Source organism: Streptomyces sp. NPDC107521, assembly GCF_055598485.1.
In genome coordinates, this window is sequence record NZ_JBVKAT010000013.1 from 57,672 (window position 1) to 114,904 (window position 57,233).

The following is a 57,233-nucleotide window of genomic DNA, read 5'->3' on the forward strand; positions in this document are numbered from 1 at the left end:
GTGGTGCGCGGGGTCTTCGCCCAGCTCGCGGAGTTGACGGAGCCACTGCGGGACCGGCTGGTGGAGCGCGCGGTGGACCGGTCCATGGCCGGTGCGCGGGTCCGCCCCGGTGGCGGGGACCGGGCGGCCGTCTCCCGGCTGACCAATCAGGTCGAGATCGTGCGGGACAGCTTCGCGGGCCTGGTGCTGACCCTGCGCTCCTTCGTCTTCACCGCCGCCGGGGCCCTGGTGGGCCTCTTCTCCCTGGACCCGGCGCTGCTGGTGGTCGTGCTGCCGCCGCTCGCCGGGGGCCTGGCGCTGTTCCTGGCCACCCTGCGGCCGATGGGGGCGGCGCAGCGGCGGGCGCTCGCCGCCGACGAGGCCCTGGGCGATCATGTGGCCCGCACCCGGCGGGCGCTGCGCGACATCACCGCCTGCGGCACGGAGCCGGAGGTGGCGGAGCGGGGCGAGCGGCTCGTCGCGGAGGCCGCCGCGACGGCACGCGTCCTCGCCCGGTGGGCCGGACTGCGCACCCTGGCCCTGGGCATCGCGGGCCAACTGCCGCTCCTGCTCCTGCTCCTGGCCGTCCCCGCCCTGCGGGACCGGGGCGTCTCGACCGGCGCCGTACTGGGTGCCTTCACCTATCTGGCGCAGGCGCTCCTGCCCGCCCTGCACACCCTGATGACCGCGCTGGGCGCCGCGGGCACCCGACTGCTGGTGGTCCTGGACCGGATCACCGCGCCGCCCCCGATCCCCAGGAACCGCGGCGGCGCCGAGGACCACCGTCCGCACCGGTCGGCACCGGCGGACACCGGGCCGCCGAATCCGAACCCGGTCCCGGACCCGGTGCCGGACCCGGTTTCGGTGCCGGACCCGGAGCCGCACCCACGCACGAACGCCGGTACGGCCCCGGACACGGTCACAGGCACGGACACAGACACAGACACGGGATCCCCTCCCGACACGCGCACCCCCGCCGAACCCCCGGCACCACGGGCCCCCGTGCCGCCGCCCCGGCGCGCCGTGCCCGCCGTGCGGCTGCGGTCGGTGACGCTGGCGTACGGGGCGCGGGCGGAGCCGGTGCTGGACGCGCTCGACCTGTGCGTCGAGGAGGGTGAGCACCTGGCCGTCGTCGGACCGAGCGGCATCGGGAAGTCCACGCTCACCCGCCTCGTCGCCGGGACACTGGCCCCGACCGGCGGCACGGTGGAGGTCGCGGGCCGACGGGTCACCGGCCCGCCGTCCCCCGAACTGACCCGTCTGCGGGCCCTGTTGCCACAGCAGGCGTACGTCTTCACCGGTACGGTCCGGGAGAACCTCACCTATCTGCGGCCGGACGCGGGCGACGCGGAGATCCTGGCCGCCGTGCGGGAGCTGGGCGCCGACGGGCTGCTGCGGCGGCTGGGCGGGCCGGACGCGCCGCTGCGGCCGGACGAGCTGTCCCAGGGCGAGCGCCAACTCCTGGTGCTGGTGCGGGCGCACCTCTCCCCGGCGCGGCTGCTGCTGCTCGACGAGGCGACCTGCCATCTGGACGCGGCGGCCGAGGCGCGGGCCGAGGAGGCGCTCGCCCGCCGGCCGGGGGCGCTGCTCGTGGTGGCGCACCGCATGTCGTCGGCGCTGCGGGCGGACCGGGTGCTGGTCCTGGACGGTGTCGGCGCGGAATGCGGCACCCACCGGGAACTGCTGGGCCGTTCACCGCTCTACCGCGATCTGGTGGGGCACTGGGACGAGACCCGGGACTGACCGCGCGGAACCGGCGCGCCCGGTGCCCCACCCGGCGCGTCACATCCAGCCGGCGCTCTGCACTATGCGTATCGCGTCGACGCGGTTGCGCGCGCCGACCTTGCGTATGGCGCTGGCCATGTAGTTGCGCACGGTGCCCCGCGACAGGTGCAGGGCACCGGCGATCTCCGCGACCGACGCGCCCTGGGCCGCGTGCGAGACGACGCTCAGCTCGCGTGCCGTCAGTGGCCGCTGCGAGGCGGCGAGCAGGGCGACGCTGAGCTTCTCGTCGACGAATCGTTCCCCCTTGGCGACGGCGTACACGGCGGCGATCAGCCGCTGGGAGGGGGCGTCCTTGTTGACGAAGCCGAGCGCCCCGGCGTCGAAGGCGCGGCGCAGCACGCCCGGCCGTTCGGGCGCGGTCAGGACGATCAGCCCGGTCCCGCGCCGGCGCCAGTACGGCGCCCGGCGCGGCTCCTCCTCTCCGGCGAGACACTCCCCGTCGACGACGCAGACGTCCGGCGGAAGGTCGTCCTCGTCCGGTTCGACGCCTCTGGAGGACATCGACGAGACGTCGAAGCCCTCTGAGGAGAGCAGCAGTTGAGCCAGTGCCGATCGCATCAGCAGCGAGTCGTGCACCACGAGAACACGCACCATGTACAACCCCCAAGGTCTCCGGGCATCCTTCGCGAACCACCCGGCTCGTCCCCCATTTCGTCAGCCGTTTGCCCCGGTGACCAGGGGGTGAAGCACCCGTGACACCGGGCCGGGCGGCGAGGCGACGGCAACACGCCGTTCTCCGGCGGCCCGGTGTCGAATGGGGGTACGAAACGGGAGGCCGGAAGTAGCTCCGGCCCCCCGCGAATCGAACATGCTGACCAACAGTGATCGTGCGGTTACTCCAGCTCGTGGGTCGGCTGTGACGGCGCGCGTCCCGACGGACGGCTCCGCGACGAAAAAGGGACACGTCCCGGCGGCGCGCCGTGGACCGAAAACAGTCGAAGCGAACATGGCTGGAATCGCGCGGCGGAGTTGCTTCCGGCGCGCGTGCCGGGTGGCGGCGTCCACGGCACCGCCACCCGGCGCGGTTCCCCGGCGGGCGGGGTCAGGAGTAGCGGGTGACCAGCCCCCGGCGGCGGAAGGTGCGCAGCATCCGCAGCAGGGCGTAGAGGCTGAGGGCGGCGAGGGCGGCGGTGCCCGCGGCCGCCAGGCCGAGCCGCCCCCAGGAGATGCCGTGCCCGGCGGCCAGGTCGCGGCCCACCGCGAACACATGGGTGGTGGGCAGCAGTTGGGCGATGGGGCGCAGCGGGGCGGGCAGCGTGGAGACGGGTGAGAACACCCCGGAGAGCGGCATCACCACGGACAGCGCGCCCCAGACGAGGGCCTCGGCCCCGCTGCCGAAGCGCAGGACCAGGCCGACCACCAGGAGCGCCACCGACCAGCCGCACACCAGCAGCAGGGCGGCGACGGGGATCAGCCCGAACCCGAGGGTGGTGACGTCGAACGCGTAGGCGCCGAAGGCCAGGGCGGCGACGGCCAGGGTGCCGGCGGCGGTGCGGACGAGGGCGAAGAGGCCGACCCCGGCGAGGTACTCCCAGGCGCGGGTCGGGGTGGCGAGCAGTCCCAGGATGTTGCGGGACCAGGTCTCCTCCAGGAAGCCGGTGGCCAGGGAGATCTGCGTCTGGTGGACGAGGTGCCAGAGCACCGTGCCGCTGAGCAGGTAGACCGTGACGGTGGCCGCGGTGCCGGGTTCGCCGCCCGCGGCCTCGGCGGCCTGCGCGGCGAACAGTCCGATGGAGCCGTAGAGCAGGGTGTCGACGAGGGGCCAGACCAGGACGTCGAAGAAGCGGTGCGGGCTGCGCTTGAGGACGAGCCACTGCCGCCGGGCGACGGCGAGGACGCGGTGCAGGGAGGCCGAGGCCGGGGTGCGCAGGGCCTCGCTCCGCGGTCCGCCGGGCGGCGCGGGGGTGACGGGGGTGGTGGTCATGCGGCGGCCCCGTCCCGTGCCGTGCCGGAGCCGTCCCGGCCGGGCTCCCCCGCGAGGTGCAGGAAGACGCCCTCCAGGTCGTCGCGGCCGAAGCGCCCGGCGACCTCGGCGGGCGTGCCGTCGGCGGCGATGCGCCCGAGGCGCAGGAAGACGACCCGCTCGCAGAGCCGTTCCACCTCGACCATGTCGTGGCTGGTGACCAGCAGCGCCGTGCCCTCCTCCGCGCACAGGTCGAGCAGCGCGGTGCGCACCCGCAGGGCGATGTCCGGGTCGAGGGAGGCGGTGGGTTCGTCGAGGACCATCAGCCGGGGGCGGTGCAGCGCGGCCTTGGCGATGCCCACCAGGGTGCGCTGCCCGCTGGACAGCTCGGTGCCGATGGCCCCGGCGAGATGGCCGATGCCGAAGCGGGTGAGGGCCCGTTCCACGGCGCCGCGGGCGTCGCGCAGCCCGTACAGGTCGGCGTACAGCCGCAGGTACTCGCGGACCTTGACCCGGTCGGGCAGGGGCAGGTATCCGGCCACGAAACCGAGGCCCTGCATGGCGCGGGCGCGCCGTCCCTCCAGCGGGTGGCCGAGGATCTCCACGCCGCCCGCGTCCGGCCGGACGGCGCCGAGGCACATCAGGAGCGTGGTGGTCTTCCCGGCTCCGTTCGGCCCGAGGAGACCGAGGCGCTCCCCGGCGTGCACGGTGAGGTCGACGCCGTCCACGGCGCGTCCCCTGCGGTACTCCTTGACCAGGCCGCGGGCGGCGAGGACGACCGGCCGCTCGGGCGGGGCGGTGCCGGTCAGCACGGCAGGCTCCCCTCGGCGGGCCGTCCGGCGGCGGGGGCCGTCGCCTCCAGGGACCAGACCAGTTCGGCGCGCAGCGGTCCGGTGCGGGCGAGGAAGCCGCCGTGCTCCTCGGCGACCGGGGCCAGTTGGGAGCCGTGGCACAGGACGGCGGCGCGTTTGGCGGCCCACTGGGCGTCGTCGAGGATCAGGTCGTGGCGGACGATGGTGCGGTGGGTGGTGAGGAGGTCCTGGTAGGCGAGTCCGCACCGGGAGCTGCGGGCGAGCGCGTCGCTCGCGGCGGGGGTGCCCCACTCGGGCAGGTGGCCGGTGTAGGGCAGGTCGGCGTAGATCCAGGGCGGCGGCGCGCCCCGGTCGGCGAGGACGCGCAGGGCGACGCGCCGCACGGCCTCGTGGTCGGGCTGGTTGCTGCCGAGCGGGGCGAGGACCAGGGTGTCGTCGGGCAGTTCGCGCAGGAGGGCCGCGAGTCCGTCGAGGGTGGCCCCCTCGGGCGCGTAGGGGCCGTCGGCGTGGTCGAGGAGCACCTGGCGGGCGCCCATCAGGGCGCAGGCGGCGGCGTCCTCGGCGCGGCGCGCCCGGTGGGCCTCGGCGGCGGAGGAGAAGCCGCACCGGGTGTCCCACCAGGAGACGGGGGCGTCGGGGGCGGGCACGCCGCCGTGGACGGTGACGACGTCGACGGGGCCGGGCAGCGCGGGCAGCAGCCCGGCGAGCGAGAGGGCGGCGTCGTCGAAGTGCGGGGACAGGACGACGGTGCGGGGACGTACGGGGGGCGCCATGGTCGCGCGGTCCTTTCGGGGACGGGGACGGGCGTGGGAGAGGGAGAGGGAGAGGTGGAGACAGGAGAGGGACGGGCGCGAGGGGCCGGGCTCCGCGCGCCGCGCCGGGCCGGGACCGGCCGGGGGCCGGGACCCGGACGCCGCCGCGGAGTCCGGTGTCCGGCGCGGAGCGCGGCCGGCGGCGCGCGGGATGCGCGCGGCCGGGGACCAGGGGTCGACCGGTGCGGGCCGGTGGTCCGGCGGGCCCGGCGGACGGGCGCGGCCCGGCTGCCCGGCTGGGGGCCCGGACCCGACGGTGCGGCTGCCGGGTTCCGGGCGGGAGCCGGGGGGTGGGCGGCAGGGGTCGGGGGACATGTCCGCCGGGCGCGGCCGGGTGCCGCGCCGTCCGGCGGCCGGCCGACGCCTCATGCGGCGGGCCGGGCCCCGGCCGTGCCCGGGGCGGGGGCGCGGCGGCGCAGGGGGAAGCGGGCCAGGACCCGGTCCCATCCGGCGTCGTCGCCCTCCCAGCGCCCGGGGACGGGCCGCACCGTGTCCCAGCGGATGTCGTCCGGGAGGCGGGCGGCGGACCGGGGCGACGGCGGGGTCCGGCGCAGCCACAGGAGGCCGAACCGGTGCCCGGGGTGCGGCCGGGACAGGGCCGCGCGCAGCCGCAGCAGATCGTCGGTGTCCGACTCGTCGAAGGCGTCGTGGTGGACGTACAGCACCCGGGCGGCCGAGGCGGACGTCGCCCGCCACCGCTCGGCGAGGTAGTCGAACTTCTCTCTCACCCGGGGGAGTTGCCGGTCGATGGCGTCCTGGGTCAGCAGTCCGCCGGGGGCGTCGGCGTCCGCCCGGAACTCGTGGAAGAAGCGGATGTCGGAGCCCCGGTCGAGGGCGCAGGCGCCGTCGCTGAAGGGCTCGCTCAGCCCCGGGCGGAGCACGTTGGCGAAGTCGGCCTCCAGGGTCTCGATGACGGAGGCGAGTTCGAGGTCGAGCCAGTCGAAGTAGTGGGCCCGGTCCTCACCGGTGATGCGGCGGATCTGGTGGGTGGACTCGCAGTGGTAGCCGAGCCCGACGCACAGGTCGTACACGCTGTCGCTCCCGTGGGCTTCGGTGGGCTGGGGGTCGCGTCGCAGGCAGCCGAGGAGTGGACGGGTCACCGTTCGCGCAGCGGGCCGGTCCAGACCCGGCCGGTGAGGAGTTCGGCGGCGGCGACGGCGTTGGCGAGACCGGCGCCACGGGTGAGCAGCAGCGGGGGGTCGAGCAGTCCGGGCGCCGGTTCCAGGCCCATGTCGACGGTGACGAGGCCGGGCCTGCGGGCCCGCAGGGCGGCCAGGGCGTCGCGCTGCCAGGGGTGGCGGGCGGCGTCGCGGACGACGACGGCGAGCGGGCCGTCGTCGGGCAGCGGGACGCCGTCCGGCGGTGTGCCGGGGGTGACGTCGGTCGCGGAGGCGAGCCGGCCGAGTCCCGCGAGGGCGTCCTCCAGTCCCCAGGGGGCCACGCCCACCGCCATGTTGGCCTCACCGGCGAGCCGTACGGTGTGCAGCGGCCGGTCGTCGGGGGCGGGCAGTCCGGTGGCCGCGAGGGCGCGGCGGGCGGCGAGGAGGCCGATGCCGTGCCGGGGGGCGCCCGTGGTGGTGGGGACGGCCCAGCGGCGCAGAGCGGTGACGCGGGCGGCGGCCTCCTCCAGCCGTGCGAGGGTCAGCTCGCCCTTGGCGAGGGCCTCCTCGACCGCCCGGTGCACCTCGGGCAGCACGTGCTCCACGCCGCTGGCGCCGAGGACGACGAGGTCGACACCGGCGGCCCAGGCGAGCACCGCCGCGCCGCCGAAGCCCCAGCGGTCGAGGACGGGGGCCATCTCCAGGGCGTCGCTGACGACGACGCCGTCGTAGCCCAGTTCGTCGCGGAGCAGCCCGGTGACGATGCGGGGGCTGAGGGTGGCGGGCGGCTCCGCGAGGTGCGGCAGCCGGATGTGGCCGACCATGACGGCCCGGGCCCCGGCGGCGGCTCCCGCGGCGAACGGCGGCAGGTCGAGGGCGCGCAGCGCGGTCAGGTCGCGGTCGATGTCGGGGAAGGCGGTGTGGGAGTCGACGCCGGTGTCGCCGTGGCCGGGGAAGTGCTTGAGGGTGGCGGCGACCCCGTTCTCCTGGAGTCCCCGCACGAAGGCCTCGGTGTGCCGGGCGACGCGCGGGGCGTCGGCGCCGAAGGAGCGGACGCCGATGATGGGGTTGTCGGGCTGGGAGTTGACGTCGGCGCAGGGGCCGAAGCAGAGGTTGACACCGGCCTCGGCCAGGTCGGCGCCGATGGCGCGGGCGACGTCGCGGGTGAGGTCGGTGTCGTCGACGGCGCCGAGGGCGTGGTTGCCGGGGTAGGGGCTGCCCCGGTGGTAGTCGAGGCGGGTGACGTCACCGCCCTCCTCGTCCAGGGCGATCAGCACGTCGGGGCGGACGGCGCGCAGGGGTGCGGCGATGTCCTCGTGGAAGGTGCCGTACGGGGCGGCGCCGGGTTCGGCGGGGGGCGCCAGGTTGGTGCCGAAGATCCCGACACCGGCGAGGCCGTCCGCCACGGCGGCGCGTATCCACTCGGGCGGTGTCCGGCCTTCGTAGGAGGCCATCAGGCAGGAGTTGACCAGGGAAGCGACGGTGCTCACTGAGGTTATCGGCCTTCGGTCGGAGTGGGGCGGCGGCGCAGCAGGACACCCGTGCTGCCGCGTTTGCACAGATGGGCACGGCCGCCGCAGACGGCTTCCAGGGCGGGGCGGACGAGAACGGTCTCGTCGATCTGGTCCCAGTCGGCGGTGGCGGCGATCCAGGGGCGCAGCCGGGTGTCGAGCGCCTCGGGCTCCAGCGCGATGAAGAGGAGGTCGGTGGGCAGCGCGGCGAACCGCTCCGGGTCCTGTCCGTAGTAGAGCATCTCGACCAGCAGGTAGGCGGCGCCGGGCAGGCGGCGGGAGCCCGCGAGGTCGTCCAGCCCGTCCGCGTGGACGCCGACCGCCTCGTCGGATCCGGGGCCCTCGGCGAGCCGGGCGCGGAAGGCCGGGTTGGGCTCGGTGGCCTCGACCCGGTGGCCCTTGCCGGAGAGCCGGCTGGTGAGGGCCCCCTCGCAGGCGCCGACCTCGATCAACGGCCCGGCGTCGGGGGCGAGATGGCGGGCGATCCAGGCGGTGGTGGCGTCCAGACGCTCGTTCTCGTACGCCGAGGTGGCGAACTCCCAGGGGTCGGGCACGGAGGCCGCCTCGTCGTCCAGGCTGGCCAGCAGGGCGAACAGCCGTCGGCGTTCACCGGCTCCGGCGGTGAAGTAGCGCTCGGCGGAGGGCACCCGGCCGGTGTAGAGCTTGTGCTGCGGGGAGTCGCTGTCGAGCAGGTGCCGGGCGTGCCGGTTGACGAAGTCCAGCTTGGCGGCGACGAGTTCGCGGGGCAGGGGCCGGTCGAGGTCGCTGACGACCTGGAGGAACGGCGAGTACCCGACGGCGTGGAGCACGGGTTCGGCGTCCGGGGCCGCGGCGAGGGCGTCGGCCACGTCGTTGCCGAGGCGGCCCCGGCTGCGCCGGTTGTCGGCGGGCGAGTGGGTCCAGACGCGGACCGGGCGGCCGTCGGCGATCCGGGCGAGGCGCGTGGCGAGGGCGTCCGGTCCGGGTGAGGCGGCGCCCTCGTCGGCCTCCCGCACATGGCTGGCGAGGAGGGCGAGGCGTTCACCGAGCGTGGCGGCGGGAGGCAGCACGAGGTGGTCGCCGTGGTCGGCGAGCAGGACGTGGACCTCGCGGCCGGGCCCGGCCGGAGCCGGTCCGGGGCGTGCGACGGGGGTTGCGGACGGGGTGACGGTCGGGGTGAGCACGGAGAGAAAGTCGAGGACGGCGTCCTCGGCTCGCAGTACCACCACTGTGTCGATCACAGGCGGGTCCCCTCGGCGGAATGGGCGCAGGGCGGGAACGGTGGGCGGGGGGTGTTCTTCGGAACGGTCGCCGCGCGCGGCCCTGCGGCGCGCGGTCACGGTTTCGACGATACGACTCCCGGCGACCTATGGTCTAGACCACTACTTCGGTCAAGGTGCGCGGCGATCCGGCCAAACGTGCCGTCCTGTGCAACCCCGACGCCGATCCGTCCATCCCATGGTCAGCGGCCCGGGCGGGGCCGAAAACGACCCGAACGGGGCACGCGGCGAAGGGGGTCGGGAAGCCGGGTCCGGCTTGATCCGCACCGGGCGGCAACCCTCCCGCGCATCCCTGGTCCACCCCCGTACACCGGCCGTCCCGCCGCTCCCCCCGCACCGCGGTCCCGCCCCACCCCGTTCCCCGCGGCCCTTGCGCCACCCGCTCACCGGGCCCGCGTTCCGCGCCGGGCACCCCCGCGCCCGTCCGCCGCCGCGCCCGTGCGCGCCGCGGGCCCGGCCCCCTCTTCCGGGGCCGGGCCCGCACTCCGCCGGACGTCCCGCGCTCCGCACGGCGACCGCCGTCGGCGCGGGACCGTGCCGCTAACCCGCCGGGCGCGTCCGGTCCACCAGCGGAAGGATGCCCTCGCGCCGGTCACGCAGCGTGGCGGCGGCGATGGCCACTGCGACGCCCCCGACCGCCCAGAGCGCGAGGACCCAGTAGGCACCGGAGGTGCCGTGCCCGTCGAAGTAGACGGTGTTGCGCACCACGGTCGTCCCGGCGCCCGGCGGCAGCGCCTGCCCGATGGCCCGCCAGAACGGCGGCAGCAGGGACGGCGGATAGACCCCTCCGGAACTGGGGTTGCCCAGGATCGTGAAGATCAGGATGGTGAGGCCGAGGCCGACGGTGCCGGCCAGCGACTGGAGCGCCACCCCCACCGCTCCGGAGGCGAACACCACGAGGGTGCCGATGCCGACGAGTTCCCAGAAGCCGCCCGGCAGGCAGTCCAGCACCGGCCCGACGATGATCGCGCCCCCGATGCCCGACACCAGGGCGTACGGCACCATCGCCATCAGCCGGACCAGGCTGCGGCGCAGGGTGGGACGCTTCGACCCGGCGGCCATGTTCAGCGCCGACGCGGCGAGGTAGCCGCCGATCGTCCAGCTCAGAACGAGGTAGAAGGAGGACAGCCCCCGGGAGTCCCCGGCCGCGGGCGGACGGATGTCGCGCACCACGAACCGGCGGTTCTCCGCGCGCTCGATGCCCGCCACGATCTTCGTGGCGGCCTCGGCCGCCGACGGGCCGCCCGCCGAGGCGACGAGCAGGGTGTCGGTGGCCACGGCCGGTTCCACGATCAGGGCCGCGTCGGTGCGGCGCTCCAGCAGCCTCGACCGCGCCTCGGCCCGGTCCGCGACCGCGGTGATGTGCACGGGCTCACCCGGCAGCGCGTTCAGCCGCGCCACCAACTGCCCCTCCACCGCCTGCGGCGCCACCAGCACCATCGGCACCCGGTGGGGCTCGGGCGCGTGGAAGGCACCCATGTAGGAGAGGGCGAAGCCCAGTTGCAGGAGCAGCACCCCCACCATGACGAGCGCGGAGCGCGTCGAGACCGCGTCCCGCAGTTCTCCCAGAAGGCCCTCTCTCCGTTCCCCGCCGACCGCCGTCCGGTCGTCCCCTGTACTCGCCACCCGGCGCTCCCTCCTCCTGACCGACACCACCGCCCGGCCGCGACCCGCGGCGAGGCCGTCACATCGTCGGCCCCCCCTCCGCGCTCCCCCACTCGGACGCGCCCGGAAGCACCCGACACCGACCCGTCTGGCGGACATCCGGCGGCGTGTCGTGACGGCACCCCCGGAGGGGCGCCCGGGATACCGGCCCGGCCCGGGGCGTCAGACGTCGGTGCGGATGACGACGACCAGGGTGCGGGGGCCGTGGACGCCCTCGACCCGCTCCAGTTCGATGTCCGAGGTCGCTGACGGTCCGCTGACGAGGGTGATCGGACGGGTCGGCACCAGCCGGCCCAGGGCCTCGGGCACGCCGGCCCCGACCGAGGACAGGTCGACGACGCAGACGTGCAGGTCGGGCACGAGGGAGAGGGCGCGGCGCCCCTGGTCGGGGGAACCGTCCAGGAAGAGGGTGCCGGTCCCGGCGCAGGCGGCGGCCGAGGCGGTGACGACGCCGTCCAACTCGCGGAGATCCGGCGCGGGGACGTCCGGTGAGTCGGTGCGCACCGTGCCGTCGAAGGCGGTGAGCCAGGCGCGGTCGAGTCCGGCCGGGACGCCGATCGTACGGGCGCCGTGCGCGCGCAGGGCGTCGGCCACCGTCCCGGCGGTCCCGGCGGCCGTGCAGGTGCGCACGTCGGCACGGTAGTCGCGGAGACGGTCGGTGAACAGGGCGAGCCGTTCGCCGTCGGGCAGGACGCGTCCGGTGCGGTAGCCGCGTTCGACGGTGACCGGCGGCTTCCCGGCGATGTCCAGGGCGGCGCGGACCCGGCCGAGCACCGCTTCGCGTGCCGTGGGCCCGGACGGGGCCGCGGTTGCGGCCGGTCCCGTCGCCCCGGGGGACTCCGTCGGCGGGGTGTCGTGGCGGGTCAACGGTCCTCCTCGGTCCGTGCGGCGGCGCGCAGTTCGGCCTGTCCCTCGGCGGACGCGAACCACTCGCGGAAGGTGCCCTTCGGCGGTGCCGCGGTGTCCCGGCTGTCGCTCCAGCCGCGGAAGGGCGGGGGCAGTCTGGTGATCCTCCGGTCGCGCCCGGCGACGATCCTGCCGCCGGCCGACGCGGCCCGCTGGGCGGCGGTGTAGAGGGCGGGGCGCGCCATGACGGCCGCGGCGGCGCGCATGGCGAGCCGTTCGGCGGTGGCCCCGGACCGCTCGGTCTTCTGGTGGCGCAGTTCGACCAGCAGCGACGGGATGTCGATCTTCACGGGGCAGGCGTCGAAGCAGGCTCCGCACAGGCTGGAGGCGTACGGCAGCGAGGCGTTGGGATCGTGGGCGGTCTCGTGCATCCCGGCGAGCTGGGGGGTGAGGACGGCGCCGATGGGGCCGGGGTAGGTGGAGCCGTAGGCGTGCCCGCCGACGCGTTCGTAGACGGGGCAGACATTGAGACAGGCGGAGCACCGGATACAGCTCAGCGCCTCGCGGCCGACGGCGTCGGCGAGGGCGGCGGTGCGGCCGTTGTCGAGGAGGACGAGGTGGAAGTCCCGGGGACCGTCGCCCTCGGTCACCCCCGTCCACAGCGAGGTGTAGGGGTTCATCCGCTCACCGGTGGAGGAACGGGGCAGGAGCTGGAGGAAGACCTCCAGGTCCTGCCAGCGGGGCAGCACCTTCTCGATGCCCATGACGGTGATGAGCGTGTCCGGCAGGGTCAGGCACATGCGCCCGTTGCCCTCCGACTCCACCACGGACAGGGTGCCGGTCTCCGCGATGCCGAAGTTGGCGCCGGAGACGGCGACCCGGGTGGTCATGAACTTCTCGCGCAGATGGGCGCGGGCGGCGGCGGCCAGGTGGGCGGGGACGGCGTCGAGTCCCGGATCGACCCCGGGGATGCCGTCGAGGAAGATGTCGCGGATCTCGTCGCGGTTGCGGTGGATCGCGGGGACGAGGATGTGGGATGGCCGGTCCCCGGCGAGCTGCACGATCAGCTCCGCGAGGTCGGTCTCGTGGGCGGTGATGCCCCGGGCCGCGAGGTGCTCGTTGAGCCCGGTCTCCTGGGTGGCCATCGACTTGACCTTGATGACCTCGTCGCTGCCGGTCGCCTCCACCAGCCGGGTGACGACGGCGTTGGCCTCGGCGGCGTCGCGGGCCCAGTGGACGGTGCCCCCGGCGGCGGTGACCTCGCGCTCCAGCCGCTCCAGCAGTTCGGGCAGCCGGTTCATGGTGTCGGCCTTGATCTGCGCGCCGGCGGTGCGCAGGGCCTCCCAGTCGGGCAGTTCGGCGGTGACGGCGAGCCTCTTGGCACGGATGGTGCGGGTCGCCCGGCGCAGGTTGCCACGGAGCCGCTCGTCGCGCAGTTCGCCGCGGGCGGCCCGCGGGAACGGCTCCTCGCCGCGCAGGTTCCCCTGGCCGTAGGGGGCGCGGGGCGGCGGGGTCGGCATACCGAGGAAGGTGCGGCTCATCGGGCGGCCTCCGGGACGGCGAGCGGGGCGGTGCGGGTGGCGGCGAGGATCTGCGCGAGGTGGAGCGTGCGGGTGCCCGAGCGGATGCGGGACAGCCCGCCGCCGATGTGCATCAGGCAGGAGGAGTCCCCCGCGGTGCAGACGTCGGCACCGGTGGCGGTGACGGCGGCGGTCTTGTCGTGGAGCATCGCGGCGGAGGTGTCGGCGTTCTTGAGGGCGAAGGTGCCGCCGAACCCGCAGCAGGCGTCCGCCTCCGGCAGCTCGACGAGGTCGATGCCCTCGACGGCGCGCAGCAGCCGCAGGGGCTTGTCCCCGACCCTGAGCATCCGCAGGGAGTGGCAGGTCGGGTGGTACGTCACCCGGTGCGGGAAGTACGCCCCGACGTCGACGACGCCGAGCACGTCGACGAGCAGTTCGGACAGCTCGTAGGTCCTGGCTCGGACGGCGGCGACACCCGAGCGCAGCGCGGCGTCGCCGTACCGCTCCGCGATCAGCGGGTGCTGGTGGCGCACGCATCCGGCGCATGAGCCGGACGGCACGACGACGGCGTCGAGGGAGCCGTCACCGAACCGCTCGGCGAAGTCCCGGACCAGCGGCAGGGGTTCCCGCTGGTATCCGGTGTTGATGTGCATCTGCCCGCAGCACGTCTGCCCCGGTGGGAAGACCACCTCCTGCCCGAGGCGGCTGAGCAGGAGCGCGGTGGCCTTCACCGCGTCGGGGAAGAGGGTGTCCCCCAGGCAGGTGGCGAAGAGTCCGATGCGCACGGGGCCTCCATGGGGTTTATGGTCCGACCACATTAACATCGCACCCGGAGGGGGCGGCGAAGGGCGCACCGGACGCCCGGGAGGCCACGTCAAGCATGCTCATGACAATCACGCTCGCGGCCCTGGGACCCTTCGCACGGCCCGACGCGACCCGGCACCCCCGTCCCTGGACGCTCCCGGACGGGCTCCGGTCCGCGGCACCGGCCGGGACGGCAGCACTCACACGTCGTCGGGGCGGCCGGCGACCAGCGTGCCGTGGAAGCCGCGGATGTGGCGTTCCACGAGATCGGCGGCGCCCTCTCCGTCGCCCGCGCGGACCAGGCGCAGCAGTTCCGCGTGCTCGGCGTTGAGGGCGGCGGCGGTGGCCGCCCAGTCCGGCGCGCCCTCCTCCGCCCGGAGGATCAGGGTGCGTACCGATTCGCGGACGGCGGAGGTGAGGGTGGAGACGAGACGGTTGCCGGAGCCGCGGGCGACCAGCACGTGGAACTCGGTGTCCAGCTCGTTGAACTCGACGGCCGCGAGGCCGGGTTGCCGCATCCGGGCCAGCAACTCCTCGGCATGGTCCAGGTCCTCGGCGGACGCGGTTCCGGCGGCGGCGGTGAAGCTGGAGCGTTCCAGGGTGACGCGGGCCTCCAGGACGTCCTGGAGGTCGTAGCTGCCGAGCGCCAGGTGCAGGCGGAGCAGGCGGCCGAGGGCGTCGTCGGGGTTGCGCACCATCCGGGCCCCGGCGTCGGCCCCCCTGCCGGGGTGGGCGACCAGGATGCCGATGGTCTCCATGACGCGCAGCGCCTCGCGCAGCGCGGAGCGGCTGACACCGAGGGCGGGGGCCAGTTCCCGCTCCGGCGGGAGGCGGTCGCCGGCCTTCAGCTCCCCGGCGAGGACACGCTCCTCGATGGTCCGCAGCACGAGTTCATGGGTCCGTGACTGCTGCACCGGACGCCACTCGGCCGCCATCGCATCCTCCCGGGTCGGTCCCCGCCGAGTCTATGTCACAGCATTCTGTGGTCGGACCGCACGACCGTCCACCGCGGGCCCGCCCGGCCGTACCGCCACCGCACCGTACGGAGGGCCGACGGCGGAGGCCGTACGGAGCCGGAGCGCACGAACGGCGCACCCTGAACCCGGAGCCGACGCCGGAGCCGGGCCCGGCCGACCTCGGCGCGCGCCGACCGCGCACTCCACGGGACGGACAGGAAGAAGCCCCGCCCCCGTGAAGGGGCGGGGCTTCTCGTGGAGCGCTGGGCGGGCCTTGCACCTGCATTTCCCCGCAGGAAGCGGGGCGTCTTTCCTTAGACGACCAACGCGTGCCGTTCGACCGATGATCTTGCGGCCGAACAATGATGATCTTAGCGCAGACCCGCCGAGGACGCACATCGGGCCGCCGGGAGCCCGGCGGGGCTCAGTCGGCCCGCCGGTCCTGCCCTCCGGCCACTCCGTGCAGTCGTACGGGGCACTGCCCCCCTGCCCGCCGGGGACAGCCTGGGCACCGCCCCCCCTGTCCGGGGCCACCGCCCCGACGCGCATCGGTCGGGGACGCGGCGGAGGCCGCCGACGTGGAGGCGGATGACGCCGCCGGGGTGGGCGCCGACGCGGACGCCCGTCCGCCGGGGAGGGTCACGGAGCGGATGAGGTACGCCTTCCCGGCTGGTGCGCCCTGCGGTCCTCCGGGGTGTCCGGCGGTGCGGAGCCGGGCGGCGCACCGCCGCCGGACCGTTCCCCGGGGCCGTCTGCCGAGCGGTGTCCCCCACCGGACGGCGCCCCGAACGGCCGTGCGCGCGGGGGCGACACGCACACCCGGCCGCGTTCGCGGCGGCCCCGTGGAGCGGCCCGGCGCCGCCCGTACACTGGGGTTCCGAACGACCGTACCGGCCGGCGGGCCGGGCGGAGGCGCACCGGAGACCCAGGGAGCGAGCGTGCCCGGCCAGCGATCCATCACGGAAGCGGAGAAGCGCGCGGAGGCCAGGCTCGGCGGCATTCCGATCCGGCGCGAGCGGATGGAGGCCGTGGCCAACATCTACCGGGCCGCCTCGACGGTCCGCCACCACCTGGAGAACTCCGTGCTGCGCGGCTCGGACCTGACCTGGACCGCCTTCGTGGTGCTGTGGGTGGTGTGGGTGTGGGGCGAGTCGGAGACCCGGCACGTGGCCGGGGAGGCAGGTGTCTCCAAGGGCACCCTCACCGGGGTGTCCCGGACCCTGGAGTCCCGCGGGCTGCTCCACCGCTCCGGCCACCCCACCGACGGACGGCTCGTCCTGCTGCGCCTCACGGAGGAGGGCGAGGAGTTCATGCGGCGGGTGTTCCCGGCGTTCAACGACGAAGAGGCCTTCGTCACCTCGTCGTTGAGCGACGAGGAGTGCCGGGACCTCGCGGACGGGCTGCGGCGCGTGGTGCTCCAGGTCGAGCGGCACGGCGAGGACCGGCGCCGCTCGCTGCTGGACGGCGCCGAGCCCGCTCCCCGGCGCAGCGGCCGGAGGGCCAAGGGCTGAACGGGCCGGGCGCACCGGGCGGTACGCGTCCGGCGGTGCGTGCACCGGCGGACCCGGGCGGCCGGGGTTCAGCGCACCACGCGTGCCGCGCCGACGAAGGCGTCGAAGAGGCGCTGCTGGGCGGGGTCCTCCGCCGCCGTGTCCTCGGGATGCCACTGCACGGCCAGGAACCAGCCGCCGGTACCCGGTGCCTCCAGCGCCTCCACCGTGCCGTCGGCCGCCCGCGCGGTGACGGTCAGACCCTCGCCCGGCCGGTCCACGCGCTGGTGGTGGTAGCAGGACGCGGTGGCCGTGCCGGTGCCGGTGGCTGCGGCCACGACGGAGCCGGGGGTGAGCGCCACCGGGTGCCGTACGTGCCGGTGTTCGCGGCCGGGGCCGCCCATGTCCTGGTGGAGGGTGCCGCCGCGGACGGTGTTGACCACGTGCAGGCCGCGGCAGACCGCCAGCAGCGGCAGCCCCAGGGCGAGCGCCTGCCGGGCGGCCTCCAGGTCGAAGGCGTCCTGCTCGTCGTCGACGTCGTAGACGCTCTCGTGGACCTCCCGGGCCCCGTAGCGGTGCGGGGACAGGTCGCCGCCGCCGGGGAGCAGCAGGCCGTCGAAGCGGGCCAGGCGCGCGGCGGTCCCGGCCGGGTCGGCGGTACCGCCGGGGGCGTGCGGATGGAGGGACACGGGTTCGCCCCCGGCCCGCCACACGGCGTCCACCAGGGCGCGGGCGTTGACCTCGGCGGCGTACCGCAGGGCCGAGGCGGTGGCGGAGAAGCGGGCCGGAACGGCGATGAGCGGACGGGGCGCGGGGGTCACAACTGGATCCAGGTGGTCTTGAGTTCGGTGTACTTCTCCAGGGCGTGGGCGGACTTGTCGCGGCCGTTGCCGGACTGCTTCATGCCGCCGAAGGGGACGGTGAGGTCGCCCTCCTCGTAGCAGTTGACCCAGACGGTCCCGGCCCGCAGGGCGCGCGAGACCCGGTGGGCGGTGGACAGGTCGGCGGTCCACAGTCCGGCGGCGAGCCCGTAGTCGGTGGCGTTGGCGAGGGCGACCGCCTCGTCGAGGTCGTCGAAGGGGAGGACGGCCAGGACGGGTCCGAAGACCTCCTCTCGTGCCAGGCGGCTGTCCGGTGCGACCCGGTCGAGGACGGTGGGCCGCAGATAGGCGCCGCCGGTGTCGGCGAGGATCCGTTCCCCGCCGGTGCGCAGCCGGGCGCCGTCGTCGACGGCGGTGCGGACGTGGCCGAGCACCCGGTCCAGGTGGTCCTGTCCGACCAGGGCGCCCATCCCGGTCGCGGGGTCGAGGGGGTCCCCGACCCGCAGGGCTTCGGCGTGTCCGACGACCGCCTCGGTGACCCGTTCGGCGATGGAGGAGTGGACCAGCAGCCGGGAGGGTGCCGTGCACATCTCGCCCTGGTTGAAGAAGACGCCCCAGGCGGCGGTGGCCGCGGCCCGCTCCAGATCGGGGGCGTCGGGAAGGATGATGTTGGGCGACTTGCCGCCGAGTTCGAGCCAGACCCGCTTGAGGTTGGAGTCGGCGGCGTAGCGCAGGTAGTGGCGGCCGACGGCGGTGGAGCCGGTGAAGGCGAGGACGTCGACACCGGGGTGGAGGCCGAGGGCGCGGCCGGCGACCGGTCCGTCGCCGTTGATTACGTTGAGGACGCCGGGCGGCAGTCCGGCCTCGGTGGCGATCCGGGCGAGGAGCAGGGCCGACAGGGGCGCGTGCTCGGACGGCTTGAGCACGACGGTGCAGCCGGCGGCGAGCGCCGGGGCGACCTTCCAGCCCGCGAGGGTCAGCGGGAAGTTCCACGGGACGACGGCGCCCACCACCCCGGCCGGTTCCCTGGTGACGAGGGCCAGGGCGTCGGGGGCGGTGTGCGGGGACTCGTCGGTGAGCTTGCCGGCGAGTTCCCCGTACCAGCGGAAGGTGCCGATCAGGGCGCGGAGTTCGATGTCGTGGGCGTCCTTGACGGGCTTGCCCATCTCCAGGCTGACGGTGAGGGCGAGGTCGGCGCGGTGTTCCTCGATGAGGTCCGCGACGCGGAGCAGGGCCCGGCCGCGTTCGGCGGGGGCGAGCCGGGGCCAGGGGCCGCTGTCGAAGGCTCGGCGGGCCGCCGCGACGGCGAGGTCCACCTCCCCGGCGCCCGCGTCGGCCACCCGGGCGAGGACCGTGCCGTCCCTCGGCGAGACCACGGCGAAGGTGTCGCCGCCGTCGTGCCAGTCGCCGTCGATGAGGTGCCGGACGGGGTGGCGCAGCGTCGCCGCGCGGCGCTTCCAGTCGTCTGCGGTGGCGTCCACCGTGGGCCTCGTTTCCTGGGGATGCGGGGGTGGGGCGCGGCGTCCGGGGGTGTCCGCCGGGCGCGGCGGCCGCGATGTCGTTTCGGGCCAAACGATATGGGCCCATGGTCGGCGTGGAGCGGTCCGTGCGCCGAGGGAGAGCGGGGCCGCCGGGGGCTCAGCTCCCGGCGGGGCCCCCGGCGCCCGGCTCACCGGGGTCGGCGGGATCGGCGGGATCGGCGGGGTCGCCCGGATCGCCGGTGCCACCGGAGCCGCTGGGCTCGCCGTGCTCCGCCAGCCCGGCCAGCAGCCGCCGCAGCTCGGCCAGCGCCTCCTCGGTCACCTCGCGCTCGCCGAAGACCAGCTGGTGCAGCACGAGGCCCTCCAGGGCGGCGAAGACCAGCCGGGACAGCCCCCGGTCGACCGGCCGCGACAGGATGCGGGACAGGTCGTGCCGGGCCGCGGCGAAGTAGCCCTCGTACAGGTCCCGCAGGTGCGGCATCAGCTCCGGTGTGCGCCGGGCCTCCAGGAGGAGTTCGTACTGGAACGCCTGGAGGTCCGGCCCGGACTCCACCAGGCCGTCCAGCCCCGCGGCGAAGTCCTCCGCCCTGCCGGTTCCGTTGTCCAGGGCGTTGACCCGCAGCGAGGAGCGGACGGCGTGGTCGACGGCCCCCTCGATGAGGGCGTCCCGGGAGCCGAAGTGGTGGACGACCAGCCCGTGGGTGACGCCCGCCTCCTCGGCCACCGCCCGGTAGGTCAGCTTGCGCAGCCCGCCCCGGGCCACCACCCGCACGGCGGCGTCCAGCAGGGCGCCCCGGCCCGACCCGTAGTTGGTCACGCGCTTGCGGCTGGCGCGCTCACCGGCGGGCCCGAGGGGTTCGGTCATGGCGCCGACCCTACCGGCGGGTCCCCGGTCACCGCCGGGGCGGCCTGATCCCGCGGAACTCCCAGTCGCCGCCGAGCGCGGTGGACAGCACCTCCTCGGACTCGGTCGGCTGGGCGCCCACGTCGGCGCGGATGGCGGTGGGTCCGGTGACCACGTGGTTGGTGAGCCGCCCCAGCCCCTCGACCTCCACCTCGACCACGTCGCCGGGCCGCACCGGCCGGGAGTTGGCCGGGGTCCCGGAGAGCAGCACGTCGCCGGGGTGAAGGGTGATCGTGCGGGCGATGTCCGCGACGAGGTAGTGCATGTCCCAGGTCATCTCGTCGGTCGAACCGTCCTGCACCACCTCGCCGTTGACGTAGGTGCGCAGCCGCTTGCCGTGGAAGTCCCAGTCGGTGACCAGGCCGGGGCCGAGCGGGCACAGGGTGTCGGAGCCCTTGACCCGGAGCATGGAGCCCGCGTCGGTGTCCCGGAAGTCGTGCAGTCCGAAGTCGTTGGCCACCGTGTACCCGGCGATGTACTCCCCCGCGTCGGCCGGGGCGATGTTGCGGGCGGTGCGGCCGATGACGATGGCGACCTCGCCCTCGTAGTTGAGCCACTTGCAGCCCTCGGGGCGCACCACCGCGCCGCCGTGGCCGTTGAGCGCCGAGGTCGGCTTGTGGAAGTAGGTGGGTGTGTCCGGCAGGCCGATGCGGAACTCGTCCACCCGGCTGCGGTGGTTGAGGTGGACGGCGATCACCTTGGAGGGGACGACCGGCGGCAGATGGAGGGCGTCCTTGGCGCGGACGCGCCGTCCGTCGCCGGCGACGAGGTCGTCGCCGTCGCGGACGGTCTCCACGGCGGCGCCGTCGAGGAGGATGCGGCGGTACTCGGGCATGGCGGGGCCTCTCTAGGCGCTGCGGGAATCGGTGGGCCGGGGCGCGGGGGTGCCGGTCCAGCCGTCGGCGGGTCGGTCGAACCACATCAGCACCTGGCCGGTGCCGACGGAGTTCTCGTACTCGCCGTACTGGCGGCCCGGTGCGGTGCAGGCGCCCTCGCCCAGAGCGCCGGCCATCATCAGGTAGTGGCCGAAGCGGGCTTCGGGCTTGAACCGCGCGAACTCGTCCATGGTGTCCAGGACCCGGTCGTGGCGGCCCTCCCGGAACCAGTCGATGCGCTCCTCGTCGGCGGCGCGGGCCTCGGGGGTGAAGATGTGGACGGGGTCGCTGGCCTCGTGGTCGCGCAGTTCGCGCAGCGGCCAGAAGGTGTGCGACAGGGCTCCGGAGGCGATCAGCAGGACGCGCCGGCCCGGGGTGGCGGCGATGCCGTCGGCGAGGGCGCGGCCGAGGCGCAGGTGGTCCTCCGCGTCGCCGGTCTGGCAGACGCCGATGCTCACCCAGCGCTTGTCGGGCAGTCCTTCGCCCAGGTACTTCCAGAGGTTGGTGGTGGCGTAGTAGACCGGCAGGCAGTCGTCGTCGATCGGGGTGATCCAGGTTCCGTGCCGGTCGGCGAACGAGGCGATGTTGGCGGCGAGTTCGGGGTCGCCGGGGTAGTCGTAGGGCATCCGGCTCATGCCCCGGGGCAGTTCCTCGGAGGTGAACAGGCCGGCCCTGCGCCGCTGGGCGGTGACGACGAACTCGACGGTGGTGGCCCAGTGCGAGTCGAGGACGACGACGGTGTCGTAGTCGTCGCGTTCGAAGACGTCCCGGCGCAGTTGCCGCAGTCCGGTGACGAGGGTGATCTCCTTGCCCTCGTTGAGCTCCAGCCGGGTCGCCTCGGGCAGCACGATGGTGGGCACATGGGCGAGCAGGCCGGCTCCGACGATCTCACCCATGGTCGTTCCATCCCTTCGGGGCGGTGACGGTGTTCTTGACGTCGCAGTAGAAGTCGAAGCTCCAGGTGCCGCCCTCGCGCCCGACTCCGGAGTCGCGCGAGCCGCCGAACGGGGCCCGCAGGTCGCGGACGAAGAAGCAGTTGACCCAGACGGTTCCGGCGACCAGGCGGGCGGTGACCCGGGCGGCGCGCGAGGGATCGCCGGTGGCGAGCGTGGCGGCCAGGCCGAAGCGGGTGTCGTTGGCGAAGCGGACCGCCTCGTCCTCGCCGGTGAAGGTCTGGAGGGTCAGGACGGGGCCGAAGACCTCCTCCTGGACGATCTCGGAGTCCTGGCGCACGTCGGTGAGAAGGGTCGGCGCGTAGTACTGGCCCTCGCCGCGGTGGCCGCCGATGACGGCGCGGGCGCCGTCGGCGAGGGCGCGACGGACGAAGCCGTCGATCTTGTCGAGCTGGCGGGGGTGGATGTTGGGGCCGATGTCGGTGGCCTCGTCGCGGGGGTCGCCCTGCCGGAGCCGCGAGGCCCGGTCGACGAAGCGGCGGGTGAACTCCTCGGCCACGGACTCCTCGACGAGGATGCGGGTGGCCGCCAGGCACACCTGCCCGGCGTTGTCGTACTGCTCGACGGCGAGGTCGGCGGCGAGGTCCAGGTCGGCGTCGGCGAAGACCAGCAGCGGTGACTTGCCGCCGAGTTCGAGGCTGAGCGGGGTCAGGTGCGCGGCGGCGGAGGCGGCGATGTGCCGGGCGGTCGGCACGGAGCCGGTGAAGCTGATGCGGCGCACGTCCGGGTGTGAGGTGAGGGCGTCGCCCACCTCGGAGCCGTAGCCCTGGAGGACGTTCAGGACGCCGGGCGGCAGTCCGGCCTCGGCGGCGATGTCCGCGAGCAGCGACGCGGTCAGCGGGGACCATTCGGCGGGCTTGAGGACGACCGTGTTGCCGGCGGCGAGGGCCGGGGCCACCTTCCAGGTGGCCAGCATCAGGGGCGCGTTCCAGGGGGTGATCAGGACGCAGGGGCCGGCCGGGTCCCAGGTGACGTGGTTGGTGTGGTCGCGGGTGGTGAAGTCCTCGTGCTCCAGTTCCTCCAGCCGGTCGGCGAAGAAGCGGAAGTTGTGGGCCACGCGGGGCATCACGCCGCGGCGGTGGGAGCGCAGCAGGGCGCCGTTGTCGGTGGTCTCGACGAGGGAGAGGTCCTCGATGCGCCGGTCCACTCCGTCGGCGACGGCACGCAGCAGGCGGGCGCGCTCGGCGCGGGGGGTGGCGGCCCAGCCCGGGAAGGCGGCCCGGGCGGCGGCGACGGCCGCGGCGGCCTCGGCCGGGGTGCCCCGGGAGATCTCGGCGAGGGGGGCGCCGTCGATGGGCGAGGTGTCGGTGAAGGTGGCGGCGGAGGCGACCCGTTCGCCGCCGATCCAGTGCCGGGTGTCGACGGGGACGCCGGCGACGGTGGTGAGGTGTGCGCTCATGGCCTCTGCTTCCTGGTGGTCCGGTCGGTGTGCTGCGGTGGCGACACGGGGCGCCGCGTTCCGGGGGCGGTGCGGGCCCGGGCGGTCCCGCGCGCCGGTGCGGTGCGGGCACCGGGCACGGGGACGCCCGTGCGGGCGGTCACCCGGCGGGGGCGCCGGGGAGCGCCGTCAGCGGGCCCCGGAGGTGTGCGACTCCAGGAGGCGTCCGCCGTCCCACACCACGCCGATCTGCCGGTAGTAGGCAGCGATCGGTTCGCGGATCTCCAGCCGGGCCAGCTCCTCGGTGGGTGCCTCGAAGAGTTCCAGCTCGGCGTCGCCGACCCAGGGCTGCCCGCCCTCGAAGGAGGCGGCTCCGGACTCGACGAGTTCGTCCAGGGCGAGCCCCCGGCCCTTCTCGATGGAGGGCAGCCAGCGGTGGTGCGCCATGGGGTGGCCGTTGACGAACCCGTTGGTCCCGGAGGGCTCCCGCAGGGTGACGACGGCCTGGGCGAGGCGCCGGTCGGCGGCGGCGAGGCTGGCGCCGAAGCGGGCCCCGGCCTCGATGCGCGGAGCCGGGCCGTAGGGGTGCGGGCGGGTCTGGTGGATGGAGCCGAGCTTCTTCGGGTAGCCCTGGTGCAGTCCGCGGGCGACGGCGAAGTCCTTGTCGACCCAGATGTACACGCAGCGGGTGTAGGTGCGGTCCCGGTACTTGCAGCGGACGACCGCGAAGGCCTCCTTGTACTGGGCCAGCACCGGGTCGGTCAGTTCCCGTCCCGAGGCCGAGCAGGACTGCCAGTCGGCCCAGATCAACGCGACCGCGCCGGGGTCCTCGTCGGCCAGTTCCAGGGGCTCGGGCAGCAGTTCGCGCACCCGGGCCGGGTCGGTGCGGTACTCGACGGTCAGCAGGTCGCCGGAGTAGTGCCACGGGGGCGACGGGATCAGCGAGGAGTCACCCGTCGCCGTCTTGGGGTGGAAGAAACCGCGGACACTGGTCACTGGGGGCTCCTTGAACGGCCGCTCGGACGGCTGCCGGAGGGACGGGGGCCGGCCGGGCGGCGGGGCTGGACGGCCGGGCGGTACGGGCGGGTGGCGCGCCCCGGCGGCGGTGGAGCCGGGGCGTTGCGGACGGAGCGGTACGGGCGCGGTGGACGGGGCACGGGACGCCCCGCCCGGTGGTGCGGGTCCTCGCCGGTCACGGACCGGACCGGGACCGGCCGCCCGGGAGGGCGACGGCCGGTCGGACGGATCGTGTCCGGCGCCGCGTCGGCCGGACCGGACCGCCGGGCGGCGGCCGGTCGGGCGGACGGTCCGCCGGACCATCTGTCCGCCGGCCCGGTCGCCCGATGACCGTCGATCCACACCTGCGGCCGAACGGACGGCGGGACGGACGGACCGACGGGCCCGCCCGGCCGACCGGCTCGTTTGGCTTCAAACAACATAGGAAGCCGGAGACCTCTGGTCAATACCTATCCGGATGGATAAATTCTGCGGCAGACCCCTTGCGGGAGGGCCGCCGCCCTCCTTACCGTTTGACCTCACACAGGTGAACGGCCTCCTGCGCCCGCGCAGTTCGACACGGCCCCTTCCGCCTCCTCTTCCTCTCCCCGCGCCCCCAGCCCCCTCGGGCGCCCCTTTCCCCCAGGAGACCCCGGTGAGCGCAACCGACACCCCGACCGTCAGCCGGCACATGGAGCGGCTCGCCGCCGAGGGCATCGACGTGGTCCGGGTGACCTATCCCGACCTCATCGGCACCGAACGGGCCCGGGACGTCCTGCTGGACCACCTGCCCTCGGCCGTGGAGCACGGCCTCGCGTTCTGCCGCGCCGTCTACCACACCAGCCCCCAGGGCGACACGGTCGCCGTCCCCGGCGGACTGGACGCCGGCCTGCCCGACATCCGCGTCGTGCCCGACCTCGGCACCCTCACCGCCCTGCCCTGGGAGCCCGGTGTGGCCACCTGCCTGGGCGACGTCACCGACCCGGCCACCGGGCTGCCCGCCCCCGAGTCGCCCCGCGACCTGCTGCGCACCGTCCTCGACCGGTGCGCGGAGCACGGGCTGCGGCCCGTGGTCGGCCCGGAGCTGGAGTACTTCCTCTGCGACGCCGACCCCGCCGCCGCCAGCGGCTGGCGGCGCTACAGCGACGCCGACGGCGTCGTGTACACCGCGGGCCTGCGCGCCGACCCGGACAACCACCTGCTGCGCACCCTGCGCCTGCTGGGCGCCATGGACATCGGCGTCAGCAGCGGCAACCACGAGTACGACGGCGCCCAGTTCGAGATCAACCTCACCCACTCCGACGCCATGGACGCCGCCGACCGCGCCTTCCGCTTCAAGTCCGCGGTCAAGGAACTGGCCCGGCGGGAGGGCCGCCTGGCCACCTTCATGGCCAAACCCTTCAACGAGGCCGGGGGTTCCGGCTTCCACCTCCATCTGTCCTGCCTGGACGCCGACGGCGACAACGTCTTCGCCGACCCCGCCGCGCCCCACGGCCTGTCCGCCACCGCGCGGCACGCCATGGCCGGCATCCTCGCCCACGCCCCCGCGCTGACCGCGCTGGCCAACCCGACGGTCAACTCGTACAAGCGCTTCGGGCCCGACACCCTGGCGCCCTGGCTGATCGACTGGGGCCTGGACAACCGCAGCGCCATGCTCCGCGTCCCGCCGGAGCGCGGCCCCGCCTCCCGGTTCGAACTGCGGCTCGGGGACGCCAGCGCCAACCCGTACCTGCTGGTCGCCGGTACCGTGGCGGCCGCCCTGCTCGGCGTCCTGGCCGGGGAGGAGCCGCCCGCGCCCCTGGAGGGCTACGGCTACGACGCCGCGCGCTCCCCCGTCCTGCCGATGTCCCTGACCGCCGCCCTGGACGCGCTGGAGGCCGACACGGCCCTCACCGGGCTGCTCGGCAAGGACTTCACCGCCTCGTACGTGGCGTACAAGCGCGACGAGGCGGCCCGCTTCCACCGTCACGTCACCGACTGGGAGTTCACCGAGTACGCCTACCACCTGTGACACCCGTGGGAGGGCGGCGGCCCGCGCCCCCCCTCCGTCCTCAGGTCCGCCCCGTCCGGCGCCGCGCGCGAATGGCCGCCACCGGACGCGGCGGACCTCGCGCGTTCCCGCCCCCGCGGAGGGTGCCTGCCCGGGAGTGCCGCCGAGCCGCCGACGGAGCACGCGCGCGTTGGTGGCGTTCTGCCAGCGCTTGAAGCCGAACGCAGGGCCGGCAGACCTGTCCCCGGGCGGCTCACCCCTCCCGGCCGGCCCGCCCGGACACACCGTGCCGAGCCCGCCGTACCGAGCCCGGGACGGCTGAAGGGCCCCGGATCTCCGGGGCCCTTCAGCCGTGCGCGCGCCGGGCCGGGATCACTCCGGGTCGCGGCGGAAGAACGTCTTGCCGGCCAGCCGCCAGACCCCGTCCTGACGCACCAGGGAGAAGTGGTTGCTGAAGTCGTGGCCCTGGTAGCCGCGTTCGTCCAGGACCGCGACCGCCACCTCCCCGCTCACCTCGACCGAGCGGACGGTGTACGAGTACCCCGGGGTCCACTCCCCCGGGGTGTCGGCCGCGACCACCTCGCAGAACGCCCCGATGGGCGCGGACACCAGCTCGGTGCCCAGGTAGCCCCACATGTGGGCGTCCGGCCGGAAGGCCGCCCGGACGGCCTCGGCGTCGCCGGCGCCCACCGCGGTCACATAGGCCTCCACCGCGGCGCGCACGCCGTCGTGGTCGGGAGTGTGCTCAGTCATCTGCTCCGGTCCTCTTCTCTGCGGGCGTGCTCCTCGGTCGGGACGGGGCCTCAACCGTGGTGCATCCACACGCCCTTGGTCTCGGTGAACACGTCCAGCGCGTAGGAACCCATCTCCCGGCCCCATCCGCTGGACCGGAAACCGCCCCAGGGGGCGGCGGGGTCGGGTATCGCGGGCATGTTGACGAACACGGCGCCCGCGTGGATCCCGGCCACCAGCCGGTGGGCGGTGGACAGGTCGCGGGTCCAGACGGCGGCGGCCAGGCCGTACCGGGTGTCGTTGGCCCGTGCCGTCAGTTCGTCCTCGTCCTCGTAGGTGAGGACGGGCAGGACGGGGCCGAAGACCTCCTGGCGGGCGATGGCCATGTCGTCCCGGACACCGGCGAACACGGTGGGCCGGTAGAAGTTGCCCCGCTCCAGGGGGCCTTCGGCGCGGGCCCCGCCGGTCACCAGTTCGGCGCCCGCGGCGACACCCTCCCGCACCATGGCGTCCACCCGGGCCAGATGGCCGTCGGTGACCAGCGGGCCCAGTTCGGTCTCCGGTGCCAGTCCGGGGCCGAGCCGCAGGGCGGCGACCGCGGCGGCGAGCTTCTCGGTGAACTCGTCGGCCCGTCGCCGGTCGACGTAGAAGCGGGAGTAGGCGGCGCACACCTGGCCGCTGTTGAGCAGGGCGCCCTGCACGTTCCCCCGCACGGCGGCGTCGATGTCCGCGTCCCGGGCGACGATGCTGGGGGCCTTGCCGCCCAGCTCCAGGGTGACCCGCTTGAGGTCGGCGGCGGAGGCCCGCACGATCTCCTGCCCCACCTCCGTGGAGCCGGTGAAGGAGACCTTGTCCACGCCGGGATGGCCGACGAGGTCCCGGCCGGTCTCCGGGCCGCCGGTGAGCAGGTTGACGACACCGGGCGGGAACCCGGCCTCCTCGCACAGCCGCACCAGGCGCACGGTGGTCAGGGGGGTCTGCTCGGCGGGCTTGACGATCACGGTGTTGCCGCAGGCCAGGGCCGGGGCGACCTTCCAGGCCGCGATCATCAGCGGGAAGTTCCACGGGGTGATGAGCGCGCACACCCCCACGGGTTCGCGACGGGTGTAGTGCAGGGTGTCCGGGAAGGAGACGGGGCTGACACTTCCCTCGATCTTGGTGACCCAGCCCGCGTAGTAGCGGAAGTGCTCGGCCGCCCCGGCGACGCTCACCCCCCGCGCCACGGCCAGGGGCTGGCCCTGGTCGCGGGTCTCCAGCTCCGCCAGCTCTGCGGCGTCGCGCTCGATGAGTTCGGCGACCCGCCAGAGCAGCCGGGCGCGCTCCGCGGCGGGCAGGGCGGCCCACGCCGGGTCGGCCAGGGCACCGCGCGCGGCGTCCACCGCGGCGTCCACCTCGGCCCGCCCGGCCGCGGCGCACCGCCCCAGCGGCGCGCCCGTGGCCGGGTCCAGGGTGGTGAACTCGGCGCCGTCGGCGGCGTCCGTCCACTCACCTCCGATGAAAAGCTGGCCTCGCACGTCCATTCGGCATCCTTGTCCTGTGAGTCAGCGCGGCGGGCGGGCGCCCGGTTCAGTCGTCGAGCCTGCGCATCAACCGGTCGACGTGGGCGAGGTATTCGGGGATCAGCGTGCCGTCCGGGAACATCAGGGAGGTGACGTTGGCCCCGATGGACATGCCGATGATCTCGCCCGCGAGTCCGCTCACCGCGGGCTCGTCGGCGGCCTCGTCCCGGCCGCGGGCGGCGGCGATCCGGGTACCGAGCAGCCGCCGCCACTCGTGGAGGTGGTTGCGGTACAGGACGGCCAGTTCCTCGTTGGCCATCGAGTGCTCCCACAGCGCGAGCAGCACCCGGGCGGAGTCGATGCGGTACCGGTCCAGGGGCAGCGTCGCCTCGATGTCGCGGCGCAACGCCTCCCGGGGGTCGGCCGAGGGGTCGCCCTCCTGCATCATCCGCTCGTGCATGTCCGCGAGCACGCTCTGGAACGTGGCGGCCACGATGCTGTCCTTGCTGGGGAAGTACCGCTTCAGGGCGCCGTTGGCGAAGCCCGCCTCCGCGACGATGCTCCTCATCGTCGCGGCCTCGAAGCCGCCCTGGATGATGAGCTTCTTCGCGACGGCGACGATTTCCCGCCGTCGTTGATCGTGGTCGATAATCTTCGGCATAGTCTTTCCTACGCTACTGGCGATCCGGCCGTCGCACGAAGACCGAGCCAGCTCCTCCTGCGCTCGGCCTGCCGGCCCGGGTCCGCGACCGGTGAGGCCAGCAGCAGACGCCGGGTGTACGGGTGTTCGGGGGTGCGGGTCACCGTCTCGTTGGGCCCGGTCTCCACACACTCCCCCTGGTACATCACGGAGACGCGGTGGCAGATGCGGCGCACCACGTTGAGGTCGTGGGAGACGAAGAGGTAGGAGACACCGGTCTCCCGCTGGATGTCGATGAACAGGTCGATCACCGCGGCCTGGGTGGTCAGGTCCAGGGCGCTGACCGGCTCGTCGCACACGATCAGGCGCGGCCGGCGCACCAGGGCCCGGGCGATGGCGATGCGCTGCCGCTGGCCGCCGGAGAACTCGCTGGGGTAGCGCGACACGGTGTCGGCGGGCAGCCGGACGTGGTCGAGCATCTCGGCCACCGTCGCCCGCGCCGCGGCCCTTCCGGTGCCGGAGGCCGTCAGCGGCTCGGCGAGGATCTGGCCGACGGTCATCGTGGGGTCGAGGGAGCCGTAGGGGTCCTGGAACACCACCTGGAGGTCGGCGGCCAGCCGCCGCCGGGCGGCGCCCCTGGCGTGGGTGATGTCCCGGCCGTCGAAGCGGACGGTGCCGGAGGCGACCGGGGCCAGGCCCAGGATCGCCTTGCCCAGCGTCGACTTGCCCGATCCGCTCTCCCCGACCAGTCCGACGCACTCGCCGGCGCCGATGGTCATGGAGACGCCCTTGAGCGCGCGGAACACGGTGCGTCCGCGGCGGTAGTCGATGACGAGGTCCTCGACCTCCAGCAGCGGGCTGTCCTTGGTGTCCGTGCTCACGTGTGCACCGTCCGTCCGGCCGTGTTCCACGCCGCGTCCAGGTCGTCGCGGCTTTCGGTGTCGTCCTGCGAGGCCCGGATCAGCTCCGCGGTGTAGGGGTCGGCGGGCTGGGCGAAGATCCGCTCGACCGGCCCCGTCTCGATGACGCGGCCGTCCCGCATCACCGCGACCCGGTCGCAGATGTCGGCGACCACGCCGAAGTTGTGGGTGACGATGACGAGGGCCATCCCGTACTCCTGCTGGAGCTCGCGCAGCAGCTCCAGCACCTCGGCCTGGACGGTGACGTCGAGGGCGGTGGTCGGCTCGTCGGCGACGAGGAGCTGCGGTTTGCCCGCGACGGCGCCGGCGATGAGGACGCGCTGCGCCATGCCGCCGGAGACCTGGTGCGGGTAGGAGGCCATGACGCGCTCGGGGTCGGTGATGCCGACCCGCACGAGGATGTCGTGCGCCCGCTCCCTGGCCTGACTCTTCGTCAGTTTGTGTACGGAGCGCAGGGGTTCGACGAGCTGGTGCCCGATGGTGTAACAGGGGTCGAGGTTGCTCATCGGCTCCTGGGGGACGTAGCCGATCCGGGTGCCGAGCAGGGCGTGGCGCTTGGCCCGGGGCAGCGAGCCGACCTCCTGGCCGCCGACCCAGATGCCGTCGCAGGTCGCGCCGCCGTTGACGGGGAGCAGGTCCAGGGCGGAGAACACGGTCTGCGACTTGCCCGATCCGGACTCGCCGACGATGCCGAGGACCTCGCCGGGGGCGACGTCCAGGCTGACCCCGCGGACGACCGGCTTGTCACCGTGCGGAGTGCGGTAGGTGACGCGGAGGTTCTCGACGCGCAGGGCGCTGTCCCCGACGGCGTGCACCAACTCGCCGGTGGCGGCGGGCGCCTCGGCGGCGGTGCTCCCGGCGGACGCGCCGTCGGCCTGCTTCGCGGCGGCCGGGGCGGCGGAGCGGCGGCGGGGGCGCACCGGCTCGGTGCGCACGCTGACCAGGTCGGCGAGGGTCGACCCCATGAAGGCGAGGGCGGCGATGGTCAGGCCGAGGGCGGCGGAGGGCCACAGCAGGATGAGCGGGTGGGTGCCCATGGTCCGGAAGCCGTCGTTCATCATCTGGCCCCAGTCGGGGGTCGACGCGGTGCCCACCCCGAGGAACTGGAGACCGGTCTGCATGCCCATCGCGACGCCCGCGGTGAGCGCCGACTGGATGATCACCGGCGCCTGGACGGCCCGCAGCATGTGCGCGCGCAGGATCTTGACGTGGGTGAGTCCGGCTACCCGGGCGGCGTCGACGTAGGGCTCCTTGCGCACGGCGAGGGCCTTGGAGCGCGAGATGCGGTAGTAGCCGGGGGCCATGAAGGCGCCGACGGTCACCATCAGCACCGTGAAGTCGGCACCGGTGCCGGCCGCCACGATCAGCAGGACGATCATTCCGGGCACGGACTGCAGGCCGTCGCTGATCCACGAGCAGATCCGGTCGGTGACCCCGCCGAAGTACCCGGCGGCCACGCCGGAGGGGACGCCCAGCCCGATGCCCACGAGACACGCGATGGCGGCCCCGTAGACGGTGGTGCGGGCGCCGTAGAGCAGGCGGCTGAAGATGTCGCGTCCGGCCGAGTCGCCGCCCATGAGGTGCTCGGAGCTGGGTCCGGCCTGGGTGAGGGAGTAGTCGACGAGGTTGGGGTCGTGCGGGGCCAGCAGCGGGGCGAGGAGTCCGGCCAGGACGACGGCGAGGAAGACCACCAGCGCCGCGACGCCGAGCGGGCGGCGCAGATAGCGGGACCAGAGGCGTCGCTGGGAGCGGACGGGGTCGCCGGGTGCGGGGATCACGGCATCGGTCATTGCTCGCGCACCTTCGGGTTGATCCAGCCGAGCACGAGGTCGAGCAGGAAGTTGATGAGGACGACGAAGACGACGGTGACGGCGGTCAGCCCCAGCAGGATGGGGATGTCACCGATCTGGGAGGCCGACTGGGTGAGGCTGCCGATGCCCGGGAGGTTGAAGATGATCTCCACCACGATGGCGCCGCCGAGCAGGCCGACGAACATCACGGCGAGCACGGTCAGGGCGGCGGGCGAGGCGTTGCGCAGCACGTGCAGGGTCACCCGGCGGGAGGACAGGCCGCGGGCCCGGAGGGTGCGGACGAAGTCCTGGTTGGTGACCTCCAGGAAGCCGTTGCGGAGCTGTTCGGCGATCATCACGATCGCGCCGAGCGCCAGGGCGACCGCGGGCAGGGTGATGGAGCTGAGCCATCCCGAGCCGGAGTGGGTCAGGGGCACGTAGCCCACCGCGGGGAACCACTTGAGCCGCACCGCGAACGTCATGACCAGCACCAGGCTGACCCAGAAGCCGGGCAGGGCGAACAGGACCACGGAGGCGAGCTTCAGCACGCGGGCCAGCAGGCCGCCCGGACGCAGGCCGGTGGCGACGCCGACGGCGATCCCGACGACGGCCGCGAGGAGGGTGGCGGCCACCACGATCGACAGGGTGACCGGGACCCGCAGCGCGATCTGGTCGGAGACGGGCTGGAAGTTGCGCCACGAGGTGCCGAAGTCACCGCGTACCGCGTGGGAGAACCAGTCCCAGAACTGTACGAGAAGGGGCCGGTCCAGTCCGAGCCGTTCGTGCAGGGCCGTCCGCTGCGCGGGGGTGGCGTTGTTGCCGAGCAGGCCGGCGGTGGGGTCGCCGATGGCCAGGTGCGCCAGGAAGAAGGTGGCGGAGGTGACGACGAGCAGGAGGGCTAGTCCTGACAGCAGTCGCCGGATCGTGAATCTGATCATGTAGGGGCCCCTCTGGGGGTGGGGCCGCCCGTCGCACGGGCGGCCCCACCGGTACGGGTACTAGCCGCGCTGGACGAATCGCAGGGTCGGGAACATCATCCCGGTGATCGGGGTGACCGTGATGTCCTTGGTGCTGAAGTAGGTGTTGTTCGCCTGGTACCACACGTCCTGCCAGGCCTGATCGGTGATTTCCTCGTTGAGGTCACGGATCAGGGGCACCTGCGCGTCACCGGTAGCCGCCTCGATCTTCCCGACCAGCTTGTCGACCTCGGGGAAGTCCTTGACCGACGGGTTCGGGTTGAACCACTGCTCGGAGGTGATCCGGCCGTCCACCGAGGCCGCCGGGTTGGAGTCCAGTGCGAGGACCGCGACGAACATGGGGTAGGTGGCCGCGTTCTTCTGGTAGTCGGCGGGCGACATGTTCTTCCAGGTGACCTTGATGCCGAGCTTGCCCAGGGTCTGCTGGACGGACGGCTGCCACGGCTGGAAGATCGACGACATCGGCAGGGTGACCTTGAAGCCGTCGGCGTAGCCGGCCTCGGCCATGAGCTTCTTCGCCTTGTCCATGTCGAAGGCGTAGCGGTCGTTGAGCGACTCGTCGTAGGCCGCGCGTCCGGCCGGGAACACCTGGTTGGTGGCGACACCCGCGCCCTGGCCGACGGACTTCAGCATGGCGGCGCCGTCGAAGGCGTGGTTGATGGCCCGCCGCACCCGGACGTCACCGAGGGGCTTGAGCTCCTTGCCGGTGCGGTCGGTGAACTGGATGCCCACCCAGGTGGCGACGTCGGAGGCGACGTTCCAGCCGTTCTCCTTGGCCCGGGGGATGTCGGCGGCGTTGGCGTAGGCGATGTCGAGCTGGCCGGAGAGCATGGCGTTGAAGCTCGCGGTCGGGTCGGGGATGGGCAGCACGCTCACCGAGCCGAAGGGGAAGGTCTTGTCGTCCCAGTGCCCGGACTGCTTGGTGAAGACGTACTCGGAGCCGGGGGTCGAGCGGCCCGTGTCGAAGGTGTACGGGCCGGAGCCGACGGGGGCCTTGGCGAGCGAGTCGGCCTCGATGGCGGCCGGGGAGGCCATCCAGCTGCGGCCGAGGCCCATGTAGTAGAGGAGCGCGTCGTCCTTCTTCTTCAGGTTGAGGACGATGGTGCCCTCGTCGACCTTCTTGAAGCCGGAGACGTTGGCGTAGGTCTGTCCGGACCGGACGCCCGCCTTGAGGTGCTCGAGGTTGCTCAGCGCGGCCTCGGCGTCGAAGGGCTTCCCGTCACTGAACTTCACGCCGCTGCGCAGCTTCATGGTGAGGGTCAGGCGGTCCGAGGAGTACGTCCACGAGGTGGCGAGCCCGGGGACGGGGTTCGAGTCCTTGTCCAGGGAGACCAGCGGGTCGTACACGGCCGACAGGTACGGTCCGTCGAAACCGATGTCGGCCTGCGCCGGGTCCCAGGACGTCACGTCGAGCAGCGTCCCGATCTTGATATCGTTCTTGGCGCCGCCACTGGAAGTGTCGGCGGTGTTGGTACACGCGGCCATCGCGAACGCGGCGACCGCGACAAGTGTGGCTCTCCAGATTCTCTTCATGGAATCTTCTCTCGGGTGTAAGAGGGTGCGCTGGTGCCAGATCGATCCGGGAGAGGGATACCGCCCGACCTCTCGCCGTCGCAGCGCTCGGCCCACAGATTGAGAGTGGGTGCGCGGAGGAGTTCTCCTGTCCGCCACCTCACATGTCGTGGCCGTTAGTCTACGGTCGTCGGCGAAAAAGGCAATGGCCCCGCCGCAGCCAATTGGCGAGCGGCGGGGCCATTTTTTCCCGGGCGGGAACCAGGGCGTGAAACGGGTGTCCCGGAGGTGACTCAGACGGCCTCGGCGACCACCACACGGGGGCTTCCGGGCAGGGCCAGCACCTCGCGGCGGCGCCATCCGGACGCCTCCAGCCAGGCCGTGACCTCGGACTCCGGGTAGACGACCGTGCCGTCGATGACGAAGTACTCGCCGGCGTGGAGGGCGTCGATCGGGCGCTGGCGCTCGTCGTCGTCCAGCAGGAAGTCCAGCAGCAGCAGCGTCGCGCCGGGGCGCGCCGCGGCGCGGGCACGGGTGAGGATGGCGCGGTTCTGCTCGGCGTCGAAGCGGTGGATCACGTGGTTGACCATGACCAGGTCGTGTTCGCCGCCCGGGTCCGCGGTGTCGGTCGGGGCGGCGTCGATCACGGCCCGGTCGGTGAGGCCGGCCGCGGCGAGCGCCTCGGCTATCGACTCCGAGGAGGCCGGGTCGAAGACGAAGCGCGCGGACAGCTCCGGGTTGGCCCGCAGCGCGCCGATGGCGAACTCCGGGGAGAGGCCGCCGAGGTCGAGCAGGTCGCGGTAGGGCCCGAAGTCGAAGGAGCGGGCGAGCATCGCGGCGTGCAGCGAGTTGTAGCGCATGACACCGGCCATGAAGGACTTCCAGCGGCCCTCGTCCATCTTCAGCTCACCGGGCTCGGTGGTGTCGACGGTGGTGTCGAACTGCAGCCAGTGGCCGTAGCTGATCTCGTTGAGGAAGGCGAGGAAGGGGTGCAGGTCGAGGTCGCCCGCACCGCTCAGGTGGGCCGCGGCGTCCGGCGCCAGCCGGTAGCGGCCGTCGCCGCGCTCCAGCAGGCCCAGTCCGTTCATGGCGTCGGCCAGGATGCGCGTCATCTGCTCGCTGAGGCCGGTCTCCGAGGCGAGCTGGGCGACATCGCGCTCGCCGTCGGCCAGGGCCCGGAAGAGGCCGGTGCGCGCGGCGGCGAAGAGCTGCTTGGCGCCCATGTAGCCGATGGCGATGTCGACGATGCGGTCGGGCGTGGCGGGCGTGCCGGGTGCGGTCATGGTGTTCTCCTGAAGGGTGGTCGTACGGGGGTGGGGCGGGGCCGCGGGGGCCACGGCGACCGGAGATGCGGTGGGGTCCCCGGGGGCCGGAGGGGTGACAGCGGCCCCGGGAGCCGGAGAGTCGACTGGGGCCCCGGTGGCCGGAGGAGCGGTGGGGCGGGCGGGTGCCGTCGGGTCGGGGACGCCGGTCACCAGGTGCCGTCCGCGGCGACCTCGCGGTCGATCCACAGACCGCTCACCGCCTCGCGGAGGGTGTCGGCGCCGATCCGGTCGAGCAGGGCGACGGCCCCGGCGTTGTCCTCGAGCTGCGCCTGCCGGGAGACGCCGACCAGCACGTTGGCGGTGGCGGGGTTGGCCAGGCAGAAGGCGATGCCCAGCCGGGCGGGGGTGGTGCCGAACCCGTCGGCGAGCCTCCGCACCTCGGCGTACGAGTCGGCGATGCGCTCGCGGATGCCGCCGACATCGGCGCCGATCTTGCGGTTCGGCCGGAGGTTGCCGACGAGCAGGCCGCCCTCGAAGACGTCGGACGCCTGGAGGGCCAGCTCCCCGGAGTCGAACAGGGGGCCGTAGTAGCCGCCCTCGGCCATCGACCTGCGGGCCAGGCCGTACTTGAGCTGTGCGAACGCGGGCGGCACGAGGCCCCGCTCACGGGCGATGTCGATGGCCGCGCGCAGGTCGCGGTACTGCCAGTTGTTCACACCCCAGGTGGTGAACCGGCCCGCCTCGATCTGCTCGGCGACGTCGGTGACCACGCGCTCCACGTCGAGTTCGCCGAAGTAGTCGCCCACGACGACCATGTCGGCCCGCTCGACGCCGACGCGCTCCAGGGACGTCTCCATCTGCTGGGTGAAGCCGGTGGAGGGGTAGTCCCAGAGCCAGAGCTTGCCGCAGAACTGCCAGTCGGAGCGGGCGAGCCCGGCCTCCCGCACCGCACGGCCGAAGATCAGGTCCGTGCGGGCGTTCTCCGCGTGCGGACCCATGTTGTAGTGCGCGACGTCGAAGAAGGCGCAGCCGAGCTCGGCGGCCCGCGCGATCAACGACACCGCGTCGTCGAATTCCATCCGGTCCCAGGTGTTCCAGGACCCCAGTGCCAGTACCGGAACCTCGGGGCCGTCGGGCCCCAAACGGCGGCGGGGAACGGACTGTGCAGTGCTCAAAGCGCCTCCCGGAAGCCACGGGTTTTTTCGTCTACGCTTGTATACTATACCGAGGACGCCGTGACACAGGTCTCGGCGCGAGGGGAGTGAAAATGCAGCGCACACGCACCGTGCTCGTCACCGGTGGAGCGGGCGGGATCGGCCGGGGAGTCGCCGCGGCCTTCGCGGAACTGGGCGACACCGTGGTGATCGCGGACCGGGACGCCCAGCGCGTCACGGAGACCGCCCAGGCCCTCGGCGTCCACGGCCGCACCCTCGACATCACCGACGAGGCCGCGATCACGCGCGAACTGGACTCCGTCCAGGAGGAGTTCGGCCCGGTCGAGGTCCTGGTGAACAACGCCGGGCTGCTCACCGTCCACGGCACCCTGCTGGACCTGCCCGGCGGCGACCTGGACACCATCCTGCGCACCAACGTGCTGGGCACCTTCCTCATGACCCAGCACACGGCCCGCCGCATGGTCGACGCCGGGGTCGCGGGCGCGATCGTCAACCTCTCCTCGATCGGCGGCCGGCAGCCCACGCCGGGCATGGGCGGCTACGAGAGCAGCAAGGCCGCGGTGGACGCGCTGACCCGCTGGGCGGCGATCGAACTGGCCGGCAGCGGCATCCGCGTCAACGCCGTCGCCCCCGGCCCCGTGCTCACCGAGATGATGGCCGTCGGCATGCCGGAGGGCTCGCCGCAGCGCGAGGCGTGGGAGCAGCGCATCCCGCTGCACAAGTTCGCCTCGGTGGAGGACGTCGCCGCGGCGGCGGTCTTCCTGGCGGGCGACGGCGCGGCACACATCACCGGGACGAGCCTGGCGGTGGACGGGGGGCAACTGCTCACGTAGGCGCGGGTTCCGCGCGGGAGTGTGGAGCGCGTGGAGCGCATAGCGTGCGGGGCACGTCGGGAGACGTGGCCTGCGGATTCGGGCCCGCATCGGTGCGGTCGGCTCTCCCCGGGGAGCCGGCACGGTGCGGGCCTTCGCCTTGCCCGGGGGTGGTGCGAGGGGGCGGGGGTTGGAGCGCTCGTCGGCGTCGGGGGCGCGATCTTCGGGCGGGCCGGGGGGCGGCGCTCAGTGTGCTGGGCTGTCGGGGGGGGGATGGGGGTGGGTGAGCGGCGCTCTCGGGTGCGAGCAGCGATCTCGGGTGGGAGCGGTGCTCACGGACGAGGACGACGCTCACAGAAGAGGGCGACTCTCACGGGCGAGGGCGGTGCTCACAGCCGAGGGTGGTGCTCGCCAAGGGGAGCAGTGCTCGCTGAGCAGGGCGGTGCTCGCGGATGAGGGCGGTGCTCGCGGTAGGGGACAGCGCTCTCCACGGTGAGCGGCCGATCGGCCCCGGGTTCCTCGGACACCGCAGGCCGGTGATGACCCGGACGGCGGAGCCTCGGATGTGAGCAGCGCTCACAGAAGGGAGCGGCGCTCATGAAGGGGAACAGCGCTCTCCTCAGCGACCGGCAGTCCCGAATGCGAGCGGCGCTCTCCCCGGCGGGCAGCACCCCCGGGGGCGGCGAGCAGTGCTCTCCCGAGCGAGCAGCGACCTCGGAAGTGTGCGGCGCTCTGACCTCCCCCAGCTGAGCCACGCCCACGGAAGCATGTGCAACGTTCTCCCAAGTGACCCGTGCTCCGGATCACGAGCAGCGCTCTCGCCGGCGAACAGTGGCCCGCGACGCGAGCGGCGCTCACAGACACGAGCGGTGCCCTCGCAGGTGAACAGTGCTCACACACCAGGGCCGGAGCCGCAGACACGCGCGGTGCTCACCGGAAAGAACAGCGCTCCGCTCAGCCAAGGCCGCACCCCGCCGTGTGCCTCCACGCGACGCTCACACTCACACGTGGGGCAGCGCCTTCAGCGAGCACCGGCCTCCCGCGTGAGCGGTGCTCACACAGCAGAGCGGCGCTCACGCGAGGGAGCAGCGCTCGCACAAGAGATCGGCGTTACGCCAACCCCAACCTCAAACCCGGCCCCGGCCGCAACCCCAGCCTGCCCCCGACCCAGACTCCAGCACCAGCCCGGCCGCGACCTCAGCCCAACTCCGACCCCGACTCCAGCACCCGCACCCGCACCCGCACCCGCACCCGCACCCGCACCCGCACCCGCCGAGAGCAACGCTCACAACCACAAGCACCACTCCCAAACGAGAGCACCGCCCACAGACAAGAGCAGCGCCCCCAAGGAGCGCCGCCATCAATAACCACCCGCCAACGCACCGCGTGCCGCAGAGCCGTACATCCGCACACCCGGTGAGCACCGCACACCACCGAGAGCACCGCTCCGCACCAAGAGCACCGCTCCCCATTGGGATCGGCGTGCGCAAGCAAGAGCACCGCACCAAGCCGGCATCACCCCGCGCAAGCAAGAGCACCGCTCTCCACCGAGATCACCGCGCGCAAGCGAGAGCACCGCCCCGCGCGGGTGAGCCGGGGCCCACCCACCCGGGCGATGCCACCGTCACACCGGCTCCGGCGCCGTCGCGCGGTCGTGGACGATCCGGCCGTCGACGACCGTCAGGTCCACCGCCACGTCCGGCAGCTCCGCCGGGACCAGCGCCAGCGGATCGGCCTCCAGGACGCACAGGTCGGCGACCATGCCGGGGGCGAGCGTCCCCTTCCAGCCGTCGGCGTGGTCCTGGCGGGCGGGCTCGACGGTGTAGCAGCGCAGGAGGCGTTCCATCCGCGCGCGGGGGTCGGCCGCGGGGCCCATCCACGCGTCGGCGGCGGCGATCTGGCGCCGCCAGTCCGGGGACAGCACCGGCGCGTCGGAGGTCAGACAGAGGGAGACCTCCTCGTCCAGCACCGCCTGGAGCGGCCAGGCCGCCGCCGCGGAGCCGGGGCCGAGCGCGTCGTCCACCAGGGAGCGGGTGCGCAGGGCGATCTCCGGCTGGGTGTCCAGGCCGACGCCCAGCGCGGCCATGCGGCGCAGTTGGGGCCGGGTGACGAGGTCGCCGTGGATGACGTAGTGGCCGAGGTCGGCGTCGTGCTCGGCGCGGGCGCGCTCGATGGCGTCCAGGGTGATGTCGATGGTCCGGTCGCCGGTGGCGTGGACGCCCACCTGCTGGCCCGCCCGGTGCGCGGCGATGATCATGCGGGCCAGGTTCGCCTCGCGGTCGGCGTCGTCGGTGCCGTCGACGAGCAGGGTGGCGTTGGCTCCGTCGGCGTAGCAGTGGTGGGTGTAGGCGGAGCGCATCGGCGGGATGCCGTCGGCGAATATCTTGACACCGGCGAACCGCAGCCACCGGGGGTCGCTCGTCGAGGCGTCCAGGGCGGCGAGACCGGCGAGGAAGTGCTTCAGGTCGCTCGGGCCGTCCAGTTCCCCGTACAGCCACAGGGCGGTGACCCGGGACTTGAGCAGGCCCTCGGCGGCCAGGGCCCGGTACTGCAGGGCGACCGAGGTGCCGAAGGCACCGCTCTCGCCGTGGTCCTCGCCGGGGCCGAGGCCGGGCTCGGTGTAGCTGGTGATGCCCAGGGAGGAGACCAGGGCCCCGGCCCGCAGGATGGCCTCGCGGCGCTGGGCGTCGTCGAGGAGCGGCCGGTGGGGGACGGGCCCGGGGCCGGCCTCGTCGCCGAACAGGGTCGTGGGCCACATCGCGCCGAGCCAGGTGGCGTGGAGATGGGCGTCGTTGATGCCGGGCAGCACGGCACGCCCGGCGAGGTCGACGATCCGGGTGGCGGGCCCGGCGTGGGCCATCACCTCACGGTCGTCGCCGAGGTGGGAGACGAGCCCGTCGCGCACGGCGAGGGCGGTCGCGTCCCCGCCGCCGGGCGTCAGGGAGTGGACCGCACCGCCCCGCAGGATCAGGTCGGCCGATGCATTGCGGGCGTCGCCGTCGGCTCTGCGCACGGGTGCTCCTCGTTGCTCTCAGGGTCTCGACATTTAAATCAACGTCCGTAGACTAACGCATCGTCGAGCCCCCGAAACGCTCGATTCAAAAGGAGTTCCGATGGACATTCCCTCGTCGACCCGCGCAGCCGTCCTCACCGCGCACGGCGCCGCGCTGGACCTCACCGAACTGCCCCTGCCCCCGAAGCCGGAACCGGGCGCCGCCCTGGTGCGCATCGTCTGCACGACCCTGTGCGGCACCGACATCGAGATCTGGTCCGGCAAGATGAGCTTCCCGGGCATGCTGCCGATGGTCCTCGGCCACGAGATGGTCGGGGAGATCGTCGCCGTCGGGGAGGACACCCGCGACGCGCTGGGCCGCGAACTGACCGTCGGCGACCGCATCGGCTGGTCCGAGTCGACCTGCGGCGCCTGCCACGGCTGCGCCGTGCTGCGCGAGCCGGTCGCCTGCTCCGAGCGCGGCTACGGGTTCCTCCAGCGCTCCGACGTGCCGCCGTTCGCCACGGCGGGGCTGAGCGAGTACGCCTACGTGGTGCCGCGGGCGGCCAAGCTGCTGCTGCCCGGCGACATCCCCGACACCTGGGCCGCGATGGCGGGCTGCGCGGCGAAGACCGTGCTGCGGGCCTTCTCCCGGGCCGGCGGCGTCCGCCCCGGCTCCCGGGTCGTCGTGCAGGGCTCGGGGGCGCTCGGGCTGTTCGCGACCGCCGTCGCCCGCATCAGCGGCGCCGGCGGCGTGATCACCGTGGGCGCTCCCCCGGCGCGGCTGGCGCTGGCCCGGGAGTTCGGCGCCGATGAGACGGTCGACATCGCCGACGGTTCGGAAGCCGTCGTCTCCCGGGTGCGGGAGCTGACCGGCGGCCGGGGCGCCGACCTGGTCCTCGACTTCGCCGGAGCCCCCTCGGTGGGCCGGGAGGCCGTGGAGATGGCGGCGCAGCGCGGTCGCGTGGTGATCGTGGGCAGCACCGGACCGGTCTCCGAGCCGGTGCCGATGGGCACGGTGATGGGCAAGGAGCTGAACGTCATCGGCTCCCTCAACGGCGACATCGCCGACTACCACGACGCCATCGGCTTCTTCTCCTCCTTCGCCGACCGCATGCCCTGGGACCGGCTCTTCGGCGCGCCCGTCGGCCTGTCCGGGGCCTCCGAGCGGATCGCCGCGATGAGCCGCCACGAGGAGATCAAGGCCGTCGTCGACCCGCGCCTCCCCTGACCCGCCCGCTCGACCCGGACACCCCGCCCTCCCGGCGGCCCGGGCCGCGCCGAGCGGCCGCGCCACCGGCCGGGGTCCCGCGCGACCGCGGGTGCCCGGCGCGCGCGCCCGGCCCACGCCCCGCCGCACGGCACGACCCGGCCCGGCCCGGCCCGGCAGGGCACAGCAGGGCACCGCTCAGCACGGCCCCGCGCGGCACACCGACCACGCGGCGCACCGCCCCACCGACTCGACGGCCCGCCGTCCCGCCCGCCCCGCGGCCGGGCGGACGCCCGGCCGAGCCACCGACGAAAGGCCCCACCCATGACCACCGCACCGCTGCCCCGCCACCGCATCGGCACCAGCGAGCTGGAGGCGTCCGCGCTCTCCCTCGGCTCGTGGCACACCTTCGACCGGATGGACTTCGCGGACGCCGTCACCATGGTCCGCCACGCCATGGACGAGGGCGTCAACCTCTTCGACGTCGGCGTCTACGCCATGCCCGGCATGCCCCCGGTCTTCACCGACGTGCTGTGGGGCTCGATCATGCGCGCCACCGGAGCACCCCGTGACACCTACCTCGCCTCGGTGAAGCTCTGGATCGAGGCCTTCGGCGAGGACGGCTTCGGCCCGCAGCTCAAGAACGCCTTCCTGCGCACCGGTCTCGACCACGCCGACCTGGTGATCCTGGGCGACCTGCGCCGCGACGACGTACGGCTGGAGGACCTGGTCGACGACCTGTCGGCGCTCACCCGGGCCGGGCTGATCCGGGCCTGGGGCGTCAACAACTGGTCGGCGTCGAACATCCACGCCCTGCGCCGCATCGCCGCCGAGCGGGGCGTCGACGGACCGCAGATCGCGCAGCTGAAGTACAGCCTCGCGCGGCGCTCGATCCCGGACGGCGCGCCGTTCGCCGAGCTGTTCGACTCCGGGTTCAGCATGCAGGCCTCGGACGTGCTGGAGGGCGGCATCCTGGCCGGCCGCACCTCGCCCGACCGGGAGATCGGCCGCGACCCCGGCTCGATCCGCGAGGCGATCGTGGCGACCGTCCCGGGCATCACCGCGCTCGCGGAGGAACTCGGCGCCACGCCCGCCCAGGTGGCCGTCGCCTTCACGCTCACCCACCCCGCCAACGCCACGACGCTCGTCGGCGCCACCCGGCTGGAACAGGTGCGGCAGAACATCGGCGCCCTGGACCTGGTGCGGCGGGTCGGGGCCGAGGAGCTGCGCGCCCTGGTCGAGCCGTTCTGGGTGGACCGCGGCGTCGTGGACCCCGAGGGCCCCTGACCGTGCCCGCCGTCCCCGTCCCGCCCTCTCCCAGGAGCAGCCGATGATCCCCGTCCCCTACGACCCGCAGCTCGAACCGGGGCTGGCGGCGTGCCGCGACCTCATCGAGGGGATACCGCTGCGGGCCGACACCATCCTGGCCAACCGCGCGCACTTCGCCACCCTGGTGCCCCCCGTCGAGGAGGTCATCGGCGACCGGCCGGTGGAGTACGCGCACCGCACCGTGCCCGGCCCCGCGGGCGCGCCGGACGTGGAGCTGACGGTGCTCAGCCCCCGGGGCGGCGTCCGCGACGCGCCCGGCCTCTACGGCATCCACGGCGGCGGCATGGTCCTCGGGAACCGGCTGTTCGGCGTCGCCGGGCTGGTCGAGGACGTGCTGGCGTACGGCGCGGTCGCCGTGACCGTCGAGTACCGGCTCGCCCCCGAGCACCCGGCGCCCGCCGCCGCGGAGGACTGCTACGCGGGGCTGGTCTGGTTCGCCGAGCACGCGGCCGCGCTCGGCGTCGACCCCGCCCGCATCGTGGTCGGCGGGGCGAGCGCGGGCGGGGGCCTGAGCGCGGCCGTCGCCCTGATGGCCCGCGACCGGGGCGGGCCCGCGCTCGCCGGCCAGATCCTCGACTGCCCGATGCTCGACGACCGCAACGACACGGTCTCCAGCCGCCAGTACGACGGCATCGGCATCTGGGACCGCAGCAACAACGACACCGCCTGGACGGCGCTGCTCGGCTCCCGCCGGGGAACCGCCGACGTGTCCCCCTACGCGGCCCCCGCGCGCGCCGGGGACCTGTCCGGGCTGCCGCCCGCGTACGTCTCGGTCGGCGCGGCCGAGGTGTTCCGCGACGAGGCCGTCGACTACGCCACCCGCGTCTGGGAGGCGGGCGGCGCCGCCGAACTGCACGTCTGGGCGGGCGGCTACCACGGCTTCACCGGCTTCTCCCCGGACACCGAGGTGTCCCGGAGCGCGGTGGCCGCCCGGGAGTCGTGGATGCGGCGCGTCCTCGGCACCGCCGGCCGGTCCGGGTGACCACGGCCACGGCGCGCGGCGCGCGCGTCATGAGCGCGCGCCGCGCCGCGTTCGTCCTGGGCTCGATGGAGGTCTTCGGACCGCTGTCGATGGACCTTTCCATGCCGCTGCTGCCGCAGCTCGCCAAGGACCTGCACACCAGTGACAGCCTCGCCCAGGCGTCGATGTCGGTGTGCATGCTCGGGCTGGCCTTCGGGCAGCTCGTGGCGGGCCCGCTGAGCGACCGGCTGGGCCGGCGGCGGCCCCTGGTGTGGGGCGTCGCGCTGTTCACGGTGTTCTCGCTGCTGTGCGCGTTCGCGCCGAACATCGAGATCCTGCTGGTGCTGCGGTTCCTGCAGGGGGTCAGCGGGTCGGCGGGCGTCGTGGTGGCGCTCGCCGCGGCCCGGGACATCGCCTCCGGCATCGAACTGGCCCGGCTGCTGAGCCTGCTCGGGCTGGTGGGGGCGCTGGCCCCGGTCCTGGCGCCGGTCGCGGGCGGACAGCTCGCCGCCGTGCTGGACTGGCGGGGCCTGTTCGTGGTCCTCGCCGGGGTCGGCGCGGTCCTGGTGGTCGTCGCGGGGACACTGCTGCCCGAGACCCTGCCGGCCGGGCAGCGCCACCGGGGCGGGCTCGCGGACACCGGGCGGCGCTTCGGCACGGTGCTGCGCGACCGGCTGTTCGTCTGCTACCTGCTGGTCGGGGCGTGCACGGGCACGGCGTTCTTCACCTACCTGGCGTCCATCAGCTTCGTGCTCCAGGACGGCTTCCGGCTCACCCCCCAGGCGTTCGGCGTCGTCTTCGCGGTGAACGCGGTCGTCGCGATGGCGGGTTCGCTGTTCAACCGGGCGCTCGTGCGGCGGGCCGGTCCGGCTCGGATGTACGTGGTGGGCACGACGGCGACCGCGGTCGCCGCGCTGGCCCTGCTGGGCACGGTCCTCGGCGGGTTCGGGCTGGTGCCGCTGCTCGTGGTCCTGGCCCTGGTGCTGTTCTGCTACGGCGTGATCAGCCCGAACAGCTCCACCCTCGCCCTGTCGGGGCACGGGGAGCGGGCCGGTACGGCGGCCGCCCTGCTCGGCATGTCGAGCTTCGCCGTCGGCCCCGTCGTGGCGCCGCTGGCCGCGCTGGGCGGCTCGGTGGAGGTGACCATGGCGGTGACGATGGCCGTCGCCTGCGCCGCCGCCTGCGTCCTGGTGTGGGGCGCGGTCCGCCCGAGGCTGCGCCACGCCGGGGACACGGTCCTCGTGGCGGACGCCCGTCCCGGCACTCCCGCCGACCCGCGCACCACCGGAGGCTGACCCCCGCTCCCCCACGCCCCCGCCCCGCGCTTCCCGACCCCGCTGCCGCCGGTCCACCCCCGGCGGCAGCGGCTTTTCCCTGCGCGGCCGGCGCGGTCCGGGCCGGCTGGACACCGCGCATCGCCACCGCACGGCACGCATCGCCACCGCACGCCGCACCCGCACACCGCCGGGGGGACGGGCAACGGGCGCCGGCGGCCACGACGGCACCGGGCCGGTGGACGGCGGCCGTATGGGCGCGACGCACCACTCCCCCGGGCCCGGCACGCACTGGCGCCCGTACGCCGCGCGCACGCCCGTCCGCGGCCCCCGGGGACGTCGTGGGCACGGCGCACACACGGCAGGGAGGGACGGACGGCGGGCCCCGCCGCGGCCCGTCCCGTCCCGTCCCCCGCAAGCGCTCACAACCCGCAGAGGGACACCCGCCCACCGGGCCCCCGACGCCCGCCCGGACCCCCCGGACACCCGGTCGTCCGCGCACCCGCTCCACCGCGCACCCGAGCATCGCCCGCACCGCCGCTCACGCGCGCGCGTCCGCGTCCCTCGCCCCGCGCCCCCGGGCACGGCGAAGGGCCGGACGCGTGGTGCGTCCGGCCCTCCGGGCCCGGGGCGGCGGGGTGGCCGTGCCCCGGGCGGGGGATCAGTCCTCGGGCCTGGACGGGTCGACGATGCCGAGGCCGTCTGCGCCGACCTGCACCGCGGACTCGTCCAGTGCCGACTCCGCGACGGGCTGGGGGCGACCGTCGAGGTCGAGGACCGGGGAGGCCTCCTTGTACCAGGACTCGATCACGGCGTTGCCCCAGAAGTCCCGGCGACGGTCGTCGTGGACGTTCCACCGGTAGGTCTCGTGGTCGGGGTCGCCGGTGTAGTAGTCGGAGGTGTAGATCTCCACGCGGTGGCCGTCCGGGTCGCGCAGATAGAGGTAGAAGGCGTTGGAGACGCCGTGCCGGCCGGGGCCGCGCTCGATGTGGTGCTCCATGCGCCGGGCGCCGAACAGGTCGGCGGTGCGCAGCACCTGGTGGGACTCGTGGGTGGCCACGCCCACGTGGTGCAACCGGGGGCCGGCGCCGCCGGTGAAGGCGACGTCGTGGACGGTCTGTTTGCGGTACATCCAGGCCGCGTACAGCTCGTGCTCGTCGCCCTCGATGGTCTCCGAGCAGCCGAAGCCGAGCGCCTTGTAGTGGGCGTAGGCCGCGGGTATGTCGGGGGTGCAGATGTTGAAGTGGTCGAGGCGGGCGATCTCGGCGCCGCGGCGCAGGTCGTAGCGCTGGATGAGGCGCTCGGCGCGGTCGATCTCGTGGAAGAACTCGACGGGGAAGCCCAGCGGGTCGACGACCCGGACGGCGTCCCCGACGCCGGGCGTCCCGGCGCCCCGGGGGACGCGGCGGACGGGCAGCCCGAGCGCGGCGAAGTACTCCTCGGCGCGGTCCACGTCCTCGGGGGTGCGGACCCGGTAGGAGAGGTGGTCCAGGGCGGCGGTGCCGCCCTGGCGGAGCACCAGCGAGTGGTGGGTGAGTTCGTCCGTCCCGCGCAGGCAGAGCAGGGACGCGTCCTCGTACTGGACGTGGAAGCCGAGCATGTCGACCCAGAACCAGCGGGCCCGGTCCAGGTCGGTGACGACCAGCTGGGCGTAGGCGGAGCGGACGACGTCGGGAGGGGTGGTCATGAGTGCGACTCCTGGACGGTCAGGACGCGCCGAAGCGGGGGGTGTGGGCCTCGCCGAGCATCACGTGGACGATCTTCGACTCGGTGTAGAAGTCGATACTATGCGCTCCGCCCTCGCGGCCGAGGCCGGAGGACTTCACGCCGCCGAAGGGAGTCCGCAGGTCACGGACGTTGTGGGAGTTGATCCACACCATGCCGGACTCGACGGCGTGGGCGATCCGGTGGCCGCGCTTGAGATCGGACGTCCACACGTAGGCGGCGAGTCCGAACTCGGTGGCGTTGGCCAGTTCCACGGCCTCGGCCTCGTCGTCGAAGGGGGCGACGGCGACGACGGGACCGAAGATCTCCTCCTGGAAGATCCGGGCGTCGCGGGGGACGTCGGCGAAGACGGTGGGCTGGAGGTAGTTGCCCCCGGACAGGTGGGCGGGGCGCTCGCCGCCCGCGACCAGCCTGGCCTCCCGGCGGCCGATCTCCACGTAGTCCAGCACGCGGGCGTAGTGCTCGGCGTGGACGAGGGCGCCGACCTCGGTGGCCGGGTCGGAGGGCGGGCCGACCTTGACGCGCTCGGCGCGCTCGGCCAGGCGGCGGGTGAACTCCTCGTAGACGGGGCGTTCCACCAGGACGCGGGAGCCGGCGGTGCAGCGCTCGCCGTTGAGGGAGAAGACCCCGAAGAGGACGGAGTCCAGCGCGGCGTCCAGGTCGGCGTCGGCGAAGAGGACGACCGGGGACTTGCCGCCCAGCTCCATGGAGGTGGTCTTCAGGTGGGCGGCGGAGCTGCGGACGATGTGGCGGCCGGTGTCCGTGGAGCCGGTGAAGGAGATCAGCGGCACGCCGGGGTGGTCGACGAGGGCCTGGCCGGCCTCCTCGCCGATGCCGTGGACGATGTTGACGACGCCGGAGGGGACACCGGCCTCGTCGAGGATCTCGGGCCACAGGCTGGCGGAGAGCGGGGTCCACTCGGCGGGCTTGAGGACGAGGGTGCAACCGGAAGCCAGCGCGGGGGCCAGCTTCCAGCTCTCCAGCATGAACGGGGTGTTCCAGGGCGTGATCAGTCCGGCGACGCCGACGGGGGTGCGGACGACGTAGTTGATCTGCTGGTCCCCGGCGCGGAACGCCTCCTCGCCGAGGGCGACGATGACGTCGCCGAAGTAGCGGAAGTTCTCGGCGGCGCGGCGGGCCTGGCCGCGGGCCTGGGTGATGGGGAGGCCGGAGTCGAAGGTCTCCAGGGCGGCCAGGCGCTCCTCGCGAGCCTCGACGGCGTCGGCGATGCGGTACAGGACGCGGGCGCGCTCGCGGTTGCCGAGCTTCGACCAGGCGGGGAAGGCGGCGGTGGCCGCGGCGACGGCGCGGTCGACGTCGGCGGTGCCGCCGGCGGCGGCCCGGGTGTAGGGGGCGTTGGAGACGGGGTCGCTGACGGGGAAGGTGCGGCCGTCGGCGCTGTCGAGCAGTTCGCCGCCGATCCAGTGGCGGATCTGCTCCGGCAGGCCGTCGGGGCGGCCCGCGGTCGGTGTGGTGGACATGGGGATGTCTCTTCCGTTCGGTGGGTCAGATCTGCTGGGTGAGGTCGCCGCCCTCGGCGAGCAGGGCGCGGATGCGGGTGAGGCCGTCCTCGGTGGGCGGGGTGAGCGGCGGGCGGACGTGGCCGGAGGCGATCAGGCCCTGCTGTTCCAGGACCCACTTGGCGGGGGCGGGGTTGGTCTCGACGAACAGCAGGTCGACGAGGGGGTGGAGCCGGTAGTGCAGGTCCCGGGCGGCGTCGAAGTCGCCGGCCTCCCACAGCTCGTACATGCGGGCCACGGCGGTGGGGGCCAGGTTGGCCACGGCGGAGACGAAGCCCGCGCCGCCGAGGGCGAGCAGTGGCAGGCACAGCAGCTCGATGCCGGACCAGACGAGCAGTTCGCGGCCGCAGGCGTGCAGGACGCGGGAGAAGTGCTCGAAGTCCTTGGTGGTCTCCTTGACGCCGACGAAGTTGTCGAAGTCGGTGAACAGGCGCCGCACGGTCTCCGGCGCGATGTCGACGGCGGTGCGGGAGGGCACGTTGTAGGCGACGAGCGGCAGGTCGGGGAACTCGCGGGCCACCGTGGCGTACCACTGGTAGAGCGCTTCCTGGGTGGGCCGGGCGTAGTACGGGGTGATGACGAGGGCCGCGTCGGCGCCGAGGTCGCGGGCGGCGGCGGTGATCTCCAGGGTCTCGTCGAGCTTGTGGGAGCCGGTGCCGGGCAGGAAGGGGACGCGGTCCCCGATCTCGTCGGCGACGGTCCGCATGGCGGCGATGCGCTCGGCGGTGGTCTGGGCGGACGGCTCGCCGGTGGAGCCGCCGAGGGAGATGCCGTGCGAGCCGGATTCGAGCTGCCAGCGGATGAGTCCGCGCAGGCTGTCGTGGTCGACGGCGCCCTCGGCGGTGAAGGGGGTGACGACGGGGGCGATGGAGCCGCGGATGGTGGCGGGGTCGCTGCGGAACTTCATGGGGTGCTCCGTGGGTGGAGGGGCGGGGACGGGGTGGGTCAGGACTGGCTGTCGCGCCACTGCTCGTAGGCGGGCCGCCAGGAGGGGCCGAGCGGGTAGAGGCCCTGGACCGGCTCCCCGTCCGCGACGCGTTCGGCGATGAAGCGCTCCTGGAGCTCCTGTTCGGCGCTCTCGGTGGCGAGTTCGCGGGCCAGGTCCGGGGGCACGACGACGACACCGTCGGCGTCGCCGACGAGGATGTCGCCGGGCTGGACGAGGGCGCCGCCGCAGGCGACGGGCACGCCGGTGTCCCAGGGGACGTGGCGGCGGCCGAGGACGGCGGGGTGCTCGGCGGCGTAGTAGGTGGGCAGGCCGAGCCCGGTGACGGCGGCGCTGTCGCGCAGGGCTCCGTCGGTGACGACGCCCGCGGCCCCCCGGACCTTGGCGCGCAGGGCGAGGATGTCGCCGATGGTGCCGGCGGTCGGGTCGCGGCGGGCGTCCATCACGAGCACCTGGCCGGGGCGGAGTTCCTCGACGGCGCGCTTCTGGGCGTTCATGCCGTTGCCGTACCGGGCGAAGAGGTCCTCGCGGAGCGGGAGGTAGCGCAGGGTGTGGGCGGTGCCGACCATCTTGGCGGCGGGGTCGGTGGGGCGCACGCCGTCGATGGTCATGTGCAGCAGCCCGCGCTTGCGCATCTGGGAGCTGAGGGTGGCGGTGGCCACCTCGCGCAGGGCCCGGGCGAGGCCGGGGTCGAGGGCGGGCTCCGCGGTGTGGGCGGCGCCCAGGGCGTCGGCGCGCAGGGCGTCGTCGACGCGGGGCATGGCGCCCCAGGCGGCGAGGTCGTGCCCGGCCTCGGCGACGGTGTTGCGCAGCACCCCGGTGGACCGGCCGTCGGCGGTGGTGACCTCGACCTCGACGGTGTCGCCGGGGGTGACGACGGAGGCGCCGGTGGGGGTGCCGGTGAGGATGACGTCGCCGGGTTCGAGGGTGACGAGCCGGGAGAGGTCCGCGACCAGGTCGCCGAAGGGGAAGAGGAGGGTGGAGGTGTCGGCGTCCTGGACGGTCTCGCCGTTGACCCGGGTGCGCAGCCGGAGGGCGGCGGGGTCGAGGGCGCGGGCGTCCAGGAGCCGGGGGCCGAGGGGGGTGAAGCCGTCGGCGCCCTTGGAGCGGAGGTTGGAGCCGCGGTCCGCGTGGCGCAGGTCGTAGGCGCCCGCGTCGTCGGCGGCGGTGACCCAGGCGACGTGGCCCCAGCCCTGTCCGGGGGCGACGCGGTGGGCGCGGCGGCCGATGACGAGCGCTATCTCGCCCTCGAAGGACATGAGTTCGCAGCCGCGCGGGCGGACCAGGTCGTCGCCGGTCCCGGCGAGGGAGGAGGGGGGCTTGAGGAAGTAGGAGGGCTGGTCGGGTACGCGTCCGCGCTCCTTCGCCCGGCAGGCGTAGTTGAGGTGGACGGCGATGATCTTCGAGGGCTGGGTTCCCAGCGGATGCGGCATGGGAGTTCTCCCGGGGCGTGGGCGGCGGCGGGCGCGTGCCGAGGAGCGGTTGGCACCGGGCCGGGCCGGTGGGACGGGGACGCGGGGCGGCGGACGGCGGCGGTCCTCGCGGTGACCGGTCCGCCCGCTCACGGGCCGTCTCCGGTACCGGACCACCCGTCCAGTAATCGTATACGATATCAGCCACGATCCAGAAGGGAAGGCCCTTCGTCCGGTTTCATGGCAGCGAGTGCACCGGACCGCTAGGATGGCAAATCGTATACGAAACTCGATGCGAGAGGCGCGAGAGATGCAGAGTCGCACCGGTCTGACCGTCCGTACGTTCGCCCCCGGCTCCCCCTCCGGGAAGCCGCCCGTCCTGCTCGTGCACGGCTTCGGCTCCGACGGGGGGCGGGACTGGGTGGACACCGGCGTCGCCGGGGCGCTGGCCGACGCCGGGCGCACGGTGCTGGTGCCCGACCTTCGGGGCCACGGGCGGAGCCCGGCGCCGGCCGGGGCCGCCGAGGCCGGTGCCGACGCCCAGGCCCGCGATCTGGTCACGGTGCTGGACGAGGTCGGGGCCGGCGAGTTCGACGTCGTCGGCTACTCGCTGGGCGCCCGGCTCGCCTGGGAACTGCCCGCGGCGGCCCCCGGCCGGGTCCGGCGGGCGGTGCTGGGCGGACTGAGCCCCGCGGAGCCCTTCGAGGCGGTGGACGTGGCGGCGCTGCACCGTGCGGTGGCCGACGGGACGCCGCCCGCCGACCCCTTCACCGGGGCCATAGCCGGCATGGTGGGCGCGCACGGGGAGCGCGCCGCGGGCTTCGCGCTCTGCGTCGAGGGGCTGCGCGGCACGCCGTTCGCCCCGCGCTCCTGGACCGGTGCCACGCCGCCGGTCCTCGTCGTCGGGGAACAGGACATGATGACCCGGGGCATCGAGCGGGTCGCCGGGCTCGTCGACGGGGCCGAGCTGATCACGGTGCCCGGCGACCACCTCCAGGTTCTCGCCGGTGAGGAGTTCCGCCGTACAGTCCTTGAGGTCCTTGCGCGGTGAGCGTACGAGTGCATGGGCCGGGTGGCCGCGCCGCGTCCGCCCGGCCCGGGGTAGGGGAACACCTATGAGTGCCACGGAGAAGCAGGCCCGGTCCACGGGCTCGAAGGCCGAGGTCAGCTACGAGCTGCTGCGTTCGCGCATCCTCGACGGGACCTACGGTCCCGGCTACCGGCTGGTCCTCAGCCAGTTGGCGCGCGAGACCGGGGTCAGCACCATCCCGCTGCGCGAGGCGCTGCGCAGGCTCCAGTCCGACGGGCTCGTCGAGGTCGTCCGCAACATCGGCGCCCGGGTGGCCGTCTTCGACGCCGCCCAGGTGGAGCACTCGCTGCACGTGCTGGCCCGCCTGGAGGGGTACGCGACGGCGATCTCCGCCCCGCACATGACGGCGCGGCACATCCAGCGCTCCCGGCGGATCAACGCCCGGATGACCACGGCGCTGGAGGACTTCGACCCCGCCTCCTTCACCGCGCTCAACCGGGAGTTCCACTTCTCGCTCTACGAGCACTGCCCGGACGACCACCTGGTCTCGCTGCTGGAGGCGGAGTGGGCCCGGCTGGACCACATGCGCCGCTCCACCTTCAGCCATGTCCCCGGGCGGGCCCGCCGGTCCGTCGAGGAGCACGAACGGCTGCTGGAGCTGATCGGGGAGCGGGCGAGCGCCCGGGAGATCGAGCAGGTGGCCTGCGCGCACAAGATCGCGACGGCGGAGGCGCTGCACCGGTCGCAGTCCGGCGAGTAGCCCTGCGGGGCGGACGGGGCGGGCGGATCCGGCGGGGCCGGAAGCGGCCCCGCAACGGCCCGGCGGTCCGCGGGACCGGCCGCGCGGCCCGGAGCGACGGAGGGGCTTCGGGCCGCGCGGGTCCCGGTGGGCCGCACCGGACGCGCCCGCGTGCTCCCCGCCCCGCCGGCACCGTCCGCTGGGGGAACTCCCCCCGGGGACGGTCCCCTTCGCGGGCGGGGTCCGACGCGTCCCGCGCCGACCCGGCGGGCCCCGCACCGACCCGGCGGGCGAACGTGCCGGCCCGCCCCCGCCCCCCCCCGCTTCCCGCGTGGACCGAGGCACCGCACGGGCCGCGGCACCGCACGGACGTCGAACCCGTCCGGAACGAGACGGCACGGCGCCGGGGAAGGCTCCGCCGGATGCCGCGGGCCCGACGCGGTGAGTGGTGAGCAGGTGAGCGGTGAAATCCGGCCCGCCTGATCGTATACGATCAGGTATCTCATCTGTTAGCGTGACCGCATGTCCACTACCGACTCGACGGCGGGGACGGCCGGTGCGCCGGCCCCCGTGCCGCTGCCCGGGGGGACCGTCGTCACCGTCACCGGCGAGGTCGCGCCGGACACGCTGGGCGCGGTGCTCCCCCATGAACACCTGCTGAGCGACTCCGCCCCGCCCGGGGACACCGCCGAGTCCTGGGCGGCCTCGGGCCGCACCCGCCCGGCCACCGCGACCCGGATCGCCTTCTACCGGGCGCCGTTGACGACGGGCCTGCTCGGAGACATCGCCCTGGGCGCCCCCAACCGGGACAACTGGCTGCTCCGGGACGAGCGGGTCGCCACCGAGGAGGCCGCCGCGTTCCGGCGGGCCGGCGGCGGCACGCTGGTGGACCTCACCACCGCCCAACTGGGTCGCGATCCCGACGGGTTGCGCCGGATCTCCGAGGCCGCGGGCGTCACCGTCGTCATGGGAACCGGCCGTCATCACCCCGCGTGGGGCGGTGTCCCCGCCGGGGAGTCCGCGGAGGAGCTCACCGAGGAGTTCGTCCGCGAACTCACCGAGGGCGTGGACGGCGTCCGCGCCGGTGTGATCGGACGGCTCGGCGCCCTCGACCCCCGGGAGCCCGCCGAGCGCGCCGTCCTCGTCGCCGCGGCCCGCGCCTCGGCCGACACCGGCGCCGCCGTCTCGCTCCGCCGCTCCGCCGACCCCGGCGCCCAGCGGCGCGTGCTCGACCTGCTGGCCGAGGAGGGCGCGGACCTCGGCCGCGTGGCCGTCGGCGGCTGCGACGCGCTCTCCCCCCGCCCCGACGACCTCGAACCCCTGCTGGAGCGCGGGGTGTTCGTGCAGTTCGACCGGCTGGGCCGACTGCCCTCGGCGGCCAGTGCCAGCGACGACCAGGACGTGGCCGCCGCCGTACTGGAGCTCGCCCGGCGGGGTCACGCCGGACGGGTCCTGCTGTCCCAGGGCATCGCCTCCAAGGCGGGGCTGCTCGCCCACGGCGGGGGCGGCTACGGCTTCCTCCTCGAACAGTTCGTCCCCTACCTGCGGATGCTCGGGGCGGACGACGCCCTCGTCGAGACCGTCACGGTGCGCAACCCGGGACGGCTGCTGACCATCGCCGAGCAAAGGACCGACGCGTGAGCCGCCACCCCTTCGAGATCCCCGACCTCTCCGGGCGGGTCCTGAGCGTCACCGGCCCCGTCGACCCGGCGACGCTCGGCCCGACGCTCATGCACGAGCACGTCTTCGTCGACCTGCGCCGCCCGCCCCGGTTCCACCGGCCCGGCGAGGACTCCCCGGCGGCCGCCGAGCCGCTCACCTCCGCCAACCTGGCCCGCACCCGGCAGGGCCGTCCCAACGCCGACAACGACGTGATGGGCGACTTCGACGAGATGCTCACGGAGGTGCTCGCCTTCGCCCACAGCGGCGGCGGCACCCTGGTCGAGGTCTCCCCCATCGGCCTGGGCCGGGACCCGGAGGCGCTGCGGCGGCTCTCGCTGGCCTCCGGGCTCACCGTCGTGATGGGCGGCGGCTGGTACACGCCGACCTTCCACCCGGAGGACTTCTCCCGGCGCGGCGTCGACGAACTGGCCGACACCATCGTGCGCGACATCGTGCTCGGCGCCGACGGCACCGGGGTGCGCTCCGGCATCATCGGGGAGGTCGGCGCGGAGACCGCGCCGCTGACCGACGGCGAACTCAAGAGCGTCCGGGCGAGCGGACGGGCCAGCAGGGTGACGGGCGCGCCCGTCACCTTCCACGTCGGCGGCGTCGGCGAGGACAAGCTCAGGGTCCTCGACATCCTCGCGGAGGAGGGCGTCGCCCCCTCCAGCGTCGTGCTGGGCCACGCCGGGGAGATCCTCGCCGACCCGGCGCTCGGCCGGCGTGTGCTGGAGCGGGGCGTCTTCGTGGAGTTCGACTTCCTCGCCTCCCCCGGAAGCCCCTGGGGACACCTGTTCCTCACTAGCGACCACAAGACCGCCCGGGGCATCGCCGAACTGGTCGAGCGGGGCCACACGGAGCAGATCCTCCTGGGCCACGACGTCTGCCAGAAGATCCAGCTCAAGAAGTACGGCGGCCACGGGTACGACTACATCCCGCGCCACTTCCTGCCCGCGCTCGGACGGCTCGGCGTGGCCGAGGAGGCCCTGCGCACCATCATGGTCGACAATCCCGCGCGGGCCCTGACCTTCGCCGCACCGCGCTGACCACCGGCCGCCGCCACCCGTCCGACCCGCCCCGAGGGAGCACCATGCGCGTCACCCCCGTCCCCTTCGATCCCGCGCTCGGCGCCGTCCTCGACGCGATGCCCCGCGCCGAGGGGCCCGCCCCCTCCCCCGACGGCGTCGCCGCGGTCCGCGACTCGGCCTCGGCCATCCCGCTGCCGACGGTCGCCGAGGTCATCGGCGACCGCGCCATCGACGCCGAGGAGCGGACCGTCCCCGGTCCCGAGGGGGCGCCACCGCTCGACGTCACCGTGCTGCGGCCGCGCGGCGCCGCCGGGCCGGTCCCGGGGCTGTTCAACATCCACGGCGGCGGCATGATCAGCGGCCACCGCCACCAGGACACCCCGCGCCTGGCGGACCTCGTCGAGGACCTCGGGGTCGTCGCCGTCAACGTGGAGTACCGCCTCGCCCCCGAGCACCCGGACCCGGCACCGGTGGAGGACTGCTACGCCGGGTTCCGCTGGATGGCCGGACACGCGGCGGAACTCGGCGTCGACCCCGGCCGGCTGGTCGTCATGGGCGGCAGCGCCGGGGGCGGGCTCTCCGCCGGGGTCTGTCTCCTGGCGCGCGACCGCCGGGGACCGGTGCCGGCGGGGCAGTTGCTGCTGTGCCCGATGCTGGACGACACCAACACCACCGTCTCCAGCCACCAGTACGACGGCAGCGGCACCTGGCAGCGGGAGATGAACGTCCTCGCCTGGCGGGCGCTGCTGGGCGAACGGGCGGGCGACCCGGCGGCCGGGGTGTCGCCCTACGCCGCCCCCTCCCGCGCCGCTGACCTGTCCGGTCTGCCGCCCGCCTTCGTCGAGGCGGGCAGCGCCGAACTCTTCCGCGACGAGGACGTGGCCTACGCCTCCCGCATCTGGGCGGCCGGGGGCCGGGCCGAACTGCACATCTGGCAGGGGGCGTTCCACGGCTTCGACGTGTTCGCCCCGGACCACGAGATCACCCGGGCCGCCCTCGCCGCACGCCGCTCCTGGCTCCGCCGCGTGCTCGGCCTCTGACCCGGCCGGGCCCGGCACGCGACCGGACCACCGGCGCGCGCCACCCCGCGCGAACCGGCCCGGCCGACCGGCCGCCCCGTCCCTGTGCACGGACGGGCCGTTCCGGCACGGTCCACCCACCGCCCCCGGCCATCGGGACCGGCCCCCGTCCCGTCCGCTCCCGCCGTCGCCGGGCCCGCCGGCACCCCGTGCGGACCCGGCCCCGTACCCGTACCCGGGCCCGGCACCGCGCCCCCGGGCGGCCCGCTCCGGGCCGGGCGCCCCTCCCCACCCCGACATCCCTTCACCAGGCAGAAAGGTCACCGATGCCTCAGACCGCGGACCTCATCCTGACCGGCGGCGACGTACTGACCATCGACGACGCGTTCTCCGTCGCACGGGCGGTCGCCGTCCGGGACGGCCGTGTCCTCGCCGTCGGCACCGACGCCGAGATCCGGGCCCTCGCCGGCCCCGGCACCCGGACCGTCGACCTGGCCGGACGCACCGTGCTGCCCGGCATCAACGACTCCCATCTGCACGCCGCCGCCTGGGCGCTGACCAGCCCTCCGTTCGCCCTGGCCCTGGGCCACCCGGCGGTGGAGTCCATCGCCGACACCGCCGAGGCGGTCCGCGCGACGGCGGCCGCCGCGCCGCCCGGTGAGTGGATCACCGGGCTGGGCTGGGACGTCGGCTACCTGGCCGAGTGCCTGGCCGAGCCGTCGCGCCGCCCGCACCGCGCCGACCTGGACGCCGTCGCCCCCGACCACCCCGTCTGCCTCACCGACTTCTCCGGCCACATGGTCTGGGTCAACTCCCGGGCCCTCGAACTCGCCGGGATCACCCGCTCCACCGAGCCCCCGGCGGGCGGCGTCATCGACGTCGACGCGGACGGCGAGCCCACCGGCATCCTCAAGGAGACCGCGCAGGCCCTGGTGACCGGCCTGGTCCCGCCCGCGACCGTGGAGCAGCGCAAGGAGGCCATCCGCAGCGCCGTGGCCGCGCTGCACGCCGAGGGCATCACCAGCTACACGGAGCCCGGCCTCGGCCCCGGCGGCGCCGAGATCCTCGGCGGCGGCCTCGACACCGCCACCCTGAACGCCTACGTCGAACTGGCCCGCGCCGACGAACTGGGCTGCCGCGTCCGGGTACTGCTGCTGCCCGCGCCGATGGGCGGCTCGGCGGCCGAGGTGACCGAGGGGCTCAGAGGGCTCGGCCTGCCCGACG

General features: G+C 74.4%; 47 protein-coding genes (2 of these 47 cut by a window edge). 14 read left to right on the plus strand and 33 right to left on the minus strand.

The genetic code is table 11. From position 1 onward, the window contains the following. A protein-coding gene (locus ACZ7LB_RS20115) for an ATP-binding cassette domain-containing protein (RefSeq protein WP_471469874.1) crosses the window boundary here: on the plus strand, positions 1-1,722 show its 3' portion. Its footprint begins 270 nt before the window's first position; only the last 1,722 of its 1,992 coding nucleotides appear in the window; its start codon lies off the left edge, out of view; its stop codon occupies positions 1,720-1,722. A 39-nt stretch (positions 1,723-1,761) separates the two neighbouring features. On the opposite strand, the gene ACZ7LB_RS20120 is transcribed toward ACZ7LB_RS20115, so the two are convergent. The 12 genes from ACZ7LB_RS20120 to ACZ7LB_RS20175 all read right to left on the minus strand — a co-directional run bounded on the left by ACZ7LB_RS20120 (position 1,762) and on the right by ACZ7LB_RS20175 (position 14,931). Continuing rightward, complete coding sequence (locus tag ACZ7LB_RS20120; protein ID WP_471469876.1) at positions 1,762-2,358, minus strand: LuxR C-terminal-related transcriptional regulator; 597 nt, start codon at positions 2,356-2,358, stop codon at positions 1,762-1,764. A 448-nt stretch (positions 2,359-2,806) separates the two neighbouring features. Next, the gene (locus ACZ7LB_RS20125; RefSeq protein ID WP_471469878.1) at positions 2,807-3,688 is read right to left on the minus strand and encodes an ABC transporter permease; all 882 of its coding nucleotides are present in this window, start codon (positions 3,686-3,688) and stop codon (positions 2,807-2,809) included. Next, positions 3,685-4,479, minus strand: coding sequence for an ABC transporter ATP-binding protein (locus tag ACZ7LB_RS20130; RefSeq protein WP_161230003.1), 795 nt, complete (start codon positions 4,477-4,479; stop codon positions 3,685-3,687). Before ACZ7LB_RS20130 ends, ACZ7LB_RS20125 begins: the two co-directional genes overlap by 4 nt. Further along, on the minus strand, positions 4,473-5,252 hold the full coding sequence (locus tag ACZ7LB_RS20135; protein WP_471469880.1) for a PIG-L deacetylase family protein: 780 nt from the start codon (positions 5,250-5,252) through the stop codon (positions 4,473-4,475). The genes ACZ7LB_RS20130 and ACZ7LB_RS20135 overlap by 7 nt, the downstream gene beginning before the upstream one ends. A gap of 404 nt (positions 5,253-5,656) precedes the next feature. Further along, positions 5,657-6,322, minus strand: a complete 666-nt coding sequence (locus ACZ7LB_RS20140) for a DUF1796 family putative cysteine peptidase (RefSeq protein WP_471470115.1) — start codon at positions 6,320-6,322, stop codon at positions 5,657-5,659. A 65-nt stretch (positions 6,323-6,387) separates the two neighbouring features. Continuing rightward, positions 6,388-7,881: a glycoside hydrolase family 3 protein gene (locus ACZ7LB_RS20145; protein ID WP_471469882.1), complete on the minus strand. Its 1,494-nt coding sequence runs from the start codon at positions 7,879-7,881 to the stop codon at positions 6,388-6,390. A 5-nt stretch (positions 7,882-7,886) separates the two neighbouring features. Next, positions 7,887-9,122, minus strand: coding sequence for an SAM-dependent methyltransferase (locus ACZ7LB_RS20150; RefSeq protein WP_471469883.1), 1,236 nt, complete (start codon positions 9,120-9,122; stop codon positions 7,887-7,889). 579 nt (positions 9,123-9,701) lie between these two features. Further along, the gene (locus ACZ7LB_RS20155) at positions 9,702-10,721 is read right to left on the minus strand and encodes a DUF3533 domain-containing protein (RefSeq protein WP_471470117.1); all 1,020 of its coding nucleotides are present in this window, start codon (positions 10,719-10,721) and stop codon (positions 9,702-9,704) included. 267 nt (positions 10,722-10,988) lie between these two features. Beyond that, positions 10,989-11,600 (minus strand): LutC/YkgG family protein, encoded by a 612-nt coding sequence (locus ACZ7LB_RS20160; RefSeq protein WP_471470119.1) that lies wholly within the window; start codon positions 11,598-11,600, stop codon positions 10,989-10,991. Positions 11,601-11,689: 89 nt separating this feature from the next. After that, entirely contained in the window at positions 11,690-13,213 is a 1,524-nt protein-coding gene (locus ACZ7LB_RS20165) for a lactate utilization protein B (protein ID WP_471469885.1), read from the minus strand. Continuing rightward, complete coding sequence (locus ACZ7LB_RS20170; protein ID WP_471469887.1) at positions 13,210-13,977, minus strand: (Fe-S)-binding protein; 768 nt, start codon at positions 13,975-13,977, stop codon at positions 13,210-13,212. Before ACZ7LB_RS20170 ends, ACZ7LB_RS20165 begins: the two co-directional genes overlap by 4 nt. Before the next feature lie 219 nt (positions 13,978-14,196). Beyond that, positions 14,197-14,931 (minus strand): FadR/GntR family transcriptional regulator, encoded by a 735-nt coding sequence (locus ACZ7LB_RS20175; protein ID WP_471469889.1) that lies wholly within the window; start codon positions 14,929-14,931, stop codon positions 14,197-14,199. A gap of 959 nt (positions 14,932-15,890) precedes the next feature. Here ACZ7LB_RS20175 and ACZ7LB_RS20180 point away from each other — a divergent pair. Further along, positions 15,891-16,463 (plus strand): MarR family winged helix-turn-helix transcriptional regulator, encoded by a 573-nt coding sequence (locus tag ACZ7LB_RS20180; RefSeq protein WP_471469891.1) that lies wholly within the window; start codon positions 15,891-15,893, stop codon positions 16,461-16,463. A 68-nt stretch (positions 16,464-16,531) separates the two neighbouring features. Here the strand turns inward: ACZ7LB_RS20180 and ACZ7LB_RS20185 are convergent, their stop codons facing one another. The 7 genes from ACZ7LB_RS20185 to ACZ7LB_RS20215 form a co-directional block, all read right to left on the minus strand. Continuing rightward, on the minus strand, positions 16,532-17,263 hold the full coding sequence (locus ACZ7LB_RS20185) for a gamma-glutamyl-gamma-aminobutyrate hydrolase family protein (protein WP_471469893.1): 732 nt from the start codon (positions 17,261-17,263) through the stop codon (positions 16,532-16,534). Continuing rightward, positions 17,260-18,744, minus strand: a complete 1,485-nt coding sequence (locus ACZ7LB_RS20190) for an aldehyde dehydrogenase (RefSeq protein WP_471469894.1) — start codon at positions 18,742-18,744, stop codon at positions 17,260-17,262. Before ACZ7LB_RS20190 ends, ACZ7LB_RS20185 begins: the two co-directional genes overlap by 4 nt. Before the next feature lie 157 nt (positions 18,745-18,901). Continuing rightward, entirely contained in the window at positions 18,902-19,609 is a 708-nt protein-coding gene (locus tag ACZ7LB_RS20195; protein ID WP_471469896.1) for a TetR/AcrR family transcriptional regulator, read from the minus strand. A 28-nt stretch (positions 19,610-19,637) separates the two neighbouring features. Continuing rightward, on the minus strand, positions 19,638-20,483 hold the full coding sequence (locus ACZ7LB_RS20200; protein WP_471469898.1) for a fumarylacetoacetate hydrolase family protein: 846 nt from the start codon (positions 20,481-20,483) through the stop codon (positions 19,638-19,640). A gap of 12 nt (positions 20,484-20,495) precedes the next feature. Then, positions 20,496-21,419: a 3,4-dihydroxyphenylacetate 2,3-dioxygenase gene (locus tag ACZ7LB_RS20205; RefSeq protein WP_471469900.1), complete on the minus strand. Its 924-nt coding sequence runs from the start codon at positions 21,417-21,419 to the stop codon at positions 20,496-20,498. Beyond that, positions 21,412-22,875 (minus strand): aldehyde dehydrogenase, encoded by a 1,464-nt coding sequence (locus ACZ7LB_RS20210; RefSeq protein ID WP_471469902.1) that lies wholly within the window; start codon positions 22,873-22,875, stop codon positions 21,412-21,414. The genes ACZ7LB_RS20205 and ACZ7LB_RS20210 overlap by 8 nt, the downstream gene beginning before the upstream one ends. A gap of 168 nt (positions 22,876-23,043) precedes the next feature. Beyond that, entirely contained in the window at positions 23,044-23,850 is an 807-nt protein-coding gene (locus ACZ7LB_RS20215) for an acetoacetate decarboxylase family protein (protein ID WP_471469903.1), read from the minus strand. A gap of 655 nt (positions 23,851-24,505) precedes the next feature. Between ACZ7LB_RS20215 and ACZ7LB_RS20220 the strand changes: the two genes are divergently transcribed. Next, a complete protein-coding gene (locus ACZ7LB_RS20220; protein ID WP_471469904.1) occupies positions 24,506-25,861 on the plus strand; it encodes a glutamine synthetase family protein in 1,356 nt (451 codons plus the stop codon). A gap of 351 nt (positions 25,862-26,212) precedes the next feature. Here the strand turns inward: ACZ7LB_RS20220 and ACZ7LB_RS20225 are convergent, their stop codons facing one another. From ACZ7LB_RS20225 to ACZ7LB_RS20265, 9 genes are all read right to left on the minus strand, one after another. After that, positions 26,213-26,593, minus strand: a complete 381-nt coding sequence (locus ACZ7LB_RS20225; RefSeq protein WP_471469905.1) for a nuclear transport factor 2 family protein — start codon at positions 26,591-26,593, stop codon at positions 26,213-26,215. A gap of 50 nt (positions 26,594-26,643) precedes the next feature. After that, positions 26,644-28,092 carry an aldehyde dehydrogenase family protein gene (locus ACZ7LB_RS20230; protein ID WP_471469907.1) on the minus strand — a complete coding sequence of 483 codons (1,449 nt, stop codon included), beginning with the start codon at positions 28,090-28,092 and terminating at the stop codon, positions 26,644-26,646. Positions 28,093-28,138: 46 nt separating this feature from the next. Beyond that, on the minus strand, positions 28,139-28,732 hold the full coding sequence (locus tag ACZ7LB_RS20235; protein WP_471469909.1) for a TetR/AcrR family transcriptional regulator: 594 nt from the start codon (positions 28,730-28,732) through the stop codon (positions 28,139-28,141). Positions 28,733-28,740: 8 nt separating this feature from the next. Continuing rightward, positions 28,741-29,592 carry an ATP-binding cassette domain-containing protein gene (locus tag ACZ7LB_RS20240; RefSeq protein WP_471469911.1) on the minus strand — a complete coding sequence of 284 codons (852 nt, stop codon included), beginning with the start codon at positions 29,590-29,592 and terminating at the stop codon, positions 28,741-28,743. After that, positions 29,589-31,421, minus strand: a complete 1,833-nt coding sequence (locus ACZ7LB_RS20245; protein ID WP_471469913.1) for a dipeptide/oligopeptide/nickel ABC transporter permease/ATP-binding protein — start codon at positions 31,419-31,421, stop codon at positions 29,589-29,591. Before ACZ7LB_RS20245 ends, ACZ7LB_RS20240 begins: the two co-directional genes overlap by 4 nt. Next, on the minus strand, positions 31,418-32,359 hold the full coding sequence (locus ACZ7LB_RS20250) for an ABC transporter permease (RefSeq protein ID WP_161230027.1): 942 nt from the start codon (positions 32,357-32,359) through the stop codon (positions 31,418-31,420). Before ACZ7LB_RS20250 ends, ACZ7LB_RS20245 begins: the two co-directional genes overlap by 4 nt. Positions 32,360-32,419: 60 nt before the next feature. Beyond that, positions 32,420-33,931 carry an ABC transporter substrate-binding protein gene (locus ACZ7LB_RS20255; protein WP_471469914.1) on the minus strand — a complete coding sequence of 504 codons (1,512 nt, stop codon included), beginning with the start codon at positions 33,929-33,931 and terminating at the stop codon, positions 32,420-32,422. 272 nt (positions 33,932-34,203) lie between these two features. Then, on the minus strand, positions 34,204-35,193 hold the full coding sequence (locus tag ACZ7LB_RS20260) for a methyltransferase (protein ID WP_471469916.1): 990 nt from the start codon (positions 35,191-35,193) through the stop codon (positions 34,204-34,206). Between the two features lie 188 nt (positions 35,194-35,381). Next, positions 35,382-36,350 (minus strand): aldo/keto reductase, encoded by a 969-nt coding sequence (locus ACZ7LB_RS20265; protein WP_471469918.1) that lies wholly within the window; start codon positions 36,348-36,350, stop codon positions 35,382-35,384. A 92-nt stretch (positions 36,351-36,442) separates the two neighbouring features. On the opposite strand from ACZ7LB_RS20265, the gene ACZ7LB_RS20270 reads away from it, so the two are divergent. After that, positions 36,443-37,183, plus strand: a complete 741-nt coding sequence (locus ACZ7LB_RS20270) for an SDR family NAD(P)-dependent oxidoreductase (protein WP_471469919.1) — start codon at positions 36,443-36,445, stop codon at positions 37,181-37,183. A 1,603-nt stretch (positions 37,184-38,786) separates the two neighbouring features. Here ACZ7LB_RS20270 and ACZ7LB_RS20275 read toward each other — a convergent pair. Then, the gene (locus tag ACZ7LB_RS20275) at positions 38,787-40,175 is read right to left on the minus strand and encodes an amidohydrolase (protein ID WP_471469921.1); all 1,389 of its coding nucleotides are present in this window, start codon (positions 40,173-40,175) and stop codon (positions 38,787-38,789) included. A 100-nt stretch (positions 40,176-40,275) separates the two neighbouring features. Here ACZ7LB_RS20275 and ACZ7LB_RS20280 point away from each other — a divergent pair, with 100 nt between their 5' ends. The 4 genes from ACZ7LB_RS20280 (at position 40,276) to ACZ7LB_RS20295 (ending at position 44,949) form a co-directional block, all read left to right on the plus strand. Next, complete coding sequence (locus ACZ7LB_RS20280) at positions 40,276-41,385, plus strand: zinc-binding dehydrogenase (protein WP_471469923.1); 1,110 nt, start codon at positions 40,276-40,278, stop codon at positions 41,383-41,385. 303 nt (positions 41,386-41,688) lie between these two features. Then, positions 41,689-42,651, plus strand: coding sequence for an aldo/keto reductase (locus tag ACZ7LB_RS20285; protein ID WP_471469924.1), 963 nt, complete (start codon positions 41,689-41,691; stop codon positions 42,649-42,651). Between the two features lie 43 nt (positions 42,652-42,694). Next, a complete protein-coding gene (locus ACZ7LB_RS20290) occupies positions 42,695-43,675 on the plus strand; it encodes an alpha/beta hydrolase (RefSeq protein ID WP_471469926.1) in 981 nt (326 codons plus the stop codon). A 29-nt stretch (positions 43,676-43,704) separates the two neighbouring features. Beyond that, positions 43,705-44,949 (plus strand): multidrug effflux MFS transporter, encoded by a 1,245-nt coding sequence (locus ACZ7LB_RS20295; RefSeq protein WP_471469928.1) that lies wholly within the window; start codon positions 43,705-43,707, stop codon positions 44,947-44,949. A gap of 640 nt (positions 44,950-45,589) precedes the next feature. On the opposite strand, the gene hpaD is transcribed toward ACZ7LB_RS20295, so the two are convergent. Genes hpaD through ACZ7LB_RS20315 form a run of 4 tightly spaced genes read right to left on the minus strand, consistent with a single transcriptional unit; the run spans position 45,590 to position 50,552 of the window. Beyond that, positions 45,590-46,615 carry a 3,4-dihydroxyphenylacetate 2,3-dioxygenase gene (gene hpaD, locus ACZ7LB_RS20300; protein WP_471469930.1) on the minus strand — a complete coding sequence of 342 codons (1,026 nt, stop codon included), beginning with the start codon at positions 46,613-46,615 and terminating at the stop codon, positions 45,590-45,592. A 19-nt stretch (positions 46,616-46,634) separates the two neighbouring features. Next, positions 46,635-48,134 (minus strand): 5-carboxymethyl-2-hydroxymuconate semialdehyde dehydrogenase, encoded by a 1,500-nt coding sequence (hpaE, locus tag ACZ7LB_RS20305; RefSeq protein ID WP_471469932.1) that lies wholly within the window; start codon positions 48,132-48,134, stop codon positions 46,635-46,637. A 25-nt stretch (positions 48,135-48,159) separates the two neighbouring features. After that, positions 48,160-49,080, minus strand: a complete 921-nt coding sequence (gene dapA / locus ACZ7LB_RS20310) for a 4-hydroxy-tetrahydrodipicolinate synthase (protein ID WP_161230038.1) — start codon at positions 49,078-49,080, stop codon at positions 48,160-48,162. A gap of 38 nt (positions 49,081-49,118) precedes the next feature. After that, positions 49,119-50,552, minus strand: coding sequence for a fumarylacetoacetate hydrolase family protein (locus ACZ7LB_RS20315; RefSeq protein WP_471469934.1), 1,434 nt, complete (start codon positions 50,550-50,552; stop codon positions 49,119-49,121). A 289-nt stretch (positions 50,553-50,841) separates the two neighbouring features. Between ACZ7LB_RS20315 and ACZ7LB_RS20320 the strand changes: the two genes are divergently transcribed. The 6 genes from ACZ7LB_RS20320 to ACZ7LB_RS20345 all read left to right on the plus strand — a co-directional run. Then, positions 50,842-51,582 (plus strand): alpha/beta fold hydrolase, encoded by a 741-nt coding sequence (locus ACZ7LB_RS20320; RefSeq protein ID WP_471469936.1) that lies wholly within the window; start codon positions 50,842-50,844, stop codon positions 51,580-51,582. 64 nt (positions 51,583-51,646) lie between these two features. Further along, positions 51,647-52,321 carry a GntR family transcriptional regulator gene (locus ACZ7LB_RS20325; protein WP_471469938.1) on the plus strand — a complete coding sequence of 225 codons (675 nt, stop codon included), beginning with the start codon at positions 51,647-51,649 and terminating at the stop codon, positions 52,319-52,321. 501 nt (positions 52,322-52,822) lie between these two features. Beyond that, a complete protein-coding gene (locus ACZ7LB_RS20330) occupies positions 52,823-53,941 on the plus strand; it encodes a phosphotriesterase family protein (protein ID WP_471469940.1) in 1,119 nt (372 codons plus the stop codon). Then, entirely contained in the window at positions 53,938-55,008 is a 1,071-nt protein-coding gene (locus tag ACZ7LB_RS20335) for a phosphotriesterase family protein (protein ID WP_471469942.1), read from the plus strand. The genes ACZ7LB_RS20330 and ACZ7LB_RS20335 overlap by 4 nt, the downstream gene beginning before the upstream one ends. Before the next feature lie 44 nt (positions 55,009-55,052). Next, on the plus strand, positions 55,053-56,030 hold the full coding sequence (locus ACZ7LB_RS20340) for an alpha/beta hydrolase (RefSeq protein WP_471469944.1): 978 nt from the start codon (positions 55,053-55,055) through the stop codon (positions 56,028-56,030). Positions 56,031-56,335: 305 nt separating this feature from the next. Beyond that, positions 56,336-57,233, plus strand: partial view of an amidohydrolase gene (locus tag ACZ7LB_RS20345; protein ID WP_471469946.1) — the 5' portion only. The gene runs 815 nt beyond the window's last position; the window shows 898 of its 1,713 coding nt (coding positions 1-898); the start codon lies at positions 56,336-56,338; its stop codon lies beyond the right edge, outside the window.

Excerpts from the sequence above, each read along its gene's own strand:
- ACZ7LB_RS20205 (WP_471469900.1), bottom strand. The coding sequence starts at position 21,419 with ATGGGTGAGATCGTCGGAGCCGGCCTGCTCGCCCATGTGCCCACCATC.
- ACZ7LB_RS20315 (WP_471469934.1), bottom strand. The coding sequence starts at position 50,552 with ATGCCGCATCCGCTGGGAACCCAGCCCTCGAAGATCATCGCCGTCCAC.
- ACZ7LB_RS20135 (WP_471469880.1), bottom strand. The coding sequence starts at position 5,252 with ATGGCGCCCCCCGTACGTCCCCGCACCGTCGTCCTGTCCCCGCACTTC.
- ACZ7LB_RS20295 (WP_471469928.1), top strand. The coding sequence starts at position 43,705 with ATGAGCGCGCGCCGCGCCGCGTTCGTCCTGGGCTCGATGGAGGTCTTC.
- ACZ7LB_RS20340 (WP_471469944.1), top strand. The coding sequence starts at position 55,053 with ATGCGCGTCACCCCCGTCCCCTTCGATCCCGCGCTCGGCGCCGTCCTC.
- ACZ7LB_RS20225 (WP_471469905.1), bottom strand. The coding sequence starts at position 26,593 with ATGACTGAGCACACTCCCGACCACGACGGCGTGCGCGCCGCGGTGGAG.
- ACZ7LB_RS20200 (WP_471469898.1), bottom strand. The coding sequence starts at position 20,483 with ATGCCCGAGTACCGCCGCATCCTCCTCGACGGCGCCGCCGTGGAGACC.
- ACZ7LB_RS20235 (WP_471469909.1), bottom strand. The coding sequence starts at position 28,732 with ATGCCGAAGATTATCGACCACGATCAACGACGGCGGGAAATCGTCGCC.
- ACZ7LB_RS20280 (WP_471469923.1), top strand. The coding sequence starts at position 40,276 with ATGGACATTCCCTCGTCGACCCGCGCAGCCGTCCTCACCGCGCACGGC.
- ACZ7LB_RS20165 (WP_471469885.1), bottom strand. The coding sequence starts at position 13,213 with ATGAGCCGCACCTTCCTCGGTATGCCGACCCCGCCGCCCCGCGCCCCC.
- ACZ7LB_RS20125 (WP_471469878.1), bottom strand. The coding sequence starts at position 3,688 with ATGACCACCACCCCCGTCACCCCCGCGCCGCCCGGCGGACCGCGGAGC.
- ACZ7LB_RS20195 (WP_471469896.1), bottom strand. The coding sequence starts at position 19,609 with ATGACCGAACCCCTCGGGCCCGCCGGTGAGCGCGCCAGCCGCAAGCGC.
- ACZ7LB_RS20320 (WP_471469936.1), top strand. The coding sequence starts at position 50,842 with ATGCAGAGTCGCACCGGTCTGACCGTCCGTACGTTCGCCCCCGGCTCC.
- ACZ7LB_RS20175 (WP_471469889.1), bottom strand. The coding sequence starts at position 14,931 with ATGGCGGCCGAGTGGCGTCCGGTGCAGCAGTCACGGACCCATGAACTC.
- ACZ7LB_RS20330 (WP_471469940.1), top strand. The coding sequence starts at position 52,823 with ATGTCCACTACCGACTCGACGGCGGGGACGGCCGGTGCGCCGGCCCCC.
- hpaE (WP_471469932.1), bottom strand. The coding sequence starts at position 48,134 with ATGTCCACCACACCGACCGCGGGCCGCCCCGACGGCCTGCCGGAGCAG.
- ACZ7LB_RS20120 (WP_471469876.1), bottom strand. The coding sequence starts at position 2,358 with ATGGTGCGTGTTCTCGTGGTGCACGACTCGCTGCTGATGCGATCGGCA.
- hpaD (WP_471469930.1), bottom strand. The coding sequence starts at position 46,615 with ATGACCACCCCTCCCGACGTCGTCCGCTCCGCCTACGCCCAGCTGGTC.
- ACZ7LB_RS20285 (WP_471469924.1), top strand. The coding sequence starts at position 41,689 with ATGACCACCGCACCGCTGCCCCGCCACCGCATCGGCACCAGCGAGCTG.
- ACZ7LB_RS20270 (WP_471469919.1), top strand. The coding sequence starts at position 36,443 with ATGCAGCGCACACGCACCGTGCTCGTCACCGGTGGAGCGGGCGGGATC.
- ACZ7LB_RS20260 (WP_471469916.1), bottom strand. The coding sequence starts at position 35,193 with ATGACCGCACCCGGCACGCCCGCCACGCCCGACCGCATCGTCGACATC.
- ACZ7LB_RS20250 (WP_161230027.1), bottom strand. The coding sequence starts at position 32,359 with ATGATCAGATTCACGATCCGGCGACTGCTGTCAGGACTAGCCCTCCTG.
- ACZ7LB_RS20245 (WP_471469913.1), bottom strand. The coding sequence starts at position 31,421 with ATGACCGATGCCGTGATCCCCGCACCCGGCGACCCCGTCCGCTCCCAG.
- ACZ7LB_RS20255 (WP_471469914.1), bottom strand. The coding sequence starts at position 33,931 with ATGAAGAGAATCTGGAGAGCCACACTTGTCGCGGTCGCCGCGTTCGCG.
- dapA (WP_161230038.1), bottom strand. The coding sequence starts at position 49,080 with ATGAAGTTCCGCAGCGACCCCGCCACCATCCGCGGCTCCATCGCCCCC.
- ACZ7LB_RS20325 (WP_471469938.1), top strand. The coding sequence starts at position 51,647 with ATGAGTGCCACGGAGAAGCAGGCCCGGTCCACGGGCTCGAAGGCCGAG.
- ACZ7LB_RS20230 (WP_471469907.1), bottom strand. The coding sequence starts at position 28,092 with ATGGACGTGCGAGGCCAGCTTTTCATCGGAGGTGAGTGGACGGACGCC.
- ACZ7LB_RS20210 (WP_471469902.1), bottom strand. The coding sequence starts at position 22,875 with ATGAGCGCACACCTCACCACCGTCGCCGGCGTCCCCGTCGACACCCGG.
- ACZ7LB_RS20290 (WP_471469926.1), top strand. The coding sequence starts at position 42,695 with ATGATCCCCGTCCCCTACGACCCGCAGCTCGAACCGGGGCTGGCGGCG.